This window comes from Blautia sp. TF10-30 (assembly GCF_003481245.1).
GTDB classification, from domain to species: Bacteria; Bacillota; Clostridia; order Lachnospirales; family Lachnospiraceae; genus Fusicatenibacter; species Fusicatenibacter saccharivorans.
Map to the genome: position 1 here is coordinate 173,015 of NZ_QUKM01000003.1, position 57,671 is coordinate 230,685.

At 48.9% G+C, this 57,671-nt stretch carries 47 protein-coding genes (2 of these 47 running past the window's edge); 2 read left to right on the forward strand and 45 right to left on the reverse strand.

The annotated features are described in order from the left end of the window. The 8 genes in view from DXD02_RS04750 to rfbC are tightly spaced (at most 28 nt apart) and all read right to left on the reverse strand, a layout consistent with a single transcriptional unit that may run on beyond the window. Positions 1-1,066, reverse strand: partial view of an ArnT family glycosyltransferase gene (locus tag DXD02_RS04750; protein WP_117509230.1) — the 5' portion only. The gene continues 368 nt to the left of window position 1, outside the view; the window shows 1,066 of its 1,434 coding nt (coding positions 1-1,066); its start codon is at positions 1,064-1,066; the stop codon falls past the left edge of the window. Then, on the reverse strand, positions 1,047-2,288 hold the full coding sequence (locus tag DXD02_RS04755) for a rhamnosyltransferase WsaF family glycosyltransferase (RefSeq protein ID WP_227093573.1): 1,242 nt from the start codon (positions 2,286-2,288) through the stop codon (positions 1,047-1,049). Before DXD02_RS04755 ends, DXD02_RS04750 begins: the two co-directional genes overlap by 20 nt. Positions 2,289-2,306: 18 nt before the next feature. Further along, complete coding sequence (locus DXD02_RS04760) at positions 2,307-3,278, reverse strand: glycosyltransferase family 2 protein (protein WP_022462975.1); 972 nt, start codon at positions 3,276-3,278, stop codon at positions 2,307-2,309. Positions 3,279-3,280: 2 nt separating this feature from the next. Next, the gene (locus tag DXD02_RS04765; protein WP_117804383.1) at positions 3,281-4,657 is read right to left on the reverse strand and encodes a hypothetical protein; all 1,377 of its coding nucleotides are present in this window, start codon (positions 4,655-4,657) and stop codon (positions 3,281-3,283) included. Between the two features lie 4 nt (positions 4,658-4,661). Beyond that, complete coding sequence (locus DXD02_RS04770; protein WP_055227563.1) at positions 4,662-5,585, reverse strand: class I SAM-dependent methyltransferase; 924 nt, start codon at positions 5,583-5,585, stop codon at positions 4,662-4,664. Between the two features lie 28 nt (positions 5,586-5,613). After that, complete coding sequence (locus tag DXD02_RS04775) at positions 5,614-6,945, reverse strand: ABC transporter ATP-binding protein (RefSeq protein WP_117801715.1); 1,332 nt, start codon at positions 6,943-6,945, stop codon at positions 5,614-5,616. A gap of 9 nt (positions 6,946-6,954) precedes the next feature. Continuing rightward, on the reverse strand, positions 6,955-7,755 hold the full coding sequence (locus DXD02_RS04780) for an ABC transporter permease (RefSeq protein WP_055227566.1): 801 nt from the start codon (positions 7,753-7,755) through the stop codon (positions 6,955-6,957). A gap of 16 nt (positions 7,756-7,771) precedes the next feature. Beyond that, positions 7,772-8,332: a dTDP-4-dehydrorhamnose 3,5-epimerase gene (gene rfbC / locus DXD02_RS04785; protein ID WP_022462980.1), complete on the reverse strand. Its 561-nt coding sequence runs from the start codon at positions 8,330-8,332 to the stop codon at positions 7,772-7,774. Positions 8,333-8,637: 305 nt separating this feature from the next. On the opposite strand from rfbC, the gene DXD02_RS04790 reads away from it, so the two are divergent. Beyond that, entirely contained in the window at positions 8,638-10,587 is a 1,950-nt protein-coding gene (locus tag DXD02_RS04790; RefSeq protein ID WP_070103202.1) for a sulfatase-like hydrolase/transferase, read from the forward strand. A 117-nt stretch (positions 10,588-10,704) separates the two neighbouring features. Here the strand turns inward: DXD02_RS04790 and DXD02_RS04795 are convergent, their stop codons facing one another. The 5 genes from DXD02_RS04795 to DXD02_RS04815 form a co-directional block, all read right to left on the reverse strand. Next, a complete protein-coding gene (locus tag DXD02_RS04795; RefSeq protein WP_118666458.1) occupies positions 10,705-11,427 on the reverse strand; it encodes a hypothetical protein in 723 nt (240 codons plus the stop codon). 95 nt (positions 11,428-11,522) lie between these two features. After that, positions 11,523-11,861, reverse strand: coding sequence for an EamA family transporter (locus DXD02_RS04800; protein ID WP_022462983.1), 339 nt, complete (start codon positions 11,859-11,861; stop codon positions 11,523-11,525). Continuing rightward, positions 11,854-12,204, reverse strand: coding sequence for an EamA family transporter (locus tag DXD02_RS04805; RefSeq protein WP_022462984.1), 351 nt, complete (start codon positions 12,202-12,204; stop codon positions 11,854-11,856). The genes DXD02_RS04800 and DXD02_RS04805 overlap by 8 nt, the downstream gene beginning before the upstream one ends. 16 nt (positions 12,205-12,220) lie before the next feature. Next, entirely contained in the window at positions 12,221-13,057 is an 837-nt protein-coding gene (locus tag DXD02_RS04810) for a hypothetical protein (RefSeq protein WP_055227571.1), read from the reverse strand. Positions 13,058-13,069: 12 nt separating this feature from the next. Beyond that, complete coding sequence (locus tag DXD02_RS04815) at positions 13,070-14,137, reverse strand: DUF6077 domain-containing protein (protein WP_022462986.1); 1,068 nt, start codon at positions 14,135-14,137, stop codon at positions 13,070-13,072. A gap of 199 nt (positions 14,138-14,336) precedes the next feature. Here DXD02_RS04815 and DXD02_RS04820 point away from each other — a divergent pair, with 199 nt between their 5' ends. Next, positions 14,337-16,583, forward strand: coding sequence for a hypothetical protein (locus DXD02_RS04820; protein ID WP_158580104.1), 2,247 nt, complete (start codon positions 14,337-14,339; stop codon positions 16,581-16,583). 58 nt (positions 16,584-16,641) lie between these two features. On the opposite strand, the gene DXD02_RS04825 is transcribed toward DXD02_RS04820, so the two are convergent. The 32 genes from DXD02_RS04825 to secD all read right to left on the reverse strand — a co-directional run. Continuing rightward, complete coding sequence (locus DXD02_RS04825; RefSeq protein ID WP_055219419.1) at positions 16,642-17,622, reverse strand: glycosyltransferase family 2 protein; 981 nt, start codon at positions 17,620-17,622, stop codon at positions 16,642-16,644. 17 nt (positions 17,623-17,639) lie between these two features. Further along, positions 17,640-18,515: a LicD family protein gene (locus tag DXD02_RS04830; protein ID WP_055219421.1), complete on the reverse strand. Its 876-nt coding sequence runs from the start codon at positions 18,513-18,515 to the stop codon at positions 17,640-17,642. Beyond that, on the reverse strand, positions 18,508-19,905 hold the full coding sequence (locus DXD02_RS04835) for a sugar transferase (protein ID WP_117801720.1): 1,398 nt from the start codon (positions 19,903-19,905) through the stop codon (positions 18,508-18,510). Before DXD02_RS04835 ends, DXD02_RS04830 begins: the two co-directional genes overlap by 8 nt. After that, a complete protein-coding gene (locus tag DXD02_RS04840) occupies positions 19,905-20,669 on the reverse strand; it encodes a glycosyltransferase family 2 protein (protein ID WP_118666460.1) in 765 nt (254 codons plus the stop codon). Before DXD02_RS04840 ends, DXD02_RS04835 begins: the two co-directional genes overlap by 1 nt. 139 nt (positions 20,670-20,808) lie before the next feature. Further along, positions 20,809-21,369 (reverse strand): manganese efflux pump, encoded by a 561-nt coding sequence (locus DXD02_RS04845; protein WP_055219426.1) that lies wholly within the window; start codon positions 21,367-21,369, stop codon positions 20,809-20,811. Positions 21,370-21,449: 80 nt separating this feature from the next. Beyond that, positions 21,450-22,121: a ribulose-phosphate 3-epimerase gene (locus DXD02_RS04850; RefSeq protein ID WP_117801721.1), complete on the reverse strand. Its 672-nt coding sequence runs from the start codon at positions 22,119-22,121 to the stop codon at positions 21,450-21,452. 6 nt (positions 22,122-22,127) lie between these two features. Then, positions 22,128-23,141 carry a galactitol-1-phosphate 5-dehydrogenase gene (locus tag DXD02_RS04855; RefSeq protein ID WP_055219428.1) on the reverse strand — a complete coding sequence of 338 codons (1,014 nt, stop codon included), beginning with the start codon at positions 23,139-23,141 and terminating at the stop codon, positions 22,128-22,130. Continuing rightward, entirely contained in the window at positions 23,138-23,842 is a 705-nt protein-coding gene (locus tag DXD02_RS04860; protein WP_055219430.1) for an IspD/TarI family cytidylyltransferase, read from the reverse strand. The genes DXD02_RS04855 and DXD02_RS04860 overlap by 4 nt, the downstream gene beginning before the upstream one ends. Position 23,843: 1 nt before the next feature. Then, complete coding sequence (locus DXD02_RS04865) at positions 23,844-26,582, reverse strand: translation factor GTPase family protein (protein ID WP_118666461.1); 2,739 nt, start codon at positions 26,580-26,582, stop codon at positions 23,844-23,846. Positions 26,583-26,739: 157 nt separating this feature from the next. Then, positions 26,740-27,147, reverse strand: coding sequence for a hypothetical protein (locus DXD02_RS15725; RefSeq protein WP_242998498.1), 408 nt, complete (start codon positions 27,145-27,147; stop codon positions 26,740-26,742). A 175-nt stretch (positions 27,148-27,322) separates the two neighbouring features. Then, positions 27,323-29,002, reverse strand: a complete 1,680-nt coding sequence (locus tag DXD02_RS04875; RefSeq protein WP_118666462.1) for an FMN-binding protein — start codon at positions 29,000-29,002, stop codon at positions 27,323-27,325. A 254-nt stretch (positions 29,003-29,256) separates the two neighbouring features. After that, positions 29,257-30,195, reverse strand: a complete 939-nt coding sequence (gene tsf / locus DXD02_RS04885; protein WP_022461153.1) for a translation elongation factor Ts — start codon at positions 30,193-30,195, stop codon at positions 29,257-29,259. 120 nt (positions 30,196-30,315) lie between these two features. Further along, positions 30,316-31,047 (reverse strand): 30S ribosomal protein S2, encoded by a 732-nt coding sequence (gene rpsB / locus DXD02_RS04890; protein WP_022461152.1) that lies wholly within the window; start codon positions 31,045-31,047, stop codon positions 30,316-30,318. 178 nt (positions 31,048-31,225) lie between these two features. After that, positions 31,226-32,845 (reverse strand): HAD hydrolase-like protein, encoded by a 1,620-nt coding sequence (locus DXD02_RS16045; RefSeq protein WP_117801725.1) that lies wholly within the window; start codon positions 32,843-32,845, stop codon positions 31,226-31,228. Positions 32,846-32,935: 90 nt separating this feature from the next. Next, positions 32,936-34,270 carry a hypothetical protein gene (locus tag DXD02_RS04900; protein WP_118666463.1) on the reverse strand — a complete coding sequence of 445 codons (1,335 nt, stop codon included), beginning with the start codon at positions 34,268-34,270 and terminating at the stop codon, positions 32,936-32,938. Continuing rightward, positions 34,267-35,874, reverse strand: a complete 1,608-nt coding sequence (locus tag DXD02_RS04905; protein ID WP_117804371.1) for a serine/threonine protein kinase — start codon at positions 35,872-35,874, stop codon at positions 34,267-34,269. The genes DXD02_RS04900 and DXD02_RS04905 overlap by 4 nt, the downstream gene beginning before the upstream one ends. A gap of 142 nt (positions 35,875-36,016) precedes the next feature. After that, positions 36,017-37,783, reverse strand: coding sequence for an arginine--tRNA ligase (gene argS, locus DXD02_RS04910; RefSeq protein ID WP_022461148.1), 1,767 nt, complete (start codon positions 37,781-37,783; stop codon positions 36,017-36,019). A gap of 22 nt (positions 37,784-37,805) precedes the next feature. Then, a complete protein-coding gene (locus DXD02_RS04915) occupies positions 37,806-38,273 on the reverse strand; it encodes a CBS domain-containing protein (protein WP_022461147.1) in 468 nt (155 codons plus the stop codon). Positions 38,274-38,588: 315 nt separating this feature from the next. Then, positions 38,589-39,839: an ABC transporter permease gene (locus tag DXD02_RS04925; RefSeq protein ID WP_117509244.1), complete on the reverse strand. Its 1,251-nt coding sequence runs from the start codon at positions 39,837-39,839 to the stop codon at positions 38,589-38,591. A gap of 11 nt (positions 39,840-39,850) precedes the next feature. Beyond that, positions 39,851-42,238, reverse strand: a complete 2,388-nt coding sequence (locus tag DXD02_RS04930) for an efflux RND transporter periplasmic adaptor subunit (RefSeq protein WP_118666465.1) — start codon at positions 42,236-42,238, stop codon at positions 39,851-39,853. Continuing rightward, positions 42,235-42,918, reverse strand: coding sequence for an ABC transporter ATP-binding protein (locus DXD02_RS04935; protein ID WP_118666466.1), 684 nt, complete (start codon positions 42,916-42,918; stop codon positions 42,235-42,237). The genes DXD02_RS04930 and DXD02_RS04935 overlap by 4 nt, the downstream gene beginning before the upstream one ends. Further along, positions 42,915-44,345 carry an efflux RND transporter periplasmic adaptor subunit gene (locus DXD02_RS04940; RefSeq protein ID WP_118666467.1) on the reverse strand — a complete coding sequence of 477 codons (1,431 nt, stop codon included), beginning with the start codon at positions 44,343-44,345 and terminating at the stop codon, positions 42,915-42,917. The genes DXD02_RS04935 and DXD02_RS04940 overlap by 4 nt, the downstream gene beginning before the upstream one ends. Positions 44,346-44,567: 222 nt before the next feature. Next, on the reverse strand, positions 44,568-44,831 hold the full coding sequence (locus DXD02_RS04945; RefSeq protein WP_147398416.1) for a hypothetical protein: 264 nt from the start codon (positions 44,829-44,831) through the stop codon (positions 44,568-44,570). Positions 44,832-45,054: 223 nt separating this feature from the next. Further along, positions 45,055-46,863, reverse strand: coding sequence for an aspartate--tRNA ligase (gene aspS / locus DXD02_RS04950; protein ID WP_118666469.1), 1,809 nt, complete (start codon positions 46,861-46,863; stop codon positions 45,055-45,057). A 92-nt stretch (positions 46,864-46,955) separates the two neighbouring features. Further along, positions 46,956-48,212: a histidine--tRNA ligase gene (hisS, locus tag DXD02_RS04955; RefSeq protein WP_055227609.1), complete on the reverse strand. Its 1,257-nt coding sequence runs from the start codon at positions 48,210-48,212 to the stop codon at positions 46,956-46,958. Beyond that, positions 48,145-48,825 (reverse strand): HD-GYP domain-containing protein, encoded by a 681-nt coding sequence (locus tag DXD02_RS04960; RefSeq protein ID WP_118666470.1) that lies wholly within the window; start codon positions 48,823-48,825, stop codon positions 48,145-48,147. Before DXD02_RS04960 ends, hisS begins: the two co-directional genes overlap by 68 nt. Further along, complete coding sequence (gene hemZ, locus DXD02_RS04965) at positions 48,822-50,321, reverse strand: coproporphyrinogen dehydrogenase HemZ (protein WP_117509250.1); 1,500 nt, start codon at positions 50,319-50,321, stop codon at positions 48,822-48,824. Before hemZ ends, DXD02_RS04960 begins: the two co-directional genes overlap by 4 nt. After that, positions 50,293-50,916, reverse strand: coding sequence for an MBL fold metallo-hydrolase (locus DXD02_RS04970; RefSeq protein WP_022461137.1), 624 nt, complete (start codon positions 50,914-50,916; stop codon positions 50,293-50,295). Before DXD02_RS04970 ends, hemZ begins: the two co-directional genes overlap by 29 nt. Positions 50,917-50,931: 15 nt before the next feature. Next, positions 50,932-53,229: a RelA/SpoT family protein gene (locus DXD02_RS04975; protein ID WP_117801734.1), complete on the reverse strand. Its 2,298-nt coding sequence runs from the start codon at positions 53,227-53,229 to the stop codon at positions 50,932-50,934. A gap of 47 nt (positions 53,230-53,276) precedes the next feature. Next, positions 53,277-53,801 (reverse strand): adenine phosphoribosyltransferase, encoded by a 525-nt coding sequence (locus DXD02_RS04980; RefSeq protein ID WP_022461135.1) that lies wholly within the window; start codon positions 53,799-53,801, stop codon positions 53,277-53,279. Between the two features lie 131 nt (positions 53,802-53,932). Continuing rightward, a complete protein-coding gene (gene recJ / locus DXD02_RS04985) occupies positions 53,933-55,657 on the reverse strand; it encodes a single-stranded-DNA-specific exonuclease RecJ (RefSeq protein WP_118666471.1) in 1,725 nt (574 codons plus the stop codon). A gap of 79 nt (positions 55,658-55,736) precedes the next feature. Next, positions 55,737-57,671: the 3' portion of a protein translocase subunit SecD gene (gene secD / locus DXD02_RS04990; protein ID WP_117509424.1), read on the reverse strand. It continues 345 nt past the right edge of the window; 1,935 of the gene's 2,280 nt are visible here — the last part of the coding sequence; the start codon falls outside the window, past its right edge — the gene reads right to left on this strand; its stop codon occupies positions 55,737-55,739.

The window sequence follows — 57,671 nt, forward strand, 5'->3', positions numbered from 1 at the left end:
AGTCTCTCTGGCAACAGTTCCGCATCAGAATGAGACCGACAAGAAGACAGCAGAGGTACGGAACAATAATCATCGTGGAAAGATAAATCTTATTGTAGCCAAACGCGCCGACAAAGCTGTACAGCACTGTTACCAGCCAGTCATGTTCCAGAAAACTCGGCTTATAGAAGATCATATGCAACATGGAGCCTCCTTTTTTCTGGAAGGTCTTGCTGTGCGACGGCTTGTACTGGTATCTTGCATACAGTTCCGCGCTTGCGCTCGATGCCTGGCGTCCCAGAAAATCTCCTCCATAGAGAATAGCATTTCGAATAAACCACCACAGAGCAATGACACAGACGATCACCAAAATAAAAAGACCTTTTTGGATCATTTCTTTCCATCGTTCTTTGACCGGTTTCGACTGGTCCGTCAGCATCGTTCCCACAAAGTAGAAAAACGTCATCAGAATAAATCCATACGCATTGTAATACGACAAGAAACAGATTCCCATTCCAACGGCCGATACCGCACACGTGGTCCAGCTCCATCCCTCTTTGTACGCCTTTACCCAGGAATAAAAGATAATGGCCGTCGAACACATTGCAAGCGCGTCGCAGTTGACATAGGAATATAAAATCACATTGCCCGGCAGGAAAACCACCAGAGTCGTAAACATCCATGCGTAGCGTCTTGGAAACAACAGCTTTGCCGTCTTTAAGACCACCCAGGCAGTAAGCGCTCCCAGCAGAACATTTACAAAACGGGCGGAAATGAGCAGCATCCACTCATCCGTGGAAAACAGGCTCATCCCCTTCATCAAAACTGCAGATGCCATATAGGAGAGAATCGGATTGAATGCATAGGAAATCCCCCAATCCTCATTCCGAATCAGCGGTTCGTCACCCCGCGGAAGCTTCCCATATTCATAAATGAACTGTGGAATCTGATACCGCATTGATTCATCCGACGAGAAATTGTATCGCTGCGTACAGGACCACAAAAAGTAAAACAGGAATACGCCGAATACAAACAGAATCTCGATTCTGCGTTCTCTGCTCACATCCTTACTGCAGTTTTTTCTCATCTTCCTCAATTCCTTTTAGCATACTTGCGTAAACTTTTTCGGCTTCTTTGTACCAGGAGGTTCCCTTTACGAAATCCATTCCCTTTTTGCGGATTGTAGCCAGCTCATCCGGGTGGTTGAAGTAATATTCCATTCTATCTGCGATCTGGATCGGATCATAGTCAACCAGAATGGAGTTTTCCTCATTTACCATCCAACTGCTGTTTGCACCCTTGGAGCAGACAGCGACCGAGTTGCAGGCCATAACCTCGAACGGTACGAGGGAAAGGTTGGTATTCGAAATAACAAGGCACATATCACAGATCGCATAGGAATCTGCCAGCACCTGCGGTGTTACGATACCTAAATTTCTGTGTTTGAACGGAATCTCATAGCCGCTGACATCCCATCCCGCGAAAACAACCTCGATCTCCGGCATTCTGCGGCACAGCTCATTGAGTGCCAGCATACCGAGCTCAAAATCACGTCTCGGGGTAACCGGGCGGGCATAGAAGAAAACTCTCTTCTCGTTGTCCTGCTTTTCCTTCGGCTGATATACCTTGTCATCGTAGGAGAAATGGAAGCTGTCTGCCTGCATGCCGTATTCATTTCTCATGATATCCCGCAGCCAGTCTCCTGCTGTGATTCCTCGGAATCCCATCTTGTACGTGTTCTCTGCAAACTCATACTCCGAACCGTGTGCATAGAAATGCGGCTCGAAATCCTGTACGAAGTAAAACTTCGAAATCGTATTCTGGAATTTTCTTACGTAGTAAGCGGTGGTCCAGGAGGTTGCTACGGTTGCATGTGCAAATTTCATCTGGGATACATCGCAGTAAACTTCTACTTCCGGCACAAGAAGCGGGAAGTACTCTTTTAGGAATTTGCGGATGGACGCATTATCCTGAAAATTCGGGGACATGTAGAGATAAACTCTACTGTGGAAACCGAGGCGCTCCAGGTTGGAAATAAAACGGAAAATGGTGGTATGACCGCCGGAACCAGGTCCCATTTCCGGTACAACCCAATTCAGGATCTTTTTCTTGTCGTTTTTATGTTTCTCATACTCTTTTTGATTGAACGGGATCGGATCGTTGTCTACGACAAATCTGTAAAATCCGATGACGTTGTTCTTCGGCGGTACAGCCGGCTCATTGCCCTGTTTTGCGCGCTCAATCGTTTCTTTTAATCCATGATTCTTCAGATACCGTAACGCACGGTATGCTACATTTGGTTTTTTCACGTTTCTTTTTCCTTTCTTCTATGCATGTCTCTGATCGTACTGCTGCGAAATGTGACGATCCAGGAACTGTTGTTTCCGTTTGGAATACAGATGGTATTTTCCGCCGAGATAGCCGCCCACAAAGCGGTCAAAATTGCGAAACAGGGAATAAAATGCCCAGTGGATTTTCTCTTTTTTACTGAGCGGCTGCTGACGGATATACACGCAGTCCCCTCTCACCTGACGGTACAGCATGCCCGGAAGCTGCGTCCATTTCTGTGCAATCATATACTGATGAACTTCATATAATCCCTTCTGCTCATCATAATACCGTTTGAAATACGTTCTGAGTTTGAAATTGTGGGAATGATATACCGGTGCATACGGGCAGTATACTTTTTTGAATCCGAGTTCAATCATCTTTCTCGCCCAGATCTGATCCTCGGCAAAGTTGACATCCTCATACGGATATTTTTCAAAAATATCTCTTCGGATACAGGAGTTATTGTCGGAGAAAAACGCCAGATAATGACGATATCCTTCTTCTCTTTCGTAGCGTTCCGGATCATCAAGGTGGAAAATCGTATTAGTTTCTCCAAATCCTTTAAAATGGCCGTCCAGATCACGCTTGTCAAGCAGATTGCAGTCCGGATACGGATAATGAATCCCGAATCCTCCCACGATTTCCGGGTCCATCTTCATGGCATCAATGAAATTCTGCAGCCAGGTATCGGTCGCTGGAAGCGCATCCTGCGTAATAAAGATGATATACGTTCCGTTTCCTTTGGAAGCACCATAGTTTCTCGTTTTTCCATGTCCAAATTCGGACGGCTCAATCTGAAACAAACGGCATGGATATTTGCGGATCACATCGAGAGTTCCGTCCTTTGACCCGGAATCCACGCAAATTACTTCATATTCATACTCTGTCTTCTGTTTGAAAACGGCATCCAGCACTTTTTCAAACAGATGCCCACCATTTTTGGTAGGAATGACAATGGATACATCCATAGTTATTTACTCCTTTTTATCACATGCTGCACTTTATCTGCCATACGCACAACCTTACGCTGGCGCATCCGCTCCAGCTCTTCCTCCAGAAACTGCTTCTGTTTTCTCGTTTCCTGGAGTTCTTCTTCCCTGTGTGCAAGTGCCGCTTTTTCTGCTTCGATTTCTGCCTGCAGCTGGCCTTTCCGATAAATCTCCCCGTTCAGTTCATCCCTCAGATCTTTATTCTGACGGATATATTGAATAAACTGGGACGTAACGCCATCGCCTTTGTAGTAAATCCGGTAATCAATCCGGATCTGTTCATAACCGGCATTCCGGAATTTCAGAACCGGCGTTCCAAGGAAATAATAGTCGTCGATAATCTCAAGCTCGGCGTTGTGCGAAAAAGCGATACGTTCCGTCTTTCCATCGCTGCATACGCCCGCGAGAGAACGGATTTTAATGACAGCCCCCTCCTGCATCAGCTGAAGGGAAAGCTCTCCGTCCGCGTCTGCCTTTTCAAGCATCATCACCTTCTGCTCATCCAAGCCGAAGCAGTCCTCATAATAGAGTTCTCTCTCCTCCGGTGCTGTTTCGGTGAGCACAACCGGGTACATCATTTTTTCTTTTTCCCAGATAGAAAGCGGATAATTGTGCCGGTGCAGTTTTCCATAGAACGTGGCGAGCGCATTTGGCTCACCCTTTCCGGCCGCGAATTCCTGGAAGCACTCTTCCATATGGTAGTATACCGGAATCTCTTCCATGGAAATACCGCCAATGGCGTACAGTTCTTCCTGCTCTTCCTTCGTCAGTGCACTCGCCGCCTCCTGTAAAAAGACGCTCCGCGCATAGATAAATGCAATCGGTACGGCAAACGGGAATACCCACTCGTAGTCTGCCACCCAGACCTTTTCTCCATCCAGAAGAAGGTTGCCCGGAATCATGTCAATATTGGAAATCTCCGCTGCGGCAAGTCCTTCTTTCAATGCCGGATGGCCGAACACCTCACAGAACGCATCGGTTTCCACAAAGGATTTCTGCCCTTTTGCCGATGCAATGATCTGATACAGCAGTTCATAATCCTTTTTCAGCGATGCAAAATCTTTTTCTTTTCCATGACGGGAAATGCGCGTTTCCAAACTTTCCCCTTCTACAAAAGGAAATGCAAGCGCGCATTTTTCTTCATCCAGTTCGCATGGGCAGATCTGTACGCCCGCATAGGTGTACAGATGCTCCAGCTTTCTATAGTTTTCATACATATGCCGGATGTGGAGTTCTCCCTCTTTCTGCAGCGGAAGCTTCCACACACGCCGGATCCCATCCTCTTCTGTAATCCGGGTCATAATCTGAAATTCGTTCCGACGTTCTCTCGAAAATTTCGTATACAGAACTTTCCTCATACGTTTACTCCTTTTTCTCCACTTCAATCAGAAAGGAATTGGAAAAAACCGGAAACAGACCGGACTTCAGGATTCCGTCAAATGCTTTGCCTTCGTCAAAAAGTGTGATCCTGTCAGCATCAAAATTCCGCTGATTTTTTCTCAATTCACCCGGCTTCGGCAGATATTCATCCGAATAAATGACCGCCGGAAATTTGTAATCCGGATAGGGATAATAAAACTTGAACTTCGAAAAACCGTTTTCCTGCAGCATCTGCTCCAGCTCCGGTTTGCTGAATGTCTCGACAAAATCGATCCCCGGATATCCTTCAATTCCGACAAATTCCCGGCCCACATGGTCTTCCCTGCAGCCGGCAAAATACTTCAGTCCCAGACGGTTCTCAATCGCAATCAGGATTTTTCCGCCCGGTTTTAAGAGACGATTGATCTTTTCCAGATATTCCGGATACGGATTATCCTTTCCAATATAGCTTTTTGCATACTCCAGAACACCGATCAGTGTCACGTAATCGAAGCGTTCTTCCATTTTTTCTGCAACAACATTAAAGTTTCCAACCATAATCTCCAGGTTGGACGCATCCTGATTTTTGTAGGCATTGATCGTACTGCGCCGCTTCGACAGATCGTTTGCCACTACCCGCTTTGCATTTCTGCAGAGCACGCCGGAAATGGCTCCGCAGCCGGCTCCGACTTCAAATACGGAAGCATCGTCTTTCCACTCATACCAGTCCAGAATATTTTCCCGTTCTGGAGAAAGGTGATAAAAAATCGGCCAGCTTTTTTCTGTGAGGATTACCTTCTGGTAATCCTCTTTCGGCGTCGTCTTGACGATCTCCAGCAGCCGGTCCTCAATGCTGCCGTCGCTGTAAGCATCTTCGCCGTCATAATAATCCAGGTTCAAAAGAACATTTCCTATTGTTTCTTTCATATAACCCCCGTCGTTTATCCTCCGCATCCTACTCGTAGGTCACGGTAGAGTTCATATCAAAAAATCCTACGGTGTCTTTCATGGAGAAGACTTCCAGGAAGCAAGCATCGTACAGTCTGTGGTGGATCACCAGCTCTTCCAGATGGTAGCTGGTACATCCAAACGACATCAGATACTGTCCGCTCTGCAGCGGCATGATCTGGTCAAAGCATACCGTGACGGTCTTTCCTGCTTCCACCACGTCTTTTGTGTAATCCTCCAGCGCCGTATTCGTTCCGGTAATCTCCGTTCCCTTCCGGTCTTTGATCGAAAAGGCAAAAATCGGATGCTCCATCGTTTCATGGAACTTGATTTTCATCTTGATGCGGAATCTCTGGTTTTTATCCACAGAAGATGTAATCATACCTTTGTGGTCGATAATCGCAAAGTCCACGATCTCCGCAGCCTTGTCTCCATACTCTACCAGCTGCGCATTCGCAATCAGGCGTTCTCTCCAGAGGCCTTTTTTCGGCTTTTCTGCCGATACGGCACCGGATGCATCTGCTTCGGTTCTCTCTTCGGTCTGTTCTGCACTCTCTTCGGTCTCTTCCTCTTCTTTTGTCTCGTCATCGTACTGGTTGGCAAGAATCTTCTTGTAGACATCGACTGCCTCCGACGATTTTCCAACCATCACCTGTTTTCCTTTGTTAATCAGAAGACATCTCTCACAGTACTTGATGACGCTGCCCATATCGTGGGAAACGAAAAGGATCGTTTTTCCTGCTTCTTTCAGATCGTTAAATTTCCGGTAACACTTGGACTGGAAGAAAATGTCTCCGACGCTTAAGGCCTCATCGACAATCAGAATATCCGGATCCACATTGATCGCAACCGCGAAGGCAAGGCGGGCAAACATACCGCTGGAATACGTCTTAACCGGCTGATTGATAAAGTCACCGATCTCTGCAAACGCAATGATATCGTCGAGCTTTGCCTTCATCTCCTCCTCGGTATAGCCAAGCATCGTTCCGTTCAGGAAAATGTTCTCAATACCGGTATACTCCATGTTAAAGCCTGCACCCAGTTCCAGAATGGCACTGACTCTTCCCTTTAACTCCACGTTTCCGCTCGTCGGGTTTAAGACACCTGTGACGATTTTCAGCAGTGTGGATTTTCCGGAACCGTTCGTTCCAATGATACCGACACACTCGCCCTTATGCACCTCAAGTGAGATATCCTCCAGCGCAAAATGATCGGTGTGATAGTTTTTATGTGTCAGTGAAAGCGATTCTTTCAGACGGTCCATCGGCTTTTCAAACAGCTTGTAGACCTTGCTGACATGGTTAATTGAAATTACTGTTTCTGTATTTTCTGTGCTCATTCCATCCTCCTATAATACATCTGAGAAATGAACCCGGAGGCGCTTGAACACTTTGGAACTGATTAGTCCTGCCATAAGCACAAAAGCCCAGAAGTAAAGGGTGTGCCATGGATGCTCGAAGAACCAGAGTCCATTCATAAAGCTGTCACGATATCCCTGGACAATATAGTACAGAGGATTCAGCTTCAGAAGGCTGTTCAGCCAGTTCGGAATATTCGGAATTGTTGTGGTATCCCACAGAATCGGGGTTGCCCACATGCCGACATTCAGAATTACATTGATAATCTGGCCGAAATCGCGGAAAAACGGTGTGATGGAACAGGTCAGATAGGAAAGTACAACGACGAGACAGATCACCGCAAAGGTATAGTACCCGATCTGGATAATCTGAACCGGCGGAAGTTTTCCCATCAGTGCAAAAATCAAAATAGCAAACACAATAAAGAACAGATGTACAAACAGGGAAGAAATCACCTTCACAATTGGAAGCACACTGATCTTAAATACAACCTTCTTTACCAGGTAACTGTATTCCAGCAGACAATTTGACGCACTTGGCAGTGCATCAGAAAAGAAGAACCACGGAATAATACCGGAAACCAGCCAGCAGATATACGGATATCCAGTGGCAGCTGGCTGTACACGCAGTCCGAGCTGAAACACGACAAAATAAACAGCAACCGTCACCATCGGCTGAATGAATGCCCATACGATGCCAAAATACGCTCCGGCAAATTTGTTGCGGAAATCATTTTTCGACAGTTTCCAGATCAGTTTCCGGTTCTGATAAAGTTCTTTGAATACGTTCATAAATGTTTTTTACTCCTTATTTCTTTAAATCCTTAATTCCGCCCCATTTATGATCTTTTTCCGAAATAATCAGATCTTCTTTTGTCATTCCTTCCGGCATCGGCCACTCCACGCCGATCTCCGGATCGTCAAAGTACAGACCGCCCTCATCGTTTGGATGATAGAAATCGGTACATTTATAAGCAAACTCTGCATAATCAGAGAGTACGATAAATCCATGTGCAAAGTTCTTCGGAATAAAGAACTGTTTCTTATTTTCTGCCGAAAGCAGGACGCCGAACCATTTTCCGTAGGTTTTGGATCCCTCGCGAAGGTCAACCGCAACATCGAATACTTCTCCGTTTACCACGCGTACCAGTTTGTCCTGCGGGTAATTGATCTGGAAGTGAAGTCCACGCAGGACACCTTTTTTGGATGCAGACTGGTTATCCTGTACGAACTGGACATCAATGCCGGCTTCTTTAAAATCATTGTAATTGTATGTCTCCATAAAATATCCGCGCTCATCGCCGAATACGGTCGGGGTAATTACTTTTAATCCTTCAATTTCACAAGATTCTACTTTAATTTTTCCCATTTTTCTTTCCTTTCTCTTCTCCACAAAAATGTGAACAGATCTTTTTTTGACCTCTTTTGTGTCTACAATCTTTGCTATTATACCATTCTTTTCTGAGAAACTCAAGAACCCATTTTCACGCCCGCCCCGCCGCTTTTTATGTAAATTCCCGGATTTTCATTTTCCACTCGTATTTTTTAAGAAAATACTATTTTTTTCGTAAAGTTTCTGTTATAATATCGTAAGTTCCCAGTTATATTTTATACCTAACGCTACCTGTTTGTTACCTATTATAAAACACTAAAGAAAACTGGAGGTTATTTACTGTGTCTCGCAAAAAAGTACAGCATGTTGGAAAGATACTTTTTTCCATTCTTTCCGTTCTGTTAGGATTCCTTGGGATCCTTCTTTTTACGTCTTCCCGCTGGATGCTCGCGACCTGGGCGCATCTTGATATGGAAGAACTTGTTTATCACTTAAAGGCACCCCTTGAGGGTACCAGCAAGGATGTGCTCTGGAGTTACGTCTGGTCCTGCGGCATGATCTCTTTTGCCGTTCTTGCTATTCTGATCGCGCTTTTTATTATCCTGCGCCATCGGAAGAAAGTGGAAATCATTCTCGGTTGCATCTGCATTGCCCTGGGAATCGCTCTTTCTTCCTATTCTCTTTATAATGTCTGGACGACGCTGGATATCGATACTTACCTGCACATTCAGAACAGCTACAGCACTTTGATCGAAGATAATTACGTCAATCCGTCCCAGACAACGATTACATTCCCGGAAAAGAAACGGAATCTGATCTATATTTATCTGGAATCAATGGAAAGCACCTATTCTGATAAAAAAGACGGCGGTGCTTACGACCACAATTTTATTCCCGCCCTGACTAATCTTGCCCTGGACAATATCAATTTTTCCAACTCCGACAAGCTGGGCGGCGCTTATCCGACAACCGGAACCACCTGGACCATGGGCGGTCTCTTTGCACAGACTTCCGGTCTTCCGCTGAAGCTTTCGATTCAAGGCAATGAGATGGCTTATCAGGACAGCTTTTTTCCGCAGCTTTCAACACTTGGCGACGTTCTCAATGAAGCCGGCTACAAACAGTACTTTATGATGGGTTCCGATGCCGCATTCGGCGGACGGAAGAATTACTTCACTTCGCACGGTGATTATGAAATTGACGATTACTACTGGGCGATCAGCGAGGGACTGATCCCGGAAGGCTACTACCAGTGGTGGGGCTATGAAGATGCCAAACTGTTTGAGTATGCAAAAGATAAACTGACGGAGATTTCCAAGAATGACGAACCGTTCAACTTCAGTATGCTGACTGTTGCCACCCACTTCGAGGACGGCTACAAATGTGACGAGTGTGATGAAAAGCAGTACGGAGATGACCACTACGGTATGGTGATTGACTGCTCCAGTTCCCGTGTCAGTGAGTTTATAGACTGGATCAAGGAACAGCCTTTTTATGAAAACACGACTATAATTCTTTCCGGTGATCATCTGACCATGGACTCTGATTTTTGTGAAAACATCGATGAAGATTATCAACGTTCTACTTATAACGCTATTTTAAATTCACCCATTCTTCCGGTTCATGAAAAAAATCGGATTTTCACCACGATGGATATGTTCCCAACTACTCTCGCAAGCCTTGGAGCTGTCATTGACGGTGACCGTCTTGGACTTGGTACGAATCTTTTTTCAGACAAGCCTACACTTGCCGAAGAACTTGGCTTCGATGAACTGAATCGCCAGCTCTCTATGGGCTCCCGATTCTTCGATGAACTTGATGCTGATCTTACCCCCGTCTGGGTCGGCGATGGCGAATATCAGAAATTTTATATTAAGGAAGAAGATCGATTTGCCAATAACGAATGGGTAACTTACAATCCACATCAGCTCTGGGCTGACGGTAAGCAGTCTTATTTTATTGATAAGGACGGCCACGCGGTTTCCGGCTGGCAAAAGCTTGAGGATGGGAAATGGTATCATTTTTCCGAGTCGGATTACCATCTCATCGAGGGTCCTTGCGATACAAATCCTGAATTGGAAGAGGAAACACCCGACTCCACTTCGGTAAGTGACATTTCCTCCGCTTCTTCTTTTACAGAAAACGATTTGGATTCCACAGTCGAAAGTTCTTCTTCTGGAATAGATGAGGACGATTTCTCTGAAAATGAGGATAATTCCAAAACCATCAGACATCTAGGCTCTTCTGCGGAAGATGATCCTCACGACCTGTCTCCTATCGATTATCAATAAAAATTTGATAACGATTCAGATCTATGCAATATAAAATAAAATCCCGCAGAAAAAGTTTTCATTTCTTTTTCTGCGGGATTTTTATTTTGCAAAATATTTAAAGCAGTATACGCTTAACTATTGTCTTACGTACAAAAATATGTTTTTTTCCATTTTTTTCACCTGTGTAAGGATCCACTGGATCAGTAAGGCAACAAAAATCGCTGCTAATAAATACAGAATTTTTGTCTGTTCTACGTCCTTCGGCATATAATAAAATGGAGCAAAATACAGAATTCTGACCACTGTCAGCCACCAGCTGGTGCGATATTCCATAATCGCCAAAAAATTGCCGCCCATTCCAATAAGTACTGCCCCTGCAAAAAATATCCATTCCGGTATCTGCCATCCTTTTCGCTTAAAAAATGCCCGAATCATACAATTTAATATTTCTACCATAAACAAGGGCACAATATACCAGCCGGCCATATTAAGGACAAACTGATGCCCATCGTTTAAAGGTGAAATCAGAATATTGTGCAAATTAAATTTTCCACCGATTTGAAAGCCCCACCGATGTAATAACCTGACAAGCAGCCCATACGCAATCGTATACCCATACATTGGAAGTATCAGGGTACGAAGCTTTTTACAGACATATCTCCCCGGTCGTTTCAGTGCTGCATCTTTAAAAAAATATCCTGAACAAAAAGTAAACAGCGCCAGATGGATTCCCTCATACGGAAACCATTGCGCAAAGTCCAAAGAAATTCCACCACCATCACAATGTCCCGCAACAACCATCAGAATCGCCACAGCATATAATATCTTAAAACGATAATCTATTTTTTTCTTATTCATAATCAAAAGCCGTTCGTTTGTTGTACGCAGACCCCCTATTTCAAAGGACAAGGACTGCTTAGCTGATATCGCTTTCTTTCCATCATCGGAACGTTTTACGGCAATGTATACACCAGTACTCCCAGGATAATAATCAGATTCCCAATCAGCTTTCCTTTTGATACCTTTTCTTTCAAAACGCCAAAGGAAAGCAGCAGGACAAAGACGTACGTAAAGGTATCCAACACCGGACCGTATTTCAAATCTACCTGTGTGTAGGCATACGTATTTAAAAGAAGTACACTGCCAAAAATCAGATACGCCACAATCACGCGCCAGTTCAGATACTCGCGAAGTGCAGATGCATGCTCCTCGTTGGCGCTTTGTTTCAGCAGAATCTGTGATACTGCTGAAAACATTGTACAGATCAGCATTAAAATCATATATTTATTCATATCGCTGCACCACCATAACTCCCACCAGCACAATCAGAAGGCCGATGATATTTTTTACCGTCAGATTTTCATGGAAAATGATCACGGCCCAGATCTGGGACCAGATCAGATAGACGCTGCGGTTTGCATATGCGGTTGACAAAGAGAATTTTTTGATTACCTTCTGCCATGCAATAGCGTAAATGCCACAGTTTGCAACCATCAGAAATAAAAATACATATAATAGAGGATTTTTGATTCCTCCCCGGTTCAGCTGAACCGACGCTGCTTTCGAGAACACACTCGTCAGAGAAAACAGCAGGATATTCAGGTGCAGCTGAATATAATCTTTTGCCTTATTCAAAAACAAGTCCTCCTTCTTACTTTTCTTCCACGCGGAAAATGATATGCCCTTCTACTTCTCTTACCGGGATGCACCCCGCTGTTTCCACATAGGATACTGCCGCTGAACTGCTCGAAAGTACAATATACTCTGCATTCATTTCCCTAAGACTTCTGTAAAATTCTTTCTGATCCAGCGACAGATCCATCTGTGTGATAATCTGAAGGATCTTTGTTTCGTCTTCAATTTCCTGCTCGGTCAGTGCATCGGTTGATACCGTATTGGAGCCCTGATAGGTCAGAACCATATCGCGGTCCAGAACCAGTTCAAACGAAGCATCATACTGCCGCACGATCAGGTTGAAATCCGGTTCAAAGACAACTCTTACGGTTCCCTCTCCCGCTTCTTCGTGCAGCACCGTACAGACGGCCAGAAGATCATCTGGCATCTTGTACTGGTTATCCGGCAGCTTCGGCAGTCCGCCAGCCAGTACGGAATTTCCGCCAAAACAGATGACCGCTGCCAGCGCAGCCGCGGTCAGATACCGTCTCCAGCCTTTTTTCTGCCCGCCCACAACTTTCGTGCAGGCATATCCGATGGTCAGTACCATCGGCAGAATCCAGAAAAACCGGTAATAGACATTGACCATTCCAAGTTTTCCCAGGATATATTTCACCGCAAATGGATTGTATACCGTAAAGGCCAGAAAAACAGCGGTTGTTACGAACACATACCGCTCTTCCTTTTTTCCTTTTAAAGCGAGATACAGCACCGACAGCAGAAACAGCGTCAGTACGGTTGTGTTTCCTCCAAACGTCACAAAGACCTGTCTCACAAAATCGAGGCCGCTCTCATTCAGATTTATTCCGCCCACATTTTCTCCTTTCTACCGCACAACCGGAATCTGCAGGATACCGCGCACACCAAGGAGATAGACCCCAAGCACCAGCACACACGGCAGCACAGCAAGCAGATAGAGCCCGCTCTGTCCCCAGCGTTTTTTCCGCACAAGATTCGGCAGAATCACAGCACTCATGGCCACCGGTACAGTCATCATGGATGACATCGTAAGGTCAATCGCAGCGACGCCTGTCATGAAAAACAGCAGCCAGACTCTCTTTCCGTTTTTCTCCTGATACATGCGCAGGCCAAGATAAAACAGAAACGGGAGGATGATATTGCACAATACGGCCTTTCCCTCGTATCCCCTCGTCAGCAGGAACGACGCATTCGAAAAGATCGTATGAAAATTCAGATTCACAACACTAATAAAGCACAGGAGCACCCATACCATCTGTTTTTCTTTTAACAGCGCCTTTCCGATCTGTGCATAGACGAGATAACTTAAAACTACCGTCATCATACAGAGAATCACCTTCGTCACTACGAGCGGATGAAGGCCCGTTAAACGGCACAGTACTGCATTTGCTGCCGGATACATGCTGAACACATAACGGATGTTAAAAAAATCCAGTGCTTTTCCTGTATATGGGTCAAAGCTGCTGATGGAATCTGTCGCAAGGTTCGTTGTCACACTTCCCACATAATACGCTGCATCCGCACTGCCGTTTTCCTGCAGTGCAGCAACAAAATACAGCTGGATTCCAATCAGCACCAGCATCACATAAAAAGCCGCCGTCTTTCCTCTCCAGAAACCGCCGCTTCTTTTTCCCCACTCTCTCCACATTCCCAGATGAAGACAGATGGAAGCAATTACAAGGACAGCCACAACAGCAGCCCATACCCATGCGAGCAGATGCAGCTTTGCACCGAGCACCATCATCGGCACAGAAATCAGTTCAAATAAGAAGTAATATGCAATAAAGCCAAACAGCACAGTTTCACCCAGATGTCCGCTCTCATACCTGTTTTCTCTGATAAAAAAAGAACCCAGGCAGCAGAACACTGCGAGCATTCCCAGAAACAGTGCCGGCATTTTTAATAAGGTAATCATGTTTGGTTCCTTTCTTTTCCTTACATTCCCAATCCCACTCATTCTAACATGATGCCCTGTCTGCGTCAAGTAATCGAAATTCTAATAAACATTGACTTTTCCCTGAAATTTTGTATAATTGTGATGTTGAGCGCTTATTTTCCACCCGGCTGTTTTACTTTTTGTTTTAATGATATATGTTACGAAAGGAGCCATTGATATGCCTTTTTCCCGGCATACCCGCAGATCCGTGTTTTCCATCGGCGCGGCATCCCTTGCCGCTGCTTTTCTTTTTCTCACCCCGAAAAACACACATGCGGCTGATACTACAGCAAAAATTCACATTCTGACACTCGGCAGCGGCTCCAATGCCATCGTTCTGGAAAGTGTAGACGATAATGGCCAGAAAATTTTCGGCATGGTAGACTCCGGCGAGGACTGGGATTACCCTGACGGATCTGATCCGCGTTATCCGCTGCGCAGCGGCATCACAACGTCGACCGGCTACGACGATGAGGTACTCTCCTACCTGGACTCCCTCGGTGTCACCTCCGATAATCTGCAGTTTTATGTTGCAACACATCCGCACAGCGACCATATTGGAACCGGCGATACCATCGTGCGGCTGTATTCCCCCGACCGGGTTTATCTGCTCCCGTATGATGACAGTTATATCTATAATACTGCGCGTCTCTGGGACAATCTTTATGTCTACGACCAGCTTCTTACTGCTGTAGAAGAGACTGAAGGTGTGACCCTGATCCAGCATCTGAATCCCGGTGCCGCCTCCGCAGAAGAAGGATCTCCTGATTTTGCTTTTGGAAATTTCCAGATCCAGATTGTCAACTACGAAGAAGATTATCTCACAAGTCCAAAAGAGGACGCCAACCAGTTCTGTCTTGGTGTAATTGCCTCCGCAAACGACCACCGCGCTTTTCTGACGAGCGATATCGACGACGTCGAGGGCGATGCCAGCCGGATTGTTTCGAACTACGGGCTGTACAGCATTGATCTGATGACTTCCAATCATCACGGATATCCGAATGCTGTCGATGCAGACTATCTTGCTGCCGTCAACCCGGAATATTTTATCCAGACCGGTGACTTCCGTATTATGGATAACGATACCGTCGAGACCCTGACCTCTCTGGGGCTGCGCGTATTTTCCACGACAGAATATTCCGGCGATCTTCCGGCAGTCATTGCTGACTTTTCCGGTTCCGCGGTCACTTCCAACGTGGATGATACCTATGAAATTTACCGCGGCCGTTCTTCCAAGCTCGTTGCTTATCATGACGGCATCCCGTACAGCGGATTTTTCACCCGCGGCGGACAGAAATATTATGCAGACAGCAGCCATCTTCTCGTATGCTCCACTTCCTGGCGCGACACAGAAACGGGCATCGAATATACCTCCGATGAAAACGGCGTGATCACAAACGAACGCCACGTCATCGGCTGGGTAAAACGGGATGGAAAATGGTATTACTACAACGATGATGAAACACCGTATACCGGCTGGCTCACCCTCGACCACAAAACGTATTACCTCGGCGCGGACGGCGTTATGGCAACAGGCTGGCTTCTGCTTGATGGAGATTACTATTATTTTTCCGGCAGCGGTGAGATGCAGACCGGATGGCAGTTTATCAGCAACAACTGGTACTATCTCGCCAAGGATACCGGTATTATGTATTCGTCCGGATGGCACGCTGATCCGGAGACCAAAACGATGTACTATTTTTACACATGGGGAGGTGCCGCACGCAATACGACACTTACCTTAAACGGTTACCGCGTCAAATTTCTTTCCTGGGGCGGTATTTCCGGCAGCACCTGGCTGTACCATGACGGTGCCTGGTATTATGTACAGAAATATTCCTGCGTAACCAATGGCTGGTATCAGATCGATGGCGCCTGGTATTTTATGAATGCGGACGGTTCCCTGAAGCAGAACGAAAGTTTCCTGTATGACAACAATCTCTACTTTGTAAATAAGAGCGGAAAAATGTATCAGAACCAGTGGCTGAAATGGGATGGAAACTATTATTATCTCAGAAGCTGGGGCGGTGCCGCACACGAAGGCTGGCTGCTGCTTCAGAATAAATACTATTATATTAATGAGGACTGTACACGGAAAACGGATGAAGCCTTTACGTATGATAACAATCTTTATTTTGTTGATGAAAACGGCGTCATGCCGGCAAACCAATGGGTGATCCGGGAAGGTGTCTGGTACTTTACCTACAGCTGGGGCGGTGCGAGAAAATCGCAGTGGTTCTATTATAAAAACAACTGGTATTACTTCAACGATGATGCTTCCATGCAGACCGGCTGGGCAGAAATTGACGGAAAAACATATTATTTCCAGAGCTGGGGCGGATGCGTCACCGGGACGAAAAAAATTGACGGAACAACGTATGTGTTTGATAAAAACGGTGTTCTGCTTTCCGAAAAAGAAAGCTAGAAAAATCCATATAAAAATGCGGCAGAAACGAAAATCTCATTCGTTTCTGCCGCATTTTTTATAAATTTCTTTTCCGGAACAGTGCACGAACGCACTGCCGGTAAATTCCGGTTCCCAGAAACAGGGTCAGATAGGCGATTTTCCGCCCATTCGTGAAGTGATCGCCTTCCAGTACCAGAAGCGGATGCTTTTTAAGCTCTTTTGCCAGCCTCTTCGCAAGCGCCTTTTTCTCCGCGTCCATGGTTTCCAACAGCATCAGCTTGTCCAGCACGAAAAACCGCGCCCAGCAGCAGCGCACACCTGCTTCTTTTTTCAGCGCCGGGTGGCGTTCTTCCACGACATTCTGATTATGATCCCATACTTCCACCGAACCCAGATCTGACCAGCGAAAACCGCTTGTCGTGAGGCTTTCGCGCCGGTGCACATAATAGTATTTCTGTGCTGTGGAAAAGGCCACCTTCCGGCAGTGCTCCATTAACGGAACGATGACGTATGCATCCTCGGCGATTGTTTTCTCCGGATAGACAACGCCCTCGAAAATCTCTCTCCGATACAGCTTGCCCCACGGCATCACGCCGAACACGCGCGCCTTCATCACCTGGCGCAGTCCCTCCTCGCTGTCGGTCACAGATTCGATTCCCTCCTGTTTCAGATCCGGCACCGGCCTTCCTTCATAGAGATCGTATCCGCGGCAGATACTCATTTCGGCATCATATTTTTCCGCCAGACGATACAGTGTTTCCAGAAGATCCTCCGCTGCGAAATCGTCGCTGTCCACAAACGTGATATAACGCCCCTCTGCAAGCGCAACGCCCGCATTCCGCGCCGAACTGACGCCGCCGTTCTCTTTTTGGTGATAACGGATCCGCGCATCCTGTTCTGCGTATGTCCGGCAGATTTCACTGCTCTTGTCGGTGCTTCCATCATCTACAAGAAGCAGCTCCCAGTCCGTAAAAGACTGGGAGAGAATGGAATCCACACATTTTTTTAAAAATTTTTCTGCCTGATACACCGGGGTAATGATTGAAATTTCCGGCATTGTTTTATCCTCTTTCTTTATTTCTTACAGCAGTAGTGTATCCCCTTATACTGCTCATACGGATGATCGAGATCCAGAAACGCCGCATCGTGGTGGCCTTTCTGCTGTTCTTTCGGCGGCAGTTTCATATAATCGCCGAACGCCATGCGCAAATATGTGTCATATCCGACCGGAATCGGCAGGCGCTCGTTCTCGAACGGAACCTCAATCGCCGATGCAAAAATCTTTTTCGGATATTTCCGGAGAATCGCCTGCGGTGCGCACATCTCGGTGATGCCGTCCACCCGTGGGCTGTCGATATCAAATTTTGTAATATAGTTCTCTGCCTGCTTCCAGATCCGGTACCGCATCTTCTGCGTCGGAGCCAGCGCCAGCAGAATCGTTCCCAGGTAATGCATAAACGCGCCGTGGCGTTCTTTGGTCGGAATAACCTGCGTGCAGAAGAGCTGGAAAATCTTTCCCTCGATCACCTGCCATTTCCGCGCAAGGTTTCCCGGTGCATAGCCCTCGATCGGGAGAATATCAAGCGCAACGCCGTGGCAGAGATCCATATCGACCTGCTCCTTTTTCACCTGCGTGGTGCGGCTGTCGCGGATGTTTGCAAACGTGTGCGCATTGCAGAAACCCTCTTTCGGGTACTCGAGCTTGTAGATTTTACTCTCCTCCTGCGTATCCCAGATTTTCAGGAACTTCTCGTAATCTTTCCGCGGCATGAAAAAGTCGAGATCATCGTCCCACGGAATAAAGCCGCCGTGGCGGATTGCACCGATACAGCCGCCGCCGCAGAGATAACAGGTCAGATGATTTCTCTGGCACCAGTGGTAAAACATAACGGCCATTTCCAGATTTTTTTCCTGCAGCCGGCGCAGAATTTCGTCCTCGGTATTAAACATCTTTTTTCTCCTCTTCCTTTGCGTTCAGGCTGATCGTCTGTCCTTCCTCGAGCCCTTCTGTGCTCTCCTTTGTGAAGACAATCTTAAAGGTTGCAAGAATCAGCTTCAGATCCTCTAAAATCGAATAGCTTTCTATGTACATCAGATCCAGCTTCAACTTGTCGTATGCGGTCGTGTTGTACTTTCCGTAAATCTGGGCGTAGCCGGTAAGGCCTGCCTTTACTTTCAGACGGTAAGCAAACTCCGGAATCGATTCCTCATATTCCTTTGCAATCTCCGGCCGCTCCGGGCGCGGTCCGACGACGCTCATATCGCCCTTGAAAATGTTCAGAAGCTGCGGCAGCTCATCAATTCTCGTCGCGCGGATCACCTTCCCGACCGGCGTAATGCGGCTGTCGTTCTTCGTTGCCAGGCGGGCTACGCCGTCTTTTTCGGCATCCACGATCATGCTTCGGAATTTGTAGACATAGAATTCTTTTCCGCCGATCGTGAGACGTTTCTGTTTAAAGAACACCGGGCCATGGTCATACAGCTTGATGCAGAGCGCTGCGATCAGCATAATCGGCGACGTGATCACAAGAAGAATCGTCGATACGAGCAGATCCAGCAGGCGCTTGCAGAATCTCTGATCAAACGAAAGACCACTGTTTCGCGCGAGCAGAAGCGGTGTATCGAAAATATGGAGCGCTTCCGCTTTCCGTACCATAATATCCGACAGCTTCGGCGTCAGATAGACACGGATTTCTTTCGCATAGCAATATTTCAGCAGACGGTTGCGCAGCTCCGAATGAAGATCGCCCAGGATCACACCCTCCTGACCGTATGTGTCAATCTGGCGGCAGAGCTCTTTCTCTCCCACTTCCGTGCTCACCTTATGTGCTACAATATACTTGTCCGGCCGCTGGTTCATCTTCAGCTCCAGGCTTTCCATCGGGTATTCACCGTAAATCAGAAGCACCTCTCTTGGCGGAAAGAGACGCGCAAACGTCTTCTCAAAAAGCCAGGATACAATGCCTGCCAGCGCAAAGTCCACGAGTGTCATGCCGACCATCGGCAGAATGTACGGCAGGTGGCGCCACAGCAGGATAATCTGCAGATACATCAGCGCATTGGCACAGAATGCCGTCATCATCTGGGAATAGATGATGCTGCTTCCCTTCATGTAGCCGATCTTCATGCCGCCGTAAATGTACATGAAAACCAGAAGAAAAATGCCGTAGATCACGACGATAATCTGATTTCCCTTATCCCAGAACGGCTCCAGCCACAAGTGGCTCGCATAGTATCTGTCCCAGAACACAGAAAAAACAGCGCATTCCAGAAGCACAATCGCCGCGACCGCCAGGACACGCATCAGATGTTTGTACTGTTCCCTGTTTTTATAGTTCATCAATCTCTTCCTCTCTTTTTGCCCTTACCGTAATACTTCCGCACACCGTTTACGGCATAGCACGCAAAACAGTACAGGGAGCGGAACGTTCCCATTCCCAGCTCGCGGTAAACACGGTAAGTCATTCCTGCAGAATGCAGTTTATTCCCCGATTTTCCTGTGCTGGACAGCCGGTATTTCAGCAAAGGCTCATCCACACCGCAGGCTGTCCCGTATTTTTTCAGGATCCGCAGCCAGTCCAGATAATCCTCGTGGCACTCGTCCTTTTCCATCGGGAATTCCAGCAGAACGCTTCTTTTGGCCAGTACCGACGAGCAGCCGATCACGTTGCCGCGCAGCAGCATTTTGTAGGTGATCCGCTCCGGGACAGAAAAAATCTTCTGCTTTTCCGGTTCCTGATCGTAAATCAGCTCCCGACCCGTACAGCAGAGCACATCACCGGTCTTTGCAAGGGCTTTTTCCTGCTTTTCCAGTTTTTCGGGATCCCAGTAATCATCCGCGTCCAGAAAGGCAATGTAATCGCCCTTTGCGAGCTGTACACCGCGGTTTCTGGATGCGGACGCTCCTTTGTTTGTCTCATTCCGGATATACCGTACCCGGTCATTTTCTCCGTAACGCCCCATCTTTTCCAGCGTATCGTCCGTGGAATGGTCGTCGATCACCAGGATTTCCAGCGGGGTTTTTGTTGTCTGGCAAAGGACTGAGTCGATTGCCTGAAACAGTGTTTCTGCACCGTTGTACGAAGGGATTACTACTGAAATCATGTATTTTCCTCTCTTACTTTGTCTGCTGCATCTGTTTTTTTAATTTTCCAGCAGCAAACCTCCTACTTTTATAGCATATCTGCACGGGCTTGTCAATTTTACGCCGGGATCTGCTGGTTTTTCTTTCTTACATGTAATTCTATGTGAGCTTTAAAAACGCCAGTAAATAGAACAGAATTCCTCCGAACAGTGCTCCGTTTCCGCCGTTTTTCTGCCCCGTCTTTTTTCCGATGGCAGTTCCGGCATACATCGCCGCCATTCCGACCGCGAAGGAGGCAAAAAAGATCTGTCCTCCTGTCACCGGAAGATCCGCGGCAAAGACACCGGAGACAATTCCATCCACCGACATCGAAACCGCCAGCAGGCCAAATTCCAGTGGGTGGAGCTGTTTTTCCAGATGTTCCAGTCTTGCTTCTGGTTTTCCCTGCTTTTTTCTTCTGCGTTTTCTCAGTTCTTCGAAAATTTTCAGCGTTCCCATAAGAAAAAAGCAGCCCGCACCCACTCTGGTTCCCCATTCCGGTCCTGCGGACTGCAGAAATCTTTTTCCAAACTGCGCGGAAGCAACCAGGGCAGCACTGCAAAACAGATTCAGCAGCGCCGTCATTCCGGGTGAAATTCTCGTATTGCTGCTTCCATATCCGATGCTTACTGCAAAGTTATCGGCTGAGAGCGCCGCAGCAAGCAGAAGCAATTCTACCATATGACACGCTCCGTCATTTCTCACTTTACAGTATTCGTCTGTTTTTCAAACCGTGCATCCCGGGAAGGCAGTTCTTTTTCTTATTCCACTGCTTTCCGGAATTCCCGGATTTTTTCTCCGAAGTGCGATACATCGGTGCAGAAAATGCTCGAAGTTCCCGCCACAAAAATGCTGGCTCCAAAGGAACGCAGCGTCGCGCCGTGCTCCTTCGTAATGTTTCCGTCCACTTCTAAAATGATGTCCTCCCGGTGCATCTCCTGCAGAAATTTCTGCAGCTTTTCCGCCTTGCGCAGCGTACTCGGCACAATTTTCTGTCCGGCAAAGCCCGGATTCACCATCAGAAGATTGACGCCGTCGATATAATCAAGCACTTCCTCGATCTGCCCGATCGGTGTCGCCGGGTTGATCGCGAGGAACCGCTTGCAGCCGTACGGCACGAGGTAATCGAGCGCGCGCTGCACCTGGAAAGTGCTCTCATAATGAATCGTCACGATGTCCTCTTTGTAAATGCCGATCCACGGCAGCTTGTACTCCGGGTCTTTAATCATCAGATGAAGATCGAGCGGAATACTCGTCAGTTCCCGCAGTCCGCGGATGTAGTCGACGCCAAGGCCGAAGTTCGGAACGAACTCGCCGTCCATCACATCAATATGGAGATATTCGACTTTTTCTTTTTCAAATACATCGATCGTCGCCTGCAGATCCACAAGGTTTGAGCACATCATGGATGCCGATATCTGACTTTTTCTCATATTTTTCTACTCCCATGAAACCATTACTTTGCAGTATGGCTCTTTATGATTTTTCATCAGTTCCAGTCCGTCCATCAGCTTTTCGGACGGGAAACAGTGCGTGATCAGCGCCTGTGCCGGGATTTTCTTCTTCGAAAGCGCATCGAGTGCCTCCGTCCAGTCGCAGGCTTCATCTTTTTCATAAGAAGAATTCCACGTTCCCATCAGGTTCAGCTGTTTGCGCAGGATGCGCCAGTACACGTTCTTTTCCATCGCAAGATCGCCCGATGGATTTCCCATCAGCACGATGCTTCCGCCCGGTCTTGCAAGAAGAACTGCACTGGAAACGGCCTGCGGCGTTCCGACCGCTTCTACTACAACATCCGCCTGAATCGCTTTACTCTCCTCTTCCGTCACATATGAGATGCCCGGGATCTGTTCTGCGATCGCACGTTTTGCTTCGCCCCGTCCAATCACAAAAACGGTTTCGGCGCCGAGCGCTTTCGCCCACGCTGCCGCTGCAAAACCGATCATGCCCGTTCCGATCACTGCTGCGGTATCGCCCGGCTTCACACCGCTTCGTTTCACCGCATGAAGCGCCACAGAGAGCGGCTCCAGCATTGCTGCCTCGCGGAAGCTGACGTTTTCCGGCAGCTCCATCAGGTTCCAGTCCGGCACGGCCACGTATTCCGCAAAGCCGCCGTCCCGGCGCGAGCCGAGGTAATCGTAGTGTTCGCACATCTCATATTTTTTCTGCCGGCACTGCGGGCAGGTGCGGCATGGGATCAGCGGGAAAATGCCGACCCGTTTTCCAACTCGCTCTTCCGGCACACCCTCGCCGTATGCGGCAACCACGCCTGAAAACTCGTGACCCGGAATCGTTGGAAAATGGTATGTTCCGTTTGTGAAAATCCGCGGAATATCGGAGCTGCAGATTCCTGATGCCTTTACCTGCACCAGAACCCAGCCGGATGGGATTTCCGGTTTTTCGATGTCTTCCCTTCTTAAATCATTGACTCCATGCAGCTCGTATGCTCTCATTTCGTTTCTCCTTCCACAATCGTACAGAAACGCTCCAGGTCGCTCCTTGTTGTAATCTTAAAGTTCCGCTCATCCCCTGGGATCATCGCCACATCCATTCCATGGCGGTAGGCAATTTCACTCGTTCCCCTTGTGAGGGACAGCTCCTCTTTCGATGCTTCCCGGTTGATCTTCGCGTACGGATGCAGCCGGAAGGCTTCCGGCGCCTGACCGGCAAACAGCGTGCTGCGCTCCAGCAGATGGTCAATTTTCGTTCCATCGCTGCTCTGATAGATCGTGTCCTTCATCGGCAGCACCGGCATACAGCCCTCATGATCGGCAAGCGCCGCAAGGCAGTCGCCAATCAGCTGTTCGCTCACCAGAGGCCGCACGCCGTCGTGGATGATCACACCGTCGTTCTCCGATACGGAATCCTCCATGCAGACGGTAAGGCCATTATGAATGGATTCCTGCCGCGTATCCCCGGCATCCGCAAAGGCGAGAAATTTCGTAATCCCGTCTTCTTCCATCCATCCGCGGATCTTCTCTCTCCAGGCATCTGCCGCCACGATGACGATTTTCTCAACGGCACTGCTTTTCTGAAACTGCTCCAGCGTATACAGCAGAATCGGTTTCTTTTCCACTTCCAAATACTGCTTCGGAAAATCCCCCATCTGCATTCTCGTTCCGATTCCCCCCGATAGTATGATTGCGTAATTCATCTTAAGCCTTTCCTTTGCTCTTTTTACTCTCTTTTTTTCGCTCTTCTTCCAGCTCTTTTAAAAAGTCTCCCAGTTCTCCGGAGGCGTTCTCCAGCAGGTACGACTTCGTTTTCTGTTCTTTCTCCAGATAGTTTTCCCGGATCTGGCCGTTTGTATGTTCAATCTCTGTGCGCAGATCCCGTGCGGAGAGACGATGCGCGCCCGCTCCCATAATGATGATCTGCTCGAGACCGTCCGAGGAAGCCACCGTTACGTTGCCGTTGTGGCCGATCCTGTGAACCGTTTTCTCGATGTACTGGTCAGCCGTCTCCGCCTCTTTCGTATAAACGACATGAATATTATGGTACATGCCGACCTCACCCTGGTTGCCTTTTACTTTGTAGGCATCAAAGACAAGAATCAGCGTCATTTTTTTATATCCCTGATAATTTGACAGGATGTCCATCAGCTTTCCTCTGGCGCTCTCAATATTATACTTCGCCAGCTCATTTAAATCATCCCATGCAAAAATAATGTTATAGCCGTCCACCAGCAGATATTCCTCCTGCGGCTCCTTCGGGCGGTTTGATTTTGCATATTTGGGATCCCCGATGCCGGATGACGAGGTGACCGGATGTGTCCGCCGCTCGAAACCGGCGCGCTTCCGCTCCACTTTGCCGTATGTCCTCGTAAAGATTTCTTCCAGCTCCTCTGCCTCCTGCAGGGAAGCTGCCATCGGCACGCGGTCGGATGCTTTTTTTGCTTTCTGCACAGAGGATGCTCCGCCGCTCCGGTCTGCCGCAGATTCGGCTGAACCGCTTTCTTCTTCCGGATTTTCCAGCGTGTATTCCAGATGCATATGGTCTTCCACTTCATTCCATGGAACGACAAAGCCTGCCCCGTGGGCACAGAACACAGAACCCGTCGGATTTTCCACATCCGCCTCGGAATCGTAGCCGATGGAGGCAATCACTTCCTCCGCGTTGTGACACGGCTCATATCCTTTTAAGGTACAGAACACTCTTCCGCGTCCCCGGCTGTAAGCAGTCACTTCTTTCTGATAATCCCGCATCGTCACAACCGGTGCGGTTCCGGTGATCACTGTCATATCGCCTTCCATTTCCGGCGGTTCAAAGCTGCCGTACATCCGCTGGATATCGTTCAGCGCCCGTCCCGTCGATTCCGACGGAATTTCCAGACGGAACGCATAGACCGGCTCCAGCAGAACGGATTCTGCTTTTTTCAGCCCCTGCCGCACCGCACGGTACGTCGCCTGGCGGAAGTCGCCGCCCTCGGTGTGCTTAATGTGCGCACGGCCCTTGACCAGCGTGATTTTCATATCGGTAATCTCCGACCCGGTCAGCACGCCGGGATGCTTCCGCTCCAGCAGATGTGTGAGGATCAGACGCTGCCAGTTGCGGTCCAGGGTGTCCTCGCTGCAGACGGTTCCAATCTGCAGTCCGCTGCCCGGTTCTGCCGGCTCCAGCAGCAAATGAACTTCCGCATAATGGCGCAGCGGCTCGAAATGGCCGACACCCTCCACGGTACTGCGGATCGTCTCTTTGTATACAATATTTCCGGCTCCGAATTCCACCCATTCGCCGAAACGCTCGTGGATCAGACTCTTTAAGATCTCGATCTGCACCTCACCCATGACCTGCGCATGGATTTCCGCGAGGCGCTCATTCCAGACAATGTGGAGCTCCGGGATTTCTTCTTCTAACTGGCGCAGTTTTCCAAGCATCTGATGGACATCGCAGTCCGGCGGAAGCTCGATGCGGTACGTCAGCACCGGCTCCAGCACCGGTTTTTCCGCCTCGGTTTCGTTGCCGATGCCCTGACCGGAGAAAGTGCTGTTCAGTCCCGTTACGGCACAGATCGTCCCCGCCGGTGCTTCCTGTACCACCGTATAGCCCGCACCGGAATAAATACGGATCTGGTCTGCCTTTTCTTCGCCGAGCATCTGCTTCACCTTCAGCACGCCGCCCGTGATTTTCAGATGCGTCAGACGGTTTCCTGCCGTGTCCCTTGAAATCTTAAAAACGCGCGCGCCAAAATCCCCGCCGTACTCCGGCGTTTTTGTAAACCGGTCCAGAATTTTCAGAAATTTCGTCACGCCCTCCATCTTGAGTGCAGAGCCAAAGCAGCACGGAAAAACCTTCCGCTCTGCGATCATCGTGCGGATCTGGTCTTCTTCCACGCTTCCCATTTCCAGATACTGCTCCAGCACGTCCTCATCACACATGGCGAGTTCTTCCAGCAATTCTGCGTTCTGGAGATCCTGCGAGAAATTCAGGCAGTGCTCTGAGAGACGGCTCTGCAGTTCTTCCAGCAGTTTTTCCGCATCCGTGCCTGGCTGATCCATCTTGTTGATAAAGAGAAAGACCGGGATCTCATACCGTGCGAGCAGCCGCCACAGGGTTTCCACATGCCCCTGCACGCCGTCCGCACCGCTGATCAGAAGAACCGCATAGTCCATGACCTGTAAAGTGCGCTCCATCTCCGCCGAGAAATCCACATGGCCCGGCGTGTCAAGGAGTGTGACCTCCGTCTCGTTCAGCTTCAGCACGGCCTGTTTGGAAAAGATCGTGATGCCCCTTGCTTTTTCCAGTTCCTCCGTGTCCAGAAAGGCGTCCTTGTGATCCACTCTTCCGGCTTTCCGGATCTGGCCTGTTTTATATAAAATTCCCTCTGCCAGCGTCGTCTTTCCCGCATCGACATGCGCTAAAATGCCTACCGCCAGTTTTTTGGTTTTTTCCATTTTGTTTCATCCTGTCTGTATGATTCATATTTTTCAGGCCCCCTCATCCCCTGCGGCCCGACTCACTGCTTATTGTACCACAAAACCTCTCATTGCGGAACCCCGGAGTGAAACGCAAAAAATCTCAAAGCGGCTTTTTCTCCTGCTTTGAGATTTTTTATGCTATGTTCTGTTTTATCTCTCCCCCGCCATCGGCTGCCGATCTGCAATTTTCAGGAAAACAAATCCCAGTGCAAAGAAAATCGCCAGGCATGCAACCGCCACGTTGATCGTTCCGCCTGCCAGTTTTACAGCTGCAATAACTGCAGAACCGAGGAACGATGGTTACTCTGTCTTCCAACGTCATATCCGTTTCTTTTAAAAGTTCATTTGCAAGAAGTGTACCGTACTCTGCATGATGGGCAACCTGCATACAGTGTTTCTGCGAATGATCCGTATATCCCAGCTGTCCCAGGTTTTCGTTTCCTTTTTCAGATATGCGCTGCATCCATTCCAGACTCCAGCCTAACCGCTGTATTTTTGCTGTTCCTGCCATTTCTTTCAGAATATTTTTTACTACAATCACGATCGTAGCACATTTGTATTTTAACTGCTATCCTGTTCCTATAAGGTCTATATCAAATGATTGTTAAATTTTTTATATTTTTGATGCAGTCAGGCGGGGTTCTGTTACAGCAGAAAAGCACTGCAAATACAGATGGATGTATTTACAGTGCTTATTTTGAGATTATTTTTGTTTTTTAATTCTGTGCGTCTTCGTATTCTTTTACTTTTTCTTCATACTGCTCCTGGCTCTCGATCGTATGTTTTACAATATGACCGTGCTCTTTCTGCTTATGTGCCAGATCCCGGCCAGGACGCGGTGCATATTCGTCTTCCGGGATTTCGAGTGCATTGGCGGTGGCGTGAATGATACCGTTGCTGCTGTAGGTGGCACCGCTCAAGGCGTCGATGTTAAGGCTCTGTTCTTCTTTCATCTGCCCTATCACGTAAGGCGCTGCACGGAAAAAGTATTCCTCGGTGTCGCAGTAGGAAAGGATGGAGATGTCGGTCACTTTCTGGTTTTCTACCGTTACCTGCACTTCGACATCCCCGCGGAAGGCATCGGCGGTACCCGTGCAGATGCCGTCTTTCAGGTCGTGGAAACGGCCGGCGTCCAGGAATGCCTGTTTTTCTTCCGTTGTATCCGTCGATTCAGATGCTGTATTTTCCTGTACAGTATTCTCATCTCCGGCGGCTTCTTTTAACGCATTTTGAGTGGCCTCAATCAACCCTTTACTGCTGTAGGTGGCGCCGGAAACGGTATCTATCTCCTCGGCACTCTGTTTTTTCATGATTTCCGAAAAGATTCCTGACTTTGCTCTGTCCAGATATGTCTGATCATCCTCGGCGTTCTCTATCGTCAGTCCGGTTATCGTTCCCTGTTCCACTTTTACGGAAACGGTCACGGTTCCGCGGTAGCCTTCTCCACTTCCGGAATAAGTGCCGTCCTGGAATCTGCTGTCCAGATTTTGTTCTGCCGTATCAATGGCCGCATCACCTGCTGTCTTACCAACGGAACCGCTCTCGCTCCGGATCAGGAACTGTGACGCTGCAATCGTAAGGCAGGTCACCCCGACACCGATCCACACGCTGTATCGGTACTTCCAGTGTGCATTGTTCTTCAGACATCCGTTTATACATCCCCCGCATCCAATACACTCGCCGCCTGCCGTCTGCTCTTTTTCTGTCAGATCAATTCCCATGGTACATTTTGCAGTACAGAGACGGCAGTTTCCGCATTTGCTCCGCGGTTTTACAATTTTTAACAGAGTACATCTGGAAATCAGGCTGTAGATGGCTCCCATGGGACAGAGATACCGGCAGAAAAAGCGCTGGATTAAGACGGATCCGACGAAAATCACCAGAATCAGCGCACCGCCAATCGAAAACATCGGCTTCACACCCGGCCAGTGTCCGATGGAACTGTACTGTCCAAATACCTGCCACGGCCCTGCGATGTTCCATTTTATCATACCGCTCCATACGAAGACTGCCCAGAACAGGAGCACACCATATTTGATCCAGCCTGTTGGAACATTTCTTCCACTCTTCTTTGAATTTGAATGCAGGTTTTTCGCACCTGCTTTTCGAAACCGCTTTTTCAGCTTATTTCCTGCAAACCACAGAAAATCCTGCACAGCCCCGAAGCTGCAGAAATATCCGCAGAAAAACCGTCCCACAATAATCACCGCCGGAACCGTCGCCAGCAGCATCCATACCGAATACCTGATCCGTTCCCACGAAACCGTCCCCTGATAAACTGCGGAAATAATCGTCCCAACCGCAGAAAACTGCGCCTCAAACAAGCCCGGGATCAGCAGGAAAGAAAGGATCTGAATCACTGCTTTCGGCCAGTTTCTTTTGTCTTGTTTTTTCAAATTTGTTCCTCTTTTCTTATGTTTAACGTTTCATCTCCATTACCGGACCATTCGATTTATGTTCCTGGATTAATTCACAAATCTCCGAAAGATTCATTGCCGAGAAATCTCCGGGGACGGTATCCTTCAGGGCACTTACTGCATTTCCGATGGATACTGCCTGTGACAGTAAAAAACCCTCATAAATCGTGTATTTTCTGCACATTTATGAGGGTTTTATATTTTTGCGTTATTTTTACAAATTCACAGTTGAATTATGCGTTCATCTGTTTAGCAACTTCCTCAGCAAAGTTCTCTTCTTTCTTCTCGATTCCTTCACCGGTCTCGAAACGAACGAAACCTTTTACTGCTACGGTTGCGTTGTTTGCTTTAGCAACCTGTGCTACGTACTGAGCTACGGACTGTTTTCCGTCTTCTGCTTTTACGTATACCTGGTCAAGCAGGCAGATCTCTTTGAGCTCTTTGTTGATACGGCCCTGGATCATTCCCTGGATAACTTTTTCCGGTTTCTGAGACTCTTTCGGGTCGTTCTGAATCTGAGCCATGAGGATTTCTTTCTCATGTGCGATGTAATCAGCGCTTACTTCGTCGCGGTTTGTGTACTGCGGACGAAGAGCTGCAATCTGCATTGCAACGTTTTTAGCCATCTCTTTGAGGTCATCGTTTACAACATCTGTCTCAACGTCAACCAGAACACCGATTTTACCGCCCATATGAGTATAAGAAGCAACGAAACCGTTCTCCTCTTTTACCTGCTGGAAACGACGGATGTTCATGTTCTCGCCGATGGTAGCGATCTGATGAGCCAGCTCTTCGCCAACGGTCTCGTTGGTATCGAATTTCCAAGGCTCTGCCAGGAATCCTTCTACGTCTGCTGCAGTTGTATCCATAGCCTGCTCTGCAACCTGTGCTACATAGCCACGGAATTTCTCGTTCTTTGCAACGAAGTCTGTCTCAGCGTTTACTTCTACAGCGACAGCTTTCTTTCCATCCTCGGATACGTTCAGCATAACGATACCCTCAGCTGCGATTCTGCCAGCTTTTTTCTGAGCAGTAGCAAGTCCTTTTTCTCTCAGGAACTCCATTGCTTTGTCCATATCACCTTCGGTAGCTGTAAGAGCTTTCTTGCAGTCCATCATACCAGCACCGCTTACTTCTCTTAACTCTTTTACCATTGCTGCTGTAATAGCCATTGTTTTATTCCTCCGTATACGTGATTCAGCAGACTGCATCTTCATGCCGGTCTGCTATTGTGAGATTCGCCGAAGGGAACCTGAATTTCAAGTTCCCCCCAGTTCATTACTTCGCGTAAATTATTCAGCGTCTGTCTCTGCTGCTTCTTCGTATGCAGCTTCCTCAGCCTCGCCCTGTTTTGCCTCGATAACTGCGTCTGCCATTTTGGAAACGATCAGTTTTACGGCACGGATAGCGTCGTCATTACCCGGAATTACATAGTCAAGCTCTTCCGGATCGCAGTTGGTATCGCAGATACCGATCAGCGGAATTCCCAGTGTATGAGCTTCCTGTACGCAGATTCTCTCTTTTTTCGGATCTACTACGAAGATAGCGTCCGGCAGTCTCTTCATTTCTTTGATACCGCCAAGGTTTTTCTGCAGTTTTGCAAGCTCTTTCTTTAACTCAATGACTTCTTTTTTCGGAAGAACTTCGAAGGTGCCATCCTGCTCCATGGTCTCGATTGCTTTCAGTCTTGCAATACGGCTCTGGATGGTTTTGAAGTTGGTCAGCATACCGCCGAGCCATCTCTCGTTTACATAGTACATTCCGCAGCGCTCTGCCTCAACAGCGATAGCGTCCTGAGCCTGTTTTTTGGTTCCTACGAAAAGGATTGTGCCGCCGTCTGCTGCGATGTCTGCAACAGCTTTGTATGCGTCATCTACCATTCCTACAGATTTCTGCAGGTCGATGATGTAGATACCATTACGCTCTGTGTAGATGTACGGAGCCATTTTAGGATTCCATCTTCTTGTCTGATGTCCGAAATGAACACCGGCTTCCAGTAACTGTTTCATTGAAATTACGCTCATTGTTTTATCTCCTTATGGTTTTATTCTTCCCCATGTTTTTTCACCTTGGAACCTGTTTTTCAAAAAACAGGCACCATCCTTGGTACCGCATGGGTGCTTATTGTGCAACAGTAAGATTGTATCACAGAGTTTTTTTCATGACAAGCATTTTTTTCGCGGATTCTGCGGTTTTTTTCTGTTATTTTTGTGTTTTTCCCTGTTTATCCTTTAAAAACAGATACCAGAACGTTCCGGCGCAGATTACCGCTTCCAAAAAGATGAACATCCATGCACCTGCCGGCGCTTTTTGGGTCATCCAGGATACGAACTGGCTCCGGTAAAGTCCCCAGATATTTTCTGCCATGTGCGCAAGAACCGGGGCAAGGAGTGTTCCGCACCGCTCATAAATAAGGATCAAAAGCACACTTACCACGGCTGCATAGACAAACTGCGTCACATTGCCGTGATATGCACCGAACAGCAGACATGATGCTGCGATGCCCCAGCCGGTTCCCCAGAAATCTTTTGCCCTGCGGTAAATCATGCCGCGGAAAACAATTTCCTCTGCGGCCGCGCTCAGCACACCGACGGACAGGATCAGAAGCAGCGGGTTCTGTCCTTCATAAATCTTTGATGCCATGTCCTGATATCCGGAAAAGATTCTGGTAAAGCCGGTCACGTTCATTACAGTATTCAGGAGATGGCCGAAGGTCATAACCAGCAGAATACAGGCGGCTGCCTCTGCCGCACTCCACCGTTTTTCCGGTTTCGGGAACATGCCTTCATCTTTTTTGTACTGTTTCCAGAGAACCGGGATCGCCGCCAGACTGCCGATTGCTGATGCAAGAACGGATGTCGCGTGCATACGCTCTTCCAGATAACCGCCGGTCGTAAACGTCATCAGGATCAGCGCCAGAAGTACGGTTGCTCCGATCAGAAACAGTTCGTACGTCAGAAGCGGTTTTAAAAGACGCCATAGCTTCCGCTGGATAGGAATTACGATTTCCTCCGTTTTTGGCTCTGTTTTCGCTGTCCTTTTTTCTTTTATATTCTCTGCTTTTTTCTCTTTCGGCGCAAAGATTCCTGTTCCACTTTCTCCTCTTGTCAGCCACGGGATACGCTCCGGCTTCATTTTTTTGATGCGGTCGCGTCTTTTCTTCTCTTCTTTCGGATCCTCCGCCAGCAGTTTCAGTTCTTCCGGTGTATCACATACCTTTGCGGCACCTGCTGCCTCGAGTTCTTCTCTTCCGCCGTACCCATACGATACGCCGACACAGAGCAGTCCGTTTTCTCTTGCCCCGATTACGTCATAGCTTCTGTCACCAACCATCACCACGTCGGAACGGCTGTCTTCTGCTCCGAGTCGGCGCAGCGTCTCTGCGATGACTTCTCCTTTGTCGGTTCTGGTTTCGTTCATTTCTGAACCGGTTACTACGGTAAAATACTTTCTGATTTCGAAATGCTCCAGGATCTGCTCCACGTATTTTTCCGGTTTGGACGATGCTACCGCCAGAATTTTTCCCTTCTCTTTCAGATACGCCAGAACCTCCGGGATTCCCTCGTATACTTCATTTTCAAAAATGCCCTCTGCCTCGTACCGCTCCCGGTATTTTGTGATGGCCTGCTGTGCTTCTTCGCAGCCAAGGCCTGCAAAATTCATGAAAGATTCCAGAAGCGGCGGTCCCACGTAACAGTTCAGTTTTTCCAGATCCGGCTCTTCGATGCCAAAGGATGCCAGCGCATACTGTACGCATCTTGTAATTCCAGGACCGGAATCGGTCAGGGTTCCGTCCAGATCAAATAATATCATATCTGACATACTCTTATTTCCTCTTTTACTTTTTTATCGTATGACATGTCTTTTATTCTAGCATATCGAAATTAGAAATACAAACAAAACCGGATCAGGCTATTTTCTGCAGAGTGCACGCAGATAGCGGGTGGTCTGATTCTGAATTTCGGCAATGGCACGAATCAGGTTCCAGAGGCGCCTTAAGGACTGCAAGAGGCGGGTTCCTTTTGGTTTCTGGCTGGTTCTTTGGCTGACAAGTGTGGAAGTTTTTGGTTTCACGTTGACTTCCCACGGTTTCATGGTTCGTACAATGCCGTCTGCGCCACGCACTTTTACAGTGATGCGGTTGTAGCCTTCGGAAAGGCTCTCGGCTTTCAGACAGATTTTGTTTTCTTTCCATTCGTATTCGGCTTCGGAGCCATTTACCATGCAGGAAAGAATTTCAGCCGTGTCGGCGGCTCCCTCGAGCAGAATTTCCGGGGTATAACCGGGATCTATTTCGACGCTGGTGTCGGCCGGGCGGATAATCAGGGGGTTCGGCACTTCGAAATCTTCGTCTGCTATCTGTGATAATATGAAATCGGCGATGATCTGCGGCCGTATTTGAGATGGCTCCTCCCCGGCACTCTCAGATGGAGTTTCGGCAGGCGGAGGACTGCTTTCTTCTGTTTGTAGCGGAGTATCATCTGGATCTTGGGTCACCTCCTCGGGCGTGGCTGCAGCAACGGGCAGCTGTTCGTCTGTTTTGAGTTCTTCTTTCTCCGGAGACGATTGCCCGGGCTCCGTTTGTTCCTGCTTTTCTGTGTTTGACTTTCCGGCATCTGGCATTACGGTAGGCTCCTCTTTTTCTGGTGCTTTTGTTTCCGAGGTTTGATTTTCTGACTCTTTTTCGGTTGACGGAGATTCCTGCTTCGTTTCTTCCATATCAGGCTTTTCCGGTTCCGAATCTTCTGGCATCAAATTTTCCGTTCCGGATTTTTCTGAACCTGCATCTTCATAATCTGGTTTTTCTGTGTCCATTTCTCCAAAATCCGTTCTCTCCGAATCTGACTCTTCTGTCTCTGATTCTTTTGTATCTGTTTCTTCCCACCTTTCCGCTGGTTCTTTCTCCGGATCCGGAATTACCGTCGGGGGAAGCATTTTTTCTTCTTCTGTCTCTTTCTTTCCGGTCTCTGCCGGATCTGTTTTCTCTTCCGGCGGCTCTGGTTCCTGCTCTGGTTTCTCTTCTATAGGCGGTTCTTCTTCTGACTTTTCGTCCGGCAGCAGTTCCTCCGGTCCGGCTTTCCCGTCTGCATCTGTCACATCACTGTTCTCGATGATTTCAGCTTCTAATTCCACGCTTTCCACCGCACTTGCGGCCTCGCCTGTCGTCTGCTGTGTCTCCGCGTGGACTTCGATTCCCTGGACGGCCAGGAATCCTGTCATCATTGCGCATATGGTCTTTTTTCTCATCCTGCTTCCTCCCATCTTTTTCTGATCTGCTGATAAAAAATGTCCTCCTCCATTCCCGGAATTTCTGCTGCCTCGTTGAGGTACTGTTCTGTTTTTTCCTGCATGTCGAACTGAAGTGCCAGCTCTGCGGCCCTGAGCAGATTTTTCCGCCGGTTTCCATCCTGTCTGCTGCACAGAAGCCGTTCGTAATAGAGAAAGCTCTCCTGGCACCAGTCCTGTTCTCTTTCCCCATCCCCAGATTTTCCGCCAAGATAGCACGCATCCGCCAGTCTCTGCCAGATAACCGCCTCCCACTTCCCCTCCATATTCTCGCCTGCGGCCTTTTCCAGCACTTCGATTCCTTTCCGCATGGCGTCTATGTCATTTTCACGCGCCAGTTCTTCGGAAAAACTGAAATACATTCCTGCAACAGCAAGATATCTGCGGCAGCGTTTTTCTTTTTCCGGCTCCTGCTGCGTGTCATCATAAAATTCAGCCAGCAATGGCTCCATCTGCATTTTTTCCCTTGCCGCATCATCCGCCAGACAGTATTCCACAAGTTCCTGCTCCACACGCCCCGCCTGACTGAGATGGTCTGCCTTTAAGAACGCTTCCCGCGCTTTCTGGTAGTTCGGCAGACTGCCTTCTTCCACCGGATTTCCGCAGAACCAGAGATCGCCCTGCTCCTCCCATTCGTCTGCCGCCGGAAACTGACCCCATGGCATCCTGCTGGCAACTGCAGCCGCTCCTCCTGTCAGAAAAGCAAAAACTGCAAAGATCCGCAGAGTCTTCCTGCCTTTTTGCTTTCTTTCCAGCCGCCGCAGTGCCTTTTTGACTTCTCTGGCAGACGCATACCGCTCCTCCGGCTTTTTCTGCATACACTTTTCCATCACCCGCCAGAGTCCTCTTTTCTGCCGCTTTTTCGCATGCTTCGCCATTGCCGCAAGCAGTGCGCCGAGTGCATAAAGATCGGAACGGGCGTCACACTTCCCGTTATACTGCTCCGGCGCTGCATAACCGCGGGTTCCATAACGGACTTCCACACCCGTTTCTTCTGTTCCGGCTGCACCGAAATCCACAAGGTATATTTCACCACGCTCTGTTATCATCACGTTGTCCGGCTTCAGATCCCGGTAGAAAACCGGCGGGTTCTGTGCATGGAGATAACAGAGAATCCCGCTCAGGGCAATTCCCGTTTTCAGAATTTCCCGGCTGGAAAACCGTTCTCCCTTACGCATACGCTGTCCGATAGATTTTCCGTTTACAGCTTCCATCACCAGAAAGCTTTTTGTCCCACTTTCCAGAAGTTCCACCGCACAGGGAATCCCGGGATATGAAAACTTCTGTAAAAGAAACGCTTCCCGGCGCAGTTTTTCCCTGTCACATATACTTACCTTGACTGCATACCGCTTTCCGGATCCAGTTTTCTCTGCAAGATAAACGACAGACGTTGCCCCTCTTCCGAGCACTGACAGCAGGCGATACTTCCCGCCCGGAAGTTCTACTTTTCCAATGATCCCGCCTCCTCTTTTTACGTCAAAGTGTTTGTCAGTCCGATATTCTGTTTTTGTACATGGATATAAATTGAGCCGAATGGCTCTTCGATAGAGTAATATAGAATCGATTTTTCAGGACAAATGTCCAAGCGGATGAAAAATCGTGATGTAAGTATAACACAACAGCCGCCGTTTCTGCAAGAACTACAGAAGCCGACGGCTGCCAAAAAAATCGCCTGTTTTTTATCTATTTTTTCCCTCTTGACGAATCTTACATCCGTTCCGGTGCCGAGAATCCCAGCAGGTCGATGCAGGTCTCAAGTACCTCGCGGACAAGATCCAGCAGTGCCAGGTAAGATGCTTTTCTTGCCTCATCCTGCTCACTTAAGATCTTGGTCTCGTGGTAGAAATGGTTGAACTCGTTTGCAAGCTCGTAGATATAAGCACAGATCTTATGCGGTGCTTTCTCCTCGAATGCGTTCTCCACAACGCCGTTGAAACGGGATACGGAAAGCATCAGAGCTTTCTCGCTGTCGCTCTTCGGTGCCAGAAGTGCGCCTTTCTTCAGTTCATTTCCCTCTTCTTTATATTTTCCGAGGATGGATTTTGTACGAACGATCGTGTACAGGATGTACGGACCGGTGTTTCCCTCGAAGGAAGTAAATCTCTCAACATCGAATACATAATCTTTCGATGCCTGGTTGGACAGGTCACCGTATTTAATAGCAGACAGTCCGACAATCTGTGCCGTTCCTCTTGCATCCGTATCTTTTACGCTGCGGTTCTCCACGATCTTCTGATACATCTCATCGTTGATCTCGCCGATCAGACGCTCCAGACGCATAACGCCGCCCTCACGGGTCTTGAACGGTTTTCCGTCTTTTCCGTTCATGGTACCAAAGCCGATAAAGGAAAGAACGGTATCATCATTCACCAGTTTTGCTTTTCTTGCACAGCGGAAACACTGTACGAAGTGAAGCTCCTGACGTTTGTCTGCCAGATAGCAGATCTCGTCCGGCTTGTACAGTTTCATACGCTGGATGATGGTTGCCAGGTCTGTCGTATCATACAGAGCTGCTCCATCGGATTTTAAGATCATGCACGGCGGGATCTCTTTTGTGTCTGTCTCTTCTTTGACATCAACAACGAGTGCGCCCTGGTCATAATGTGCATAACCATTGTCTTTCAGGTAATCTACCATGTCCGGAATGTACTCCTGTGCATCGGACTCACCCATCCACAGATCGAAATGAACGTCGAGGTTTCCATAGTTCTTTTTCAGATCGGCAACAGAAACGTTCATAATGTGTTTCCAGATCGCACGATATCCTCTTCTGCCCTGCTGCAGCTCTCTCGTTGCCTCGAGTGCACGTTTCTTATAGTCCTCGTCCTCTTTTGATTTGCCGCTTGCGCAAGGATAAATCTCCTCGAGCTCGCTGATCGTAAACGGTGCTTCCTCCGGGTACTCTCCCGTAAAGGACTCATCAAAATAAACAAGCTCCGGATGGCGCTCCTGCAGCTCGGTGATGATCAGTCCCATCTGCAGACCCCAGTCTCCAAGATGAACGTCACCGATCATGTTGTGGCCCATGAAGCGTCCCATACGCTTGATGCTCTCGCCGATGATCGCAGAACGGAGATGGCCGACGTGAAGCGGTTTTGCCACGTTTGCTCCGCCGTAATCTACGATGATGGTTTTCGGATTTTTTGCTTTCTCTACAGAAAGATCTTCATCGTTCTGCATTTTGGAAAGATAATCTGCCAGAAATTCCGGGTTGATTTTCAGGTTGATGAATCCCGGTTTTACGGCTTCAATTTCACCGATCACGCTGTGATCGGTCACTTTTTCTACAACTGCTTCAGCCAGCTGGATCGGTGCTTTGTGGTATGCTTTTGCAGCTGCCATTGCGCCGTTGCACTGGTATTCGCACAGATCCGGGCGGTTGGAAACGGAAACCCTTGCATAGGACGGGTCCATCTCCGCAGCGGTAAAGGCTTTTACCAGCTCTTCCTGGATAAGATCGATCAGTTTTTTCATAATGTTTCCCTCATTTTCTTCTTTACTGCAGAATCATCTGTTCTGCGTTTTGTTTCCGCGCGCTGCGCCGGGCTTCTTCCTCTTCTTTGATGCCGCTTTTCTGATAACAGTACTGGATGATATCTCTTCTTCGGATGATGCCGATGAAGATTCCCTCGTCATCCACAACTGGAACGAAATTCTGCCGCATGGACATCTCGATCAGGTCCTCGATGTTGCTGTTGATGTTGACGGATTCATAATTCCACCGTTTCGGAACCTGCCAGAGCGGGATATCCTCTGCTTCATGGTAATTCAGAAGATACCGTTCTTTTATGATGCGGAGCAGATCTCCTTCCGTCAGTGTTCCCACATAGCAGCCCTTTTTGTTCAGTACCGGAACCGCCGTGTATTTATGATATTCGATCTTCTCGATGGCCTGCCGAAGTGAGCAGTCGTCATACAGATAAGCCGTTTCACTTTTCGGTGTGATAAAAAACAAAATATTCATTCGCGTATACTCCTTTTCGTTGGTCATACTCTTGTTTGATTATACCATAAACGAATGTGAAATGTCTTTGAATCTTTCTTATATTTTCATAAACATACCGAATCCGAAACTCGAATGCCTCTTTGCTGTGCCGCAAATTGCGCTTATTTTCCAGTATAACCGACTTTCCGCAAAAAGTAAAGATCCCAGTTGCATCCGTACATACCACGAAAAAGGTCCGCTGGACTTTTGTCGTGTGCATGGCAGTGAAAAAAATCCGCGCAGCTGCAAAACAAAATATCTGCATCTGCACGGATTTTTCAACTTTTCTTTTTTCTACTCTCTTCGCAGCGCATCGATCGGATTCAGATTTGCTGCTTTTACCGACGGCAGCAGTCCGAATACAATACCGATCACCATGGAGAATACCACGGAGAAGATGATCGCCGGAATGCTGATTGCCACAGGTGTCTGTGATACTCTCGAGATCACCTGTGCCATGATGATGCCGCCCAGTACACCGAGCAGTCCGCCGATGCTGGTAAGCACTGCCGCCTCCGTCAGGAACTGGAACAGAATTCTGCGTTTTCTCGCTCCAATTGCTTTTTTCAGACCGATTTCACTCGTACGCTCCGTTACAGATACCAGCATAATGTTCATAACACCGATACCACCGACAAGAAGTGAAATGCTTGCGATCCAGATCAGCTGCTGGTTCGTGCTCTGACCTAATTCCTGCAGACTCTTCGCTTTTTCCAGCAGATCCTCCGCTTTATACGCCAGAGAGTCCGATGTATTGGTAACAGCCTCGTTCATGATCTCTGCGGTTGTTTTTCCAACTGTACTCATATCCTCGGTCGTTTGCGCCATTACAACGGCATTTTCCGGCTCATCATACTGAAATACGATCGGCCAGCATACATCTGGCATCAGCACCAGCGGGTAGGATTCCTGATTATACGTATTGTAATCCTCCCTGGAATTGATGACCGGCTGAAAGGAATCGGATTTTTTGATCACACCGACAACAGTAAACGGCTCACCCATGATTTCAATCGTTTTTCCGACCGGTGATTCATCTGGAAACAGCGTCAGCACCGCAGTATCGTCAAGCAGGACAACTTTGTGAATCTTCGAAAAGTCACTCTCCACAAAGCCACGTCCCTGGTAAATCTGGTATCCACATGTGGATAAATAATTTTCATCCACACCAAGTGCCTTTGCACTGTCCAGTGTTGTATTTCCTTTCGCAATACCGCTCACATACGTTCTTTCGGTATAAAATGAGGCATTCTCTACCTGTTCCTGTTCGCGGATCCGCTTTTTCTGGTCGGCGGACAGCTTTGATACGCCACTTGGCAGCCCACCATCCATCCAGTAATCACCATCCCCCTGTTTTAACCGTACAGTCACATTGTTATTTCCGGCTCCGATCAGGTTCTGTTTGATCTGCTCATTCGTTCCCTTGATTGTGGAAACAATGGAGATGATTGATGCAATTCCGATGATAATACCCAGCATAGTCAGAAAGGAACGCATTTTGTGTGACCAGATTCCCTGAAAGGATAGTCTTACATTTTCTAACATGATGCGCCTCCTTAACTGTTATAATAATCCGATGAGCTGGATTCCTTCGTGTCTGCGCCTTCCACTACCGTTTTACCGTATGGGAATGCAATGTAATCTTCTTCGGAAAGGCCGCTCTTTACTTCGTAATAGCTGCCCCACAGAAGTTTTCCGGTTACAACATCCTGTTTCTTTAATTTATCCTTCTCATCCCGGATATAAACAAATTTCTGCCCGTTCTCCTCGCGAATGAATTCTTTGCTGACGTACAGTCCATTGCCGTTTTCCACATCGGCGCCAACGGTCATTGCAATTTTAATCCAGTCACCGTTTTCAAAGCCTTCCCCGCCTTCCTGTATGACCGCTGTGAAGGGATAGAAGGATGCCGGTGTCTCGCTGTAAGACATGTAACTTGTTGCCGGATACGGTGAAATTTCGGTTACGGTTGCGACCGCAAATGCACCGGAAGACCATGAAGTTACGTTAAGCTTATCTCCCGCTTTGATCTGATCGAGATACATCTCGCTCAGATAACCGCGCACATACAGGCCTTCATTTCCGCTGACCTGGATAAACGCGCTTCCGTCATTGGATGGCTTTTCTGCATTTCCGACTTTTTTTACGATACCGCTGATCGTCGCTTTTACGGTCTGGGAATCCAGGGATTTCTGCGTATTTTTGACTTTGAGTTCCTCTTCCTTCTGATCCAGCTTCAGATCACGGATCTGGCTTTCTTTTTTGCTGATGGCTTTTTTCAACTCATCTTTTGTGTAGGTCATCTGGGTATCATCACCGGAAGAAGTATTGTTATTTGCGCTGCTTCCTGTGGATGATGTAAAGAGGGACTGTACCGATGCTTTTTCACCGTAGAATACGGTTTTTGCTGTCGTCTGCACTGCTTCCGGTGCATCTTCGCTCTGCGGTTCCGCTTCCGGTTCTGCCGGGGCTTCGGTCGGCGTCGGCGTTTCCGTCGGAACTGGGGTCTCGCTCGGCACCGGAGTTTCTGTTGGAACCGGCTCTGTGGTCGGAATCGGTGTTGTACTTGGTTCCGGGCTGACGGTCGGCTCTGGAGTTACACTCGGTCCCGGCGTAACGCTCGGGGTCGGAGTTACACTTGGTGTCGGGGTAATCGTTCCTTCTTTTACCGCCACATTTGCAGTGCTGACTGCCATGGAAGTACCCTTGTCATTTTTCGCTGTCACTTCTACTATATAGATTCCGGCATCCTCTTTTGTGATGTTTTCTTTTGTGTAAGTATCCTTAAAATCTCCGTCGATTGTCTTTCCGTTGTGTTTCCAGACGTATGTGTAAGTGCCATCCGTTTCGGTGTTTTCCGTGGAATCGTCTGCCTCACCGCTTCCATTTCCGGCTTCACCCGGCTGTGTCACATCGTCCTCGGACGGACTCTCGGTTCTATCATCCGTTTTATCGTCGGCTTTCTCATCCGGCTTCTCTTCGGTATCTTTCTTCTCATTGATTCCGATTTTCAGCTTCAGCTCGCCGCCCTCTGCCACCTCTGTGTTTGCAATCGGCGTGGTAATTTTTATTTCCGGTGCATCCGCCGATTCGGATTCTTTCAGACTCAGGACTGCTTCATACGAAGTCTCGTATGCTTTCGCAATCTTCGTTCCATCCTGCTCCCACACGGTTTCCAGCGCCTCTGCGGCTTTGTTTTCCTCATGAATCTCCAGGCGAAACCAGTATCCTTCGCTGTCCTCTTCTTTTTTCGTTCCCTTTTCATCCGCGTATCCTGCCATCTGATTCAGGAATCCGCCTGTCAGGACTGTTCCCGGTGCGCAGAGATAGGTGTATGGGTCTTCCTGCGTTCCTTCTCCTTTGTATGGTTTGGAACCAAATACAAGCTTATTCGTACTGCTGTACAGAACAGCATCCTCGTACGTCGGCTCCGGTTCTGGGGTCGGAATCGGTTCGTCCGGAAAATCCGGATCGATGGGTTCATCTGGAAAATCCGGGAAATCCGGCTCCACCGGATCCAGCGGCGTATCCGCTACCGGTTTTGTCTTTTTCAGCTTTTCCAGTTCTTTTTCACTCTGCTGGATTTTCAGCTTTGTCTGTGCAAGCTGTAACTGCTGCGTTTCCAGATCCAGCTCGATCATGCTGGTATCGTATGTCATCAGCGTGTCTCCGGCATTTACCACATCTCCCTCTTTGACGAGAACCTGGGAAATGGTCTGGCTGTCGGAAAGATAGATGTTCTGGGAAGCCGTCGAGGTGATCTGGCCTTCCATATTCATGCTGTCTTCCCAGTAACCACTCGTAAAGTCACTGACCGGATACACTTTTACGGTCGTCTTCTGCGCCTGGCGGATGCCGTAATAACCGCCGACACTGACACCGCCCACGGCAACTGCGGTCGCAACTGCAATCGCGGCTTTCTTTGCGGCTTTTCCTTTTTTCATGTTTCGGCCACCTCCTTCGATTTCATCATTCCGTCGCGGATCTCCACGGTGCGCTGTGCCATCGATGCGATCTCCGCGTCATGCGTAATCATCAAGATGCTGACACCCTCGTCGTTCAGGCTCTGGAACAGCTCCATGACCTGCTCGCCGGAATGGGAGTCAAGCGCTCCGGTCGGCTCATCAGCCAGCAGAATTTTCGGATGGTTGACGATCGCTCTTGCAATCGCCACACGCTGTTTCTGTCCGCCGGAGAGCTGGGTCGGTTTGAAACTCATACGGTCGCCGAGCCCCACCCGCTCGAGGGCAATCGCTGCCCGCTCTCTTCTCTCTTTTTTCGGCACGCCCGCGTACGTCAACGGCAGGCATACATTTTCCATTGCGCTCTGTCTTCCAAGGAGTTGGAAGTTCTGGAAGACAAAGCCGATTTTCTGCAGGCGGATGTCCGACATCTGATTGTCACTGCATTTGCTGATGTCCTGTCCGTCGAGGATCAACCGTCCGCTCGTCGCCTGGTCGAGGCAGCCGACAATATTCATCAGTGTTGTTTTTCCGGAACCGGAAGGACCCATGATCGCAACGTACTCGCCTTCTTCCATGGAGAAGTCGATGTTTTTCAGAACCGGGACCGGGATTTTGCCCTGCATATATTCTTTACAGATATTCTCTAATTCCAGAATCACGGCTGCACCTCCCCGTCATCTGCTGATCCGGCTTCCTGTGTGTCTGCCGGTTCTGCCTCACCATTGTCGGCGCCGCCGATCACGTTCGTTGTATCTCCCTCACCGCTGTACTCTGCGCCGTCCATGGTATTGTCAACCATGCCGTTTTCATCCTGCGTCATACCGTCGTCGACCATTCCATCGTCGTTGTCAAGCATACCGTCATCCTCGCCGCCGGCCGGATTGCTCTGTCCCAGTGATCCGTCGGTGCTGACTACGGTCTTCATCCCTTCTTCCAGACCGTCCTCCGGGAAGGTGATTGCATCATCTTCTGCAAGGCCGTCGGTGATCTGATATTCCATCATATTTTCATCGTGTGTTCCAAGCGTTACGCTTCGTTTTTCCAGTTTGCCTTTTCCATTATCGGCCCAGACGTAAGGATTGCTGTCGACATCGTTGATAAAGGAGTCAGACAGCCAGATTCCTGTTTTGACTTCCTGCTGGCCGACATCCGGCTCTACGTAAACGTGCTGGCCGAGCATCAGACCATTCGTTCCGGCAAGCTGTACATAGAACGGATAGGAGCTCGACTGTGTCATGCCATCGCCGGAACTGCTGTACATGTTGTTATTGCCGGTCTTTGCATTTTCCCGATCAATCTTTGTCACGGTTCCGGTCCAGGTCTGATTCTCATCTACACGAGAATGCACGATCACCTGGCTTCCTTCCGTAATCGAACCGTCGCTCATATTCTGTTCATTGATCTGGCCTTTTACACGGAAATTTCCCGTTGCAAGAACAGTCAGGAAGGAATTGTCGGAGCTGTCACCGGAGTAAGCGCCGGCGCTGCTGTCATCGTTGTTGATTGATTTTACAACACCGGCGATTTCGCTGATCACGGTCGCATTGGTGATGTTATCGTTTAATTTATCAATCTCCGCCTGTTTTGATTTTCCTTCATATTCTTTTTTCTTTAAATCCAGCTCCGCTTCCTGAATTTCCAGTGTGATGCTTGCCTGCTGGTCTTTTGATGCCTGCTTTTTGTCTTTGTAAAGCTGGTTGATATTGGTATTCATACTTGAAAGTTCATTGTTTATGCGTTCCAGATCCAGCTGCGCCTGCTCGAGGTCACTCTGGAATTTCTCGGTATCGTAGGAGAACAGCGGTGTTCCGACCTGAACCTCCTGACCGACTTCCACATAAACTTCCTTTACCTTTTTCTCGCTGTTTTTCTCTACCTTCCAGGTATTTTCCGACTCCACAACACCGGCATAGCGGTTTTCCATTCCATTTCCAGTTCCCAGATTGGTCAGGGCTTTTACAGTATTGACATAGACGACGTTATCGTCCTCTTTTGTACTGTTTCCAAGGAAATGCCATGTCACTCCCCCTCCGGCTGCCGCCAGCACTGCGACTGCACACACAATCGCGATTACTTTTTTCTTCATATGCTTCCTCCCACTTTTCTATTTTACAAATTAATTTTCTGCTTTCCCAAGTTAGTTCTATCGTATCACATTTTGTTTTTTGTTTTCTTACTTTTTCCTTACTCTTTTTTTAGCAAATACTGGCTTTTTCTGAAAATAGATTTTTGTTTTTGTCATTAAAAACCTGCCTCCGTGTTTATGACGGAAAGCAGGTTTTCTTTCGAATCTGTTAGATTTTATTTTTTATGCTACAAGTTTCATCTCCCGCAGAATGCGGTATACGAGATAACAGACCAGCGCTGCACAGACCAGTTTGAACAGAAGCGGAACGACGGCGAACACGATTTTAAATCCAAGCCAGATCACGCCGATCGGGAGAAGAATAGTGGCGCATGCGCCGAGGACTTTTCCTCCAAATTTCAGCAGCAGTCCAACGATCCCAAATAGAATTCCAATTCCGCAGAGCAGACCAAAACAGGTTGCCAGCATGACTAATGTAACTAACATCGTGATCCCTCCTTGTCTTTTTCTCTATGTGTTCCACTTGCTGTGGATGTTTCCGTATCTTTCTTACAAACCATATTGTAGCACTTTTTTCCAGCAAAACAACGGGGAAGACGTGGAAGAATTTCTTAAGTTTTTCTTTACACCGATCGAGTGAAACCTAAAAAAGGACAGACAACGCTGCACTTCTGCAAAATTGTCTGTCCTGTAAATTACAAAATTTTCTTTACTCTTCTGTTGTCTCTTCCTCAGCCTGCGGCTCAACCTCAAGACCAAGCTCTTCCAGCTGTACTGCGTCAACCGGTGACGGAGCCTCGGTCATCAGACAGGAAGCATCTTTTACCTTCGGGAATGCGATGACGTCGCGGATGCTGTCCTCTTTTGCCATCAGCATCACAAGGCGATCCAGACCGTAAGCCAGTCCGGCGTGAGGCGGAACTCCGTATTTGAAAGCATCCAGAAGGAAGCCGAATCGTTCATGTGCCTGTTCCTTCGTGAAACCAAGCATCTCAAACATTTTCTCCTGCACATCGTTCTGGTGAATACGAACGCTTCCTCCGCCAATTTCAGTACCGTTCAGAACGATATCGTAGGCTTTTGCACGAACTGCGCCCGGGTCGGTATCCAGAAGCGGCAGATCCTCATCCATCGGCATGGTGAACGGGTGATGCATTGCGGTGAAACGGTTCTCCTCATCGGACCACTCCAGAAGCGGGAACTCGGTAATCCATACGAAACGGTATTCGTTCTTGTCGAGAAGTCCCATCTGCTCTGCCAGTTCCAGACGAAGTGCGCCAAGAACGTTCCAAACAATCTTGTTGCGGTCTGCTGCGAAGAGAAGAAGGTCTCCAGCCTGTCCGTCCATGGCTTTGATGAGGGCTTCCATCTGCTCCTCTGTCATAAATTTGGAGAAGGAAGATTTCCAGCTTCCATCCTCATGGATTGCAATGTATGCAAGACCTTTTGCACCGTAACCTTTCGCAAACTCAACGAGCTTGTCGATTTTCTTTCTCGGCATTGCGCCCTGTCCCTTTGCGTTAATACCGCAGACAGAACCGCCGTTTTCAAGTGCGCCCTTAAATACAACGAACTCGGTATCTTTTACAGTCTCGGAAACATCAACCAGCTCCATACCGAAACGCAGGTCCGGTTTGTCGGAACCGAAACGGTTCATAGCCTCTTTCCAGGTCATTCTCTGGATCGGGAGCTGTACCTCAACGCCGAGCACCTCTTTGAACAGGTGTGCCAGCAGTCTCTCATTGACATCGATAACATCATCTACATCAACGAAAGCAAGCTCCATATCGATCTGGGTGAACTCCGGCTGACGGTCGGCACGCAGGTCCTCGTCACGGAAGCATTTTACAATCTGGATATAGCGGTCATAGCCGGAGCACATCAGAAGCTGTTTGAACAGCTGCGGAGACTGCGGCAGTGCATAGAAGCTGCCCGGATGAACACGGCTCGGTACCAGATAGTCTCTGGCGCCTTCCGGTGTGGATTTCGTCAGCATCGGGGTTTCGATCTCAAGGAAACCTTCTTTTGACATGAACTCACGGGCGAGCATTGCCACCTTGCTTCTCATGATCAGGTTTCTCTGGATATCCGGACGGCGCAGATCCAGGTAACGGTATTTCAGACGGAGCTCTTCTCTCGTCTTGGAATCCTCCTCGATCGGGAACGGCGGGGTTTCTGCCTCGGAAAGAATGCGTAAGGACTCAGCCTTTACTTCGAGCTCTCCTGTTGCCAGATTTTCATTGACAGCACCGGAGCGGGCCATAACTTCACCTTCTACGGCGATGACGAACTCGCTGCGCAGTTTTGCTGCTTTCTCAAAACCTTCCTCACTGATCGGGCCGTTCTCAAAGATAATCTGCATAATACCGCTTCTGTCACGCAGATCGACGAAAATAATTCCGCCTTTATTACGGCTCTTCTGTACCCAGCCCATCAGGGTTACTTTTTTTCCGATATCTGCTTTTGTGACTTCCGCACAGCGGCAGGTTCTCTTCAGGCCTTTCATGGATTCAGCCATTTTCTTGTTCCTCCTATTTGGAACTGCGGACACAAAGAATCTGCATCCGCAGCACATCGTTTTTTCATGCGATTACTATTATTGGATATTCCTTACATTTTGTCAACAAAAAATTCTTCGATCTCAGTGTAGCCCTCGCTGGCAAGCTGCTCTTTCTGGAATTTCTTGTTCTTCTTCATCACGGCGATGTTGATGGCCGTGCCTTCACTTCTCTCTTTTGTCGCCTGCTGAATGATCTTCTGCATTCCCTCTGCCGGCATGTTTTTCTCGATCAGGTACGCTTTTTTCTTCTGTGCGCCCGGGATCTGGTAATCTCTCTCAAGCAGAAGCATAACGATACGCTCAAATCCGATGGAGAATCCGCATGCGCAGGTCTGGTTTCCGGTGAATTTTCCGATCATTTCATCGTAGCGTCCGCCGCCTCCGACAGATCCGCCGTACTCATCCATAGCGATCTCGAAGATCGGTCCGGTGTAGTAGGACATTCCGCGCACCAGAGTCGGATCGAAAGCGATCTTGAATTCTGCGGTCTTCACGGCATTGACACTGTCGATGATGGTCTTCAGGCCGTCTGCGTACTCTTTGTCAAGGAATCCCTCGAGTTTCTCACGGCAGTACTCTACGCCTGCGGTATCCGGGGTGATCTCCTCGAACATTTTCAGGTATTTCTCTACGGACTCTTTTGCAAAGCCGGCTTCCTCGAGCTCTTTGGCAACGCCCTCAAAACCGATTTTATCCATCTTATCGAGGATAATAAATACGGTGTCATAGGACTCCTCCGGGAATCCGCTGTAGGCTGCCATTGCTTTTAAGATACGGCGGTCATTGATACGGATCGTAAAGTTCTTGAAGTCCAGTTTTCCAAGCAGTGTGGTGGTAGCAAGGATCAGCTCAATCTCTGCGAGGTTGGTCGGCTCGCCGAGGATATCGATATCGCACTGCATGAACTGGCGGTATCTTCCTCTCTGCGGACGGTCTGCACGCCATACATTTCCCATCTGAAGTGCTTTGAACGGGGACGGAAGCTCGTTTGCGTTGTTGGAATAGTAACGGCAGAGCGGAACGGTCAGGTCATAACGCAGGCCGCTGTCTACGAGATCGTTTTCTTTCTCAGCGGTCTCGAGTTTCAGCTTCTCTCCTCTTTTTAAGATCTTGAAAATCAGTTTCTCATTCTCGCCGCCCTGTTTGCTGTTCAGGTTTTCGATGTGCTCCACGCATGGGGTCTCCATGGAGGTAAAGCCGAAGGTTCCGTAAGTTTCCTTGATCAGACGGATCACGTAGTCACGGATTGCCATTTCTTTCGGTAAAATATCTTTCATTCCGGTAACCGGTTTCTTTTTTAATGCCATTTTCTGTTTTCTCCTTTATGATTTCCTGGATCAATTCATCGACATCAGAAAGCTCGATCGCTTTCCGGCTGCCGCTGTGGATCACTCTCTGAAATGCCAGGAACATTTTCAGATCGAAATTTTTGACTTCTTCTGTCATAAGCTCCATCGCCTGTTCCTGCGTAAACGCGCTCCGGTACGGGCGGTCGGAGGTCAGTGCGCAGTACACATCGCAGATACGCAAAATACGCGCCCCAAACGGAATCTTTTCTCCTGCCAGATTCGCAGGATATCCTGTTCCGTCATAATTTTCATGGTGGTACAGAATGCTCTCCAGCACAAAATCGGAGTATCCGCGTCCCTGCAGCAGCTCATATCCCAGTGTGGGATGGGTCCGCACAAAGCGCATCTCCTCGACAACGAGCGTATCCTGTTCTTCTACGTAATTCTCCAGTACAATCTTTCCGATATCGTGGAGAACGCCCGCTTTTGCAAGCTCATAGCAGATTTCTTTCTCATACCCAAGTTCCCGCGCAAGATCGTAAGCTAAATTGCTCACTTCCATGCCATGGATGAGCTGCTCGGTCAGGGTATAGCGCAGCATGTGAAGCTGCTGACTGGAATTTTCTTTCATTTTGGCAGATACTTCTCCATTCCGATACGTTTTCTCTCGATCATTTCATCGATACGCTCCACGTAGTTTTTCAGATCCTTCACGTTCTCCACCCGCTCAATGCGCTCTCCGTGTTCAAACACGAATTTCGTGGACGCTCCGGCTCCCGCGGCCAGAATGGACTGTTTTTCCTCCATAATGAGGATGTTGTAGATACCTGCTTTTCCTTCGCGGGAGTAGCCGACATTCTCAAAGTTACCCGCCATATTTTTCTGGCGGTACATGTAATACGGTCCCATCTCCATGCGATGTGCGCTGTCCATCGTCATTTTCATGATCTCGGCAGAGTTTTCAAACGAGATTTCCTGATATTTGTCTTTGAACAGGTTGAGTCTCGTTGCACGCTTTAACGCAAGGGAATGGACGGTCAGGGAATCCGGATTCAGCGCTTCCACTTTTTCCAACGTATGCGCCACTTTTTCCTTGTCCTCGCCCGGCAGACCGACAATCAGATCCATGTTGATGTTGTCAAATCCAAGGGAACGCGCCATACGGAACTTCTCCTCGATCTCCTCCACGGTATGGTGGCGTCCGATCAGATCCAGCGTTTCCTGGTTCATGGTCTGTGGATTGATCGAAATACGGGTGACCGGGAATTTGCGGATGGCCTTTAAGACCTCCTCATTGATCGTATCCGGCCGTCCTGCCTCCACGGTGAACTCCTGCACCTGCTCCATCGGGAAGAGCTCTGTCACTTTCGTGAGCAGGCGCTCCATCTGTGCCGCATTCAGCGTGGTCGGCGTACCGCCTCCGATGTAGATCGTATCAAGGGTGTAATCCTTCATGTTCTCACTGATAAAGATCAGTTCTTTGATCAGTGCATCGAGATACGGATCTACCATATGCTCCCAGCGGCTTAACACATGGGAGCCGAAGGAACAGTACAGGCAGATGCTCGGACAGAACGGGATGCCGATGTACAGGCTGTAACCGTGTTCGTAGTCGATCGTCTTTAAAATGTCCTTTTCCCGGTTGGCAATCGTGATCGCAAGTGCCGTCTTTTCCGGGCTGGTGTAGTAAGTTTCGCGCATGTATTTCGCAATCTCTACATTTTTTTTACCCTCTTCAAGCATCTTCATCGGAATTTTCGTCGGACGGATGCCGGTGAGATCGCCCCATGGAAGTTCTTTGCCGCTCACTTCGGAAAGCGTGCGGTATACCATCCGTTTCAGGACATTTTTCGTTTCATGGCGGTCTTTTTCATATTCCACCGCCTCACACTGCGAAGCGAGCGTCTCATGTTTCTCGTCTGCAATCGAAAAACAGATCTGATCCGCCTCGTATGTGATCGTATCATAATATGCAAATTCCCCGTCCAGCGCCCCATCCTCTTCGTACCATGAGGTAATCTCACAGCCCGGATAGAATGCCTTGATCAGGGAATACACATCGTATTCAAAATCTTTTCTGTTAAAACAAAGGCTGATATTAAGCAAGGGGATTGTACCTCTTTTCATGTTCAATCGTAGTTTCATCGTTGTGGCCCGGATACACGGTCACATCCCCGGGAAGCTCTTTTAACAGGCGCTTGACCGACGCGATCAGCTCTCTGCCGGAGGATGTCGGGAAGTCGTATCTTCCGTAGGACTCGCAGAACAGCGTATCACCGGAAAAAAGTGCTTTCTCTGCCGGAATATAGTAGCAGACACCGCCTGCCGTGTGCCCCGGTGTCGCAAGAACGTGGATTTCAAAATCTGCGAGATGCAGCACATCGCCCTCTTTTACGGTTTTGTCCGCCTGCATCGTGTACGGTTTGCTCCAGAGCCCGGAAAGATTTTCCTTTGGATCCCCCAGCAGGTGCTGCTCTTTTTCATGGACATAGACCGGGATATGGTATTTTTTCCGCAGCGCATCCGCTGCCAGCATATGGTCGAAATGGCCATGGGTCAGCAGAATGGCCTCCGGGTCGCCGTCGATCTCGTCGATCTGGCGTTCAATCTCCAGCGGCGAATCGCCCGGGTCCACGATCAGCACCTTCTGGCTGTCCGGATTTTCCACAACGTAGCAGTTTGTCGAGAGCATTCCAAGTGCCCGGTAATTTACCTTTATCATACGCTTTTCTCCTTTTTATCCTCTCGATCTCTGAATATCAATCACGCTCTCCACCTGGCGCACCTTCTCGATGATGCTGTTCAGCTCTTCGTTGTTGTGCACGTCGAACGTCACATCGATGGAAGCCGTTCCCTGCTTGCTCGTTCTCACGTTCATCGCCGCAAGGTCGATCTTCCGCTCGGTAAAGATCTTGGAGATATCCACCAGAAGACCGGTACGGTTGTTTGCGTAAACGCTGATCTCCACGGTATAGAGAGAGCCGCCGTTGTCCTCTGCCTGCCATTCAGCATCAATGAGGCGCACCCGCTCAGATTCCGGCAGATTCAGGACATTGACACAGTCGGTGCGGTGAATGGTCACGCCGCGTCCTCTTGTGACAAAGCCCACGATCTCATCGCCCGGGATCGGATTGCAGCATTTTGAGAAGCGAACTGCCACATCGTGGATACCGCGCACGACGATGCCGCCCTTGCTCTTTCCAACCGGCAGAACTTTCTCTCCAGATGCCGCCTCGAGCACCTGCTCGTCGGTGATCTCTTTTTTATGCTGCTTTTCGTACGTCTCAATCAGCTTGTTGAGGACCTGGCCCTCTTTTAAGCCGCCGTGGCCGATGGCCGCAAGAACGGAATCCCAGTCGCGGAAGCCGTACTTTCTCATGACAGCCTCTTCGTACATCGGTTTCGTATAGATTCCAAGGTTTTTGCCCTTCAGCTTTGCATAGTTGGTGAGCATTTCCTTGCCTTTGACGATGTTGTCCGTCTTGTTCTGCTGGCGGAACCACTGGTTGATGCGGCTCTTTGCCTGGGAACTCTTCGCAATTTTCAGCCAGTCGCGGCTCGGTCCCTTGGAGTTCTGCGAGGTGATGATCTCGACGCGGTCTCCGTTGTGAAGTTCCGTCTCGATCGGCACGAGTTTTCCGTTGACCCTCGCTCCGACCATCTTGTTGCCGACCGCACTGTGGACGGAATAAGCAAAGTCGATGGCACAGGAGCCGACCGGAAGCGTTTTGACATCGCCCGCCGGGCTGAAACAGTAAACATTGTCGGCAAACAGGTCGAGATCGCTCTTTAAGAGGTTCATGAACTCATGGTTGTCCGCCATGTCCTGCTGCCACTCCAGAATCTGGCGCAGCCAGGTCAGTTTTTCCTCTTCCTGCTCCGGTCCCGGTTTCTTGCCGTCGGAGGCCTCTTTGTATTTCCAGTGTGCAGCGATACCGTATTCTGCAATCCGGTGCATCTCATAAGTACGGATCTGAATCTCAAACGGCTGTCCGTTCGGTCCGATCAGGGTTGTATGCAGGGACTGGTAACGGTTTGGCTTCGGCATCGCAATGTAATCTTTGAAACGGCCCGGGATCGGCGTGTACATTTCATGGATGACACCGAGCGCTGCATAGCAGTCTTTGACGGATTCCACGATGATGCGGACCGCAAAGAGGTCATAGATCTGATCCAGCGTCTTATGCTGGTTGACCATCTTTTTGTAGATGCTGAAAAAGTGCTTGATTCGTCCGTTGACATCTGCCTCAATGCCGGCCTGGTGGATATGACGGGTCACCTCTTTTACGATCGCATCGACAAACTCCTGCCGCTGCTCCCGCTTCATGCTGACCTTCTGCACCAGTTCATAGTACGCATCCGGCTCCAGATATTTCAGAGAAAGGTCATCGAGTTCGACCTTGATCTTGGAAATACCGAGGCGCTGTGCGATCGGGGCATAAATATCCATCGTCTCACGCGCTTTTTTCTTCTGCGTCTCCGGCGACCAGTACTGTGCGGTCCGCATGTTGTGCAGACGGTCCGCCAGTTTTACCAGAATAACACGGATATCCTTTGCCATCGCAAGGAACATCTTTCTCAGGTTTTCTGCCTGCTCCTCGACCTTATCCGCAGAATATTTCAGCTGTGCCAGCTTCGTGACACCGCTTACAATCAGGGACACCTCCGGGCCGAACTCCTCGGTCAGCTCTTCTTCGGTCATGACGGTATCTTCGACAACGTCGTGCAGAAGGCCTGCCGCGATCGACTCCTTGTCGAGCTCCAGATCTGCCAGGATAATTGCCACACAGAGCGGATGGATGATGTACGGTTCCCCGCTCTTTCTTTTCTGGTCCTTATGTGCATCCGCTGCCACGCGGTATGCTTTTTCGATCAGGGAAATATCGTCCGATGGATGATATTTTTTCACAGAAGCAATCAATTCCCCGTATAATTCCTCCGGACTTGTAAAATCGTCCGTCTTGCGGATTCTGGCTTCTGCCGCCGCCACATCCTTCTTTAATTCTTCTTCACTGATTCTTTTCTCTTCTTCCATATGTATCCTCCGCTCTCATGATTAACCCCTGCGTTTCGTTGGATACGTTATTTGCCATCGTAACGGATGACAGATTTTACATCATATTTTGCCAGTTTTTCGCGTCCTTTTAAGCCGGCAAGCTCCATCAGGAACACGATTCTGGTTACTTCGCCGCCGAGGCGCTCGATCATTTTTGCACAAGCCTCCACGGTACCGCCGGTTGCAATCAGGTCGTCGATGATGACTACCTTCTGGCCCGGTTTGATGGAGTCTTTGTGCATCTCGATCGTTGCGCTGCCGTACTCCAGGTCATAGCTCTCCTCGACGGTCTCCAGAGGAAGTTTTCCTTTTTTACGGATCGGCACGAACGGTTTGTGCAGATTGTAAGCAATCGGCATACCGAAAATGAAGCCGCGGGACTCGGTTCCGCAGATTACATCACAGTCTACTTCTTCTACAAAATGCTGCATCTCATCTATGGCAAGCTGCAGTCCGTCTGCGTCCTGCAGGATACTCGTTACATCTCTGAAAATAATACCCGGTTCCGGGAAATCCGGAATACTTCTTACGTAATCCTCTACTTTTTTCATAAAATATTCCTCCGTTTCGTCAAGGTTTGACAATTCACCTTACAGTATAGCATCAATATTCTTCTGCGTCAATTTTGTTTCCGATAGAAAACAGGGCAGAAAAATCAGGTATTTGCGGCTTTTCTGCATCTTTAAAAATAACTCTGGATATTGATCTGTAATTTGTCGCGTCCGTTCCACGTATCGATCGACGGATAGTACGCTACCGAGAGGGTCGGATGTGCATCCACGTATGCGGCGAACGCTTCTCCCTCGCCGAAATAGACACCATCCATCTGGTATCCGCCCGCATCGGCAAGCTGTACTTTCACCACGTTTCTATTCTTTCCAAAAATGCGGTAATTTAATACAGTCAGTCCTTTCTGTGCGAACAGCGGTTTCGTGTTGCCTTTTCCGAACGGCTCCAAGAGACTTAACTGGCGGATCAGATTTTTGGTGATGTAGGTGATCGGCATCGGCACATCGATCACAACTTTTTCGACGAAATCCTCTCCCGTCAGCGTGGAATTATCGTTCAGTGCCCGGCGGAACGGTTCGATCATCTCCTCTCCTGCGAGGGAAAGGCCCGCAGCCATCGGGTGGCCGCCGAATTTCGTCATCAGTTCTTTGCATTTGCAGAGCTCCTCATACATCGAATACGCTTCGATCGAGCGGCCGGAGCCCTTGACGCCCTCCTCACTTCTGGTGAGTACGAAGGATGGTTTGTGGAAGTGCTCCCGCAGGCGACCTGCGATGATTCCGGCAAGGCTCTCGTGGCAGTCCGGCAGATAGACGACGAGGACTTTGTCGTTCTGCAGCGGGGAGGTTTCCACGAGCTCGATTGCTTTCGCCTCACCCTGGCGCGTCAGCTCTTTGCGGCTTTCATTCAGGTCTTTCAAGTCCCCGGCAAGCTTTGCGGCCTCCTCACGTGTCTTTGCGCAGAGCAGTTTTAACGAATGCTCCGCCGTGTCAAGCCGTCCCGATGCGTTGATGCACGGGCCGAGAACGAAGCCGATGTGATACGGTGTCACGTTTTCCGCCTCGATGCCCTGCACACGGATCAGCTCCTGCAGGCCGAGGTTCTGCGTTTTATGGAGCGCCCGAAGGCCGGCTTTTACAAAAATCCGGTTTTCTCCCTGCAGATCCATCACATCACCGATCGTCGCAATGGCGACAAATTCCAGAAAGCGGAAGCTGTGCTCCTTTGGAATACCTGCTTTTGCCTCCATCGTCTGGATCAGTTTCCATGCGACGGCCGCACCGCAGAGGCCCGGAAACGGATAGGAACAGTCTTTCTGTTTCGGATTGACAACCGCGTCCGCCGGCGGCAGGATGTAGCGGCGTTCTCCGTTTTCATCCTCCTCAAACGGAACCTCGTGGTGGTCCGTCACAACAACCGTCATGCCAAGCTCTTTTGCCAGACGGATCTGACTGCCCGCCGCGATGCCGTTGTCACAGGTGACGATCGTGTCCCGCCCCTCATCCGCGGCAAACTGCACAAGACGCTCATTTAAGCCGTATCCGTCTGCAATCCGGTCCGGGATACGCACATCCGCATCGGCACCGAGATCTTTTAAGCCGGTCAGCAGAATATACGTTGCCGTAACACCGTCGATGTCGTAGTCCCCGATGATGCGGATCGGCTTTTTCTCCCGGATTTTTTCTGCGATCAGATCTGCCGCGCGCTCCATATCCTTCATCAGCAGCGGATCGTGGAGCTGCTCCAGATCACCGAAGAGATACTCTTCGATCTCTTTCTCCCCGGTCACATCCCGGTTCCGGATCAGGCGGGCGATGACGGGATCGATGCCGAACCGGTCCGCAATTGCCTGGAAATCGGCGCGTTTTGCCGAAACTACCCAGCGTTCTTTCTTCATATGTTCTCCTCTTTCCTGTTAGCAGGAAACGCCGGACTTTTCCGGTCCGGCGTTTCTCTTTTTATGGTTTTTGCTGCTTTTATTTATTTTTTGTCTTATTCTGTACTGCTTTGGACGGCACATATTTGTTTTTTCCAACGTGCTTCATCACATACCACAGGGCACCTGTGATGCAGACAGAAGTGTAAGCTCCGCATACGATACCAACCATCAGAGGTGCTGCAAAGTCGCGGATGGAAGAAACTCCCATCACGAACAGAACAAAGATGGTGATAAAGGTGGTGAGGGAACTGTAAATGCTTCGGGTCAGGGTGTCCGTGATGCAGCGGTCAACCAGGGACTCGATCGGCTCTCTCTTTAACTCCGGCAGATTCTCACGGATACGGTCGAAGATGACGATCGTACTGTTGATGGAATAGCCGAGGATCGTCAGCATACACGCGATAAAGGTGCTGCCGACCGAAATACGGGATACCACATAGAATCCGAATACAATGGCGATATCGTGCATCAGTGCAAGGATGGCACTCGATGCGAAACGGATGTCGCGGAAACGGATCCAGATGTACAGCAGCATGCAGACTACAGCGATGATAACTGCTTTCATCGCATTCTGGCTCATTTCTTTACTTACAGTAGAAGAAATGTTGTCGAAAGTGATTTCAGAAGTATCGACACCGAAATTGTCTGCCATTGCCTGGTAAACCTGCTCACGCTCTTCCAGAGTCAGAGAACGTGTTTTGATGATGACATTGTTGCCTCCGACAACCTTTGTCATCTGAATATTGGAATCTTTTGTCACGCCTTCCACAACCGGCTCTACCTCTTTGTCCAGCTCTTCGATGGAGTAATCCTCGTTGAACGGAACGTTGATGGAAGTACCGCCCTTGAAGTCAAGGCCGAAGTTCAGTGCGCTTCCCTTTGTCTGATGCATGAAAATCATGCTGGCCGGAACGGCAAGCAGCAGAATGCAGGAGATCGTGAAGAAGATCTTTCTCTTTTCCACAAATGGAAATCCCTTGCGCTCTTTCTTGGTTCCGTAGTATTTCGCATCCTTCAGTCCCATACCGTACAGGCTGTTGACCAGCAGTCTGGAAACAACCATGGCGCTGAACATGGAAAGAACAATACCAAGAGCAAGTGTCATGGCGAATCCGCGGACACTTCCGCTCGCAAGCGCATACAGAACAGCTGCTGCAATCAGGGTCGTCACGTTTCCGTCCAGGATGGCAGAAGCTGCCTTCTTGAATCCGTCGCGGATTGCCGCATGAACCGTCTTTCCGGCACCGATCTCCTCCTCGATACGGGCATAAATGATAACGTTCGCATCGACCGCCATACCGATCGACAGGATAACACCTGCGATACCAGGCAGGGTCAATGTCAGGTCAAATGCATTTAAAGCAATCAGATTCAGCTCAACATAGATGAGCAGTGCCCATCCGGCAGCAATACCAGGCAGGCGATATACGATTGCAAGGAAAAGGATAATCAGTACAATGCCGATCGCTCCCGCTTTTACGCTGGTGGAAACAGCTGCAGATCCAAGCTGTGCTCCAACGACGCTGGAGTTGATCTCCTCAAGTTTCAGGGAAAGGGAACCGATACGGAGGGTGGATGCCAGGCTGGTTGCTTCATCCCAGTCCATGTTTCCGCCGGAGATGACTGCAGTACCATCGGAAATCACAGCGTTTACACTCGGTACACTGACGAATTTTTCATCATAGTAGATACCGATGCTCTTTCCTGCGCTGTAGGCTTCCTGGGTTGCGTCTGCAAATTTCTGTTTTCCTTCGTCGGTCATTTTCAGCTGAACGACGCTCTCGGTTGCTTTTGTGGTGGAGTTCTGCTGATGCATGGCTTCTGCGCTCTCCACATCTTTACCGGTCAGAACGACGGAGCCGTCCTCCTCGAGCTCTTCGATAGTTTTTCCGTTCAGAACGTACTCGCCGGTCGAGCTGTCGTAGGTGTAGTTTTCTGTTCCGTCATCGTTGGTCTGTTTGATGAAATACAG

What these genes read in the sequence shown, in the direction of transcription:
- DXD02_RS04760 (WP_022462975.1), bottom strand. Translation starts at nt 3,278, where the DNA reads ATGGATGTATCCATTGTCATTCCTACCAAAAATGGTGGGCATCTGTTT.
- DXD02_RS04765 (WP_117804383.1), bottom strand. Translation starts at nt 4,657, where the DNA reads ATGAGGAAAGTTCTGTATACGAAATTTTCGAGAGAACGTCGGAACGAA.
- DXD02_RS04770 (WP_055227563.1), bottom strand. Translation starts at nt 5,585, where the DNA reads ATGAAAGAAACAATAGGAAATGTTCTTTTGAACCTGGATTATTATGAC.
- DXD02_RS04775 (WP_117801715.1), bottom strand. Translation starts at nt 6,945, where the DNA reads ATGAGCACAGAAAATACAGAAACAGTAATTTCAATTAACCATGTCAGC.
- DXD02_RS04780 (WP_055227566.1), bottom strand. Translation starts at nt 7,755, where the DNA reads ATGAACGTATTCAAAGAACTTTATCAGAACCGGAAACTGATCTGGAAA.
- rfbC (WP_022462980.1), bottom strand. Translation starts at nt 8,332, where the DNA reads ATGGGAAAAATTAAAGTAGAATCTTGTGAAATTGAAGGATTAAAAGTA.
- DXD02_RS04795 (WP_118666458.1), bottom strand. Translation starts at nt 11,427, where the DNA reads ATGAATAAGAAAAAAATAGATTATCGTTTTAAGATATTATATGCTGTG.
- DXD02_RS04800 (WP_022462983.1), bottom strand. Translation starts at nt 11,861, where the DNA reads ATGAATAAATATATGATTTTAATGCTGATCTGTACAATGTTTTCAGCA.
- DXD02_RS04815 (WP_022462986.1), bottom strand. Translation starts at nt 14,137, where the DNA reads ATGATTACCTTATTAAAAATGCCGGCACTGTTTCTGGGAATGCTCGCA.
- DXD02_RS04820 (WP_158580104.1), top strand. Translation starts at nt 14,337, where the DNA reads ATGCCTTTTTCCCGGCATACCCGCAGATCCGTGTTTTCCATCGGCGCG.
- DXD02_RS04825 (WP_055219419.1), bottom strand. Translation starts at nt 17,622, where the DNA reads ATGCCGGAAATTTCAATCATTACCCCGGTGTATCAGGCAGAAAAATTT.
- DXD02_RS04830 (WP_055219421.1), bottom strand. Translation starts at nt 18,515, where the DNA reads ATGTTTAATACCGAGGACGAAATTCTGCGCCGGCTGCAGGAAAAAAAT.
- DXD02_RS04835 (WP_117801720.1), bottom strand. Translation starts at nt 19,905, where the DNA reads ATGAACTATAAAAACAGGGAACAGTACAAACATCTGATGCGTGTCCTG.
- DXD02_RS04840 (WP_118666460.1), bottom strand. Translation starts at nt 20,669, where the DNA reads ATGATTTCAGTAGTAATCCCTTCGTACAACGGTGCAGAAACACTGTTT.
- DXD02_RS04845 (WP_055219426.1), bottom strand. Translation starts at nt 21,369, where the DNA reads ATGGTAGAATTGCTTCTGCTTGCTGCGGCGCTCTCAGCCGATAACTTT.
- DXD02_RS04850 (WP_117801721.1), bottom strand. Translation starts at nt 22,121, where the DNA reads ATGAGAAAAAGTCAGATATCGGCATCCATGATGTGCTCAAACCTTGTG.
- DXD02_RS04855 (WP_055219428.1), bottom strand. Translation starts at nt 23,141, where the DNA reads ATGAGAGCATACGAGCTGCATGGAGTCAATGATTTAAGAAGGGAAGAC.
- DXD02_RS04860 (WP_055219430.1), bottom strand. Translation starts at nt 23,842, where the DNA reads ATGAATTACGCAATCATACTATCGGGGGGAATCGGAACGAGAATGCAG.
- DXD02_RS04865 (WP_118666461.1), bottom strand. Translation starts at nt 26,582, where the DNA reads ATGGAAAAAACCAAAAAACTGGCGGTAGGCATTTTAGCGCATGTCGAT.
- tsf (WP_022461153.1), bottom strand. Translation starts at nt 30,195, where the DNA reads ATGGCTATTACAGCAGCAATGGTAAAAGAGTTAAGAGAAGTAAGCGGT.
- rpsB (WP_022461152.1), bottom strand. Translation starts at nt 31,047, where the DNA reads ATGAGCGTAATTTCAATGAAACAGTTACTGGAAGCCGGTGTTCATTTC.
- DXD02_RS16045 (WP_117801725.1), bottom strand. Translation starts at nt 32,845, where the DNA reads ATGTCAGATATGATATTATTTGATCTGGACGGAACCCTGACCGATTCC.
- DXD02_RS04900 (WP_118666463.1), bottom strand. Translation starts at nt 34,270, where the DNA reads ATGAGAAAAAAGACCATATGCGCAATGATGACAGGATTCCTGGCCGTC.
- argS (WP_022461148.1), bottom strand. Translation starts at nt 37,783, where the DNA reads ATGAAAAAACTGATCGATCTTATCCAGGAAGAGCTGGTAAAAGCCTTT.
- DXD02_RS04915 (WP_022461147.1), bottom strand. Translation starts at nt 38,273, where the DNA reads ATGAATATTTTGTTTTTTATCACACCGAAAAGTGAAACGGCTTATCTG.
- DXD02_RS04925 (WP_117509244.1), bottom strand. Translation starts at nt 39,839, where the DNA reads ATGTTAGAAAATGTAAGACTATCCTTTCAGGGAATCTGGTCACACAAA.
- DXD02_RS04930 (WP_118666465.1), bottom strand. Translation starts at nt 42,238, where the DNA reads ATGAAAAAAGGAAAAGCCGCAAAGAAAGCCGCGATTGCAGTTGCGACC.
- DXD02_RS04940 (WP_118666467.1), bottom strand. Translation starts at nt 44,345, where the DNA reads ATGAAGAAAAAAGTAATCGCGATTGTGTGTGCAGTCGCAGTGCTGGCG.
- DXD02_RS04945 (WP_147398416.1), bottom strand. Translation starts at nt 44,831, where the DNA reads ATGTTAGTTACATTAGTCATGCTGGCAACCTGTTTTGGTCTGCTCTGC.
- aspS (WP_118666469.1), bottom strand. Translation starts at nt 46,863, where the DNA reads ATGGCTGAATCCATGAAAGGCCTGAAGAGAACCTGCCGCTGTGCGGAA.
- hisS (WP_055227609.1), bottom strand. Translation starts at nt 48,212, where the DNA reads ATGGCATTAAAAAAGAAACCGGTTACCGGAATGAAAGATATTTTACCG.
- DXD02_RS04960 (WP_118666470.1), bottom strand. Translation starts at nt 48,825, where the DNA reads ATGAAAGAAAATTCCAGTCAGCAGCTTCACATGCTGCGCTATACCCTG.
- hemZ (WP_117509250.1), bottom strand. Translation starts at nt 50,321, where the DNA reads ATGAAAAGAGGTACAATCCCCTTGCTTAATATCAGCCTTTGTTTTAAC.
- DXD02_RS04970 (WP_022461137.1), bottom strand. Translation starts at nt 50,916, where the DNA reads ATGATAAAGGTAAATTACCGGGCACTTGGAATGCTCTCGACAAACTGC.
- DXD02_RS04975 (WP_117801734.1), bottom strand. Translation starts at nt 53,229, where the DNA reads ATGGAAGAAGAGAAAAGAATCAGTGAAGAAGAATTAAAGAAGGATGTG.
- DXD02_RS04980 (WP_022461135.1), bottom strand. Translation starts at nt 53,801, where the DNA reads ATGAAAAAAGTAGAGGATTACGTAAGAAGTATTCCGGATTTCCCGGAA.
- recJ (WP_118666471.1), bottom strand. Translation starts at nt 55,657, where the DNA reads ATGAAGAAAGAACGCTGGGTAGTTTCGGCAAAACGCGCCGATTTCCAG.